The 57671-nt window shown below is 39.0% G+C and carries 60 protein-coding genes and 1 pseudogene (2 of these 61 cut by a window edge); 49 read left to right on the top strand and 12 right to left on the bottom strand.

Annotated features, from left to right (window positions below; genetic code table 11):
• The 3 genes in view from pilM to P4V41_RS02885 are tightly spaced (each overlapping or abutting the next) and all read left to right on the top strand, a layout consistent with a single transcriptional unit that may run on beyond the window.
• On the top strand, positions 1 to 432 hold the final stretch of the coding sequence (pilM, locus tag P4V41_RS02895; protein WP_328083326.1) for a type IV pilus biogenesis protein PilM. It extends 552 nt beyond the left edge of the window; 432 of the gene's 984 nt are visible here — the last part of the coding sequence; its start codon lies beyond the left edge, outside the window; it ends in the stop codon at positions 430 to 432.
• A complete protein-coding gene (locus P4V41_RS02890) occupies positions 426 to 1037 on the top strand; it encodes a hypothetical protein (protein ID WP_328083325.1) in 612 nt (203 codons plus the stop codon). Before pilM ends, P4V41_RS02890 begins: the two co-directional genes overlap by 7 nt.
• Positions 1024 to 1857: a hypothetical protein gene (locus P4V41_RS02885; RefSeq protein ID WP_328083324.1), complete on the top strand. Its 834-nt coding sequence runs from the start codon at positions 1024 to 1026 to the stop codon at positions 1855 to 1857. The genes P4V41_RS02890 and P4V41_RS02885 overlap by 14 nt, the downstream gene beginning before the upstream one ends.
• A gap of 39 nt (positions 1858 to 1896) precedes the next feature.
• Here P4V41_RS02885 and P4V41_RS02880 read toward each other — a convergent pair whose 3' ends face one another.
• On the bottom strand, positions 1897 to 3852 hold the full coding sequence (locus P4V41_RS02880) for an acyltransferase family protein (RefSeq protein WP_328083323.1): 1956 nt from the start codon (positions 3850 to 3852) through the stop codon (positions 1897 to 1899).
• Positions 3853 to 4111: 259 nt separating this feature from the next.
• On the opposite strand from P4V41_RS02880, the gene flaG reads away from it, so the two are divergent.
• From flaG to P4V41_RS02855, 5 genes are read left to right on the top strand one after another with little or no spacing between them, the layout of a single operon-like run.
• Complete coding sequence (gene flaG, locus P4V41_RS02875; protein ID WP_328083322.1) at positions 4112 to 4450, top strand: flagellar protein FlaG; 339 nt, start codon at positions 4112 to 4114, stop codon at positions 4448 to 4450.
• A gap of 21 nt (positions 4451 to 4471) precedes the next feature.
• Positions 4472 to 5989 carry a flagellar hook-associated protein 2 gene (locus P4V41_RS02870; RefSeq protein WP_328083469.1) on the top strand — a complete coding sequence of 506 codons (1518 nt, stop codon included), beginning with the start codon at positions 4472 to 4474 and terminating at the stop codon, positions 5987 to 5989.
• Positions 5990 to 6019: 30 nt separating this feature from the next.
• Positions 6020 to 6421 (top strand): flagellar export chaperone FliS, encoded by a 402-nt coding sequence (fliS, locus tag P4V41_RS02865; RefSeq protein WP_066397945.1) that lies wholly within the window; start codon positions 6020 to 6022, stop codon positions 6419 to 6421.
• A complete protein-coding gene (locus tag P4V41_RS02860; protein WP_191752503.1) occupies positions 6421 to 6771 on the top strand; it encodes a flagellar protein FliT in 351 nt (116 codons plus the stop codon). The genes fliS and P4V41_RS02860 overlap by 1 nt, the downstream gene beginning before the upstream one ends.
• Entirely contained in the window at positions 6755 to 6970 is a 216-nt protein-coding gene (locus tag P4V41_RS02855) for a hypothetical protein (RefSeq protein WP_328083321.1), read from the top strand. The genes P4V41_RS02860 and P4V41_RS02855 overlap by 17 nt, the downstream gene beginning before the upstream one ends.
• A gap of 2 nt (positions 6971 to 6972) precedes the next feature.
• Here P4V41_RS02855 and P4V41_RS02850 read toward each other — a convergent pair whose 3' ends face one another.
• Positions 6973 to 7758, bottom strand: coding sequence for an AAA family ATPase (locus tag P4V41_RS02850; RefSeq protein ID WP_328083320.1), 786 nt, complete (start codon positions 7756 to 7758; stop codon positions 6973 to 6975).
• Between the two features lie 77 nt (positions 7759 to 7835).
• Entirely contained in the window at positions 7836 to 8942 is a 1107-nt protein-coding gene (locus P4V41_RS02845) for a citrate synthase/methylcitrate synthase (protein WP_328083319.1), read from the bottom strand.
• Between the two features lie 113 nt (positions 8943 to 9055).
• Between P4V41_RS02845 and P4V41_RS02840 the strand changes: the two genes are divergently transcribed.
• Entirely contained in the window at positions 9056 to 9934 is an 879-nt protein-coding gene (locus P4V41_RS02840; protein ID WP_328083318.1) for a LysR family transcriptional regulator, read from the top strand.
• A gap of 190 nt (positions 9935 to 10124) precedes the next feature.
• Here the strand turns inward: P4V41_RS02840 and P4V41_RS02835 are convergent, their stop codons facing one another.
• Positions 10125 to 10388 carry a YqhV family protein gene (locus P4V41_RS02835; RefSeq protein ID WP_328083468.1) on the bottom strand — a complete coding sequence of 88 codons (264 nt, stop codon included), beginning with the start codon at positions 10386 to 10388 and terminating at the stop codon, positions 10125 to 10127.
• A gap of 202 nt (positions 10389 to 10590) precedes the next feature.
• Between P4V41_RS02835 and P4V41_RS02830 the strand changes: the two genes are divergently transcribed.
• From P4V41_RS02830 to P4V41_RS02810, 5 genes are all read left to right on the top strand, one after another.
• Positions 10591 to 11790 (top strand): DUF819 domain-containing protein, encoded by a 1200-nt coding sequence (locus tag P4V41_RS02830; protein ID WP_328083317.1) that lies wholly within the window; start codon positions 10591 to 10593, stop codon positions 11788 to 11790.
• Between the two features lie 225 nt (positions 11791 to 12015).
• The gene (locus P4V41_RS02825) at positions 12016 to 12213 is read left to right on the top strand and encodes a cold shock domain-containing protein (RefSeq protein ID WP_130296881.1); all 198 of its coding nucleotides are present in this window, start codon (positions 12016 to 12018) and stop codon (positions 12211 to 12213) included.
• 241 nt (positions 12214 to 12454) lie between these two features.
• Positions 12455 to 12655: a cold shock protein CspC gene (gene cspC, locus P4V41_RS02820; protein ID WP_034314312.1), complete on the top strand. Its 201-nt coding sequence runs from the start codon at positions 12455 to 12457 to the stop codon at positions 12653 to 12655.
• Positions 12656 to 13075: 420 nt separating this feature from the next.
• On the top strand, positions 13076 to 13630 hold the full coding sequence (gene hpf, locus P4V41_RS02815; protein ID WP_144697887.1) for a ribosome hibernation-promoting factor, HPF/YfiA family: 555 nt from the start codon (positions 13076 to 13078) through the stop codon (positions 13628 to 13630).
• A 184-nt stretch (positions 13631 to 13814) separates the two neighbouring features.
• The gene (locus P4V41_RS02810; RefSeq protein WP_328083316.1) at positions 13815 to 14297 is read left to right on the top strand and encodes a DinB family protein; all 483 of its coding nucleotides are present in this window, start codon (positions 13815 to 13817) and stop codon (positions 14295 to 14297) included.
• Positions 14298 to 14317: 20 nt separating this feature from the next.
• Here P4V41_RS02810 and P4V41_RS02805 read toward each other — a convergent pair whose 3' ends face one another.
• Entirely contained in the window at positions 14318 to 16177 is a 1860-nt protein-coding gene (locus tag P4V41_RS02805; protein WP_328083315.1) for a dihydroorotate dehydrogenase, read from the bottom strand.
• Positions 16178 to 16402: 225 nt separating this feature from the next.
• On the opposite strand from P4V41_RS02805, the gene P4V41_RS02800 reads away from it, so the two are divergent.
• Positions 16403 to 18031, top strand: a complete 1629-nt coding sequence (locus P4V41_RS02800) for a long-chain fatty acid--CoA ligase (RefSeq protein WP_328083314.1) — start codon at positions 16403 to 16405, stop codon at positions 18029 to 18031.
• A 376-nt stretch (positions 18032 to 18407) separates the two neighbouring features.
• Here P4V41_RS02800 and P4V41_RS02795 read toward each other — a convergent pair whose 3' ends face one another.
• Positions 18408 to 19034: a hypothetical protein gene (locus tag P4V41_RS02795; RefSeq protein WP_328083313.1), complete on the bottom strand. Its 627-nt coding sequence runs from the start codon at positions 19032 to 19034 to the stop codon at positions 18408 to 18410.
• A 212-nt stretch (positions 19035 to 19246) separates the two neighbouring features.
• On the opposite strand from P4V41_RS02795, the gene secA reads away from it, so the two are divergent.
• Both secA and prfB read left to right on the top strand, forming a co-directional pair.
• Positions 19247 to 21766 (top strand): preprotein translocase subunit SecA, encoded by a 2520-nt coding sequence (gene secA, locus P4V41_RS02790; RefSeq protein ID WP_328083312.1) that lies wholly within the window; start codon positions 19247 to 19249, stop codon positions 21764 to 21766.
• Between the two features lie 132 nt (positions 21767 to 21898).
• A protein-coding gene (prfB, locus tag P4V41_RS02785; protein ID WP_225218695.1) for a peptide chain release factor 2 occupies positions 21899 to 22997 on the top strand; the annotation gives its coding sequence in 2 pieces (ribosomal slippage) (positions 21899 to 21961 and positions 21963 to 22997; 1098 coding nt in all).
• 310 nt (positions 22998 to 23307) lie between these two features.
• Here the strand turns inward: prfB and P4V41_RS02780 are convergent.
• A complete protein-coding gene (locus P4V41_RS02780; RefSeq protein ID WP_328083311.1) occupies positions 23308 to 23460 on the bottom strand; it encodes a hypothetical protein in 153 nt (50 codons plus the stop codon).
• 429 nt (positions 23461 to 23889) lie between these two features.
• Here P4V41_RS02780 and P4V41_RS02775 point away from each other — a divergent pair, with 429 nt between their 5' ends.
• The 3 genes from P4V41_RS02775 to tatC all read left to right on the top strand — a co-directional run bounded on the left by P4V41_RS02775 (position 23890) and on the right by tatC (position 26884).
• Positions 23890 to 25521 (top strand): PhoX family protein, encoded by a 1632-nt coding sequence (locus P4V41_RS02775; protein WP_328083310.1) that lies wholly within the window; start codon positions 23890 to 23892, stop codon positions 25519 to 25521.
• Positions 25522 to 25578: 57 nt separating this feature from the next.
• Complete coding sequence (gene tatA / locus P4V41_RS02770) at positions 25579 to 25764, top strand: twin-arginine translocase TatA/TatE family subunit (protein ID WP_197129014.1); 186 nt, start codon at positions 25579 to 25581, stop codon at positions 25762 to 25764.
• A 355-nt stretch (positions 25765 to 26119) separates the two neighbouring features.
• Complete coding sequence (gene tatC / locus P4V41_RS02765; RefSeq protein WP_328083467.1) at positions 26120 to 26884, top strand: twin-arginine translocase subunit TatC; 765 nt, start codon at positions 26120 to 26122, stop codon at positions 26882 to 26884.
• A 52-nt stretch (positions 26885 to 26936) separates the two neighbouring features.
• Here tatC and P4V41_RS02760 read toward each other — a convergent pair whose 3' ends face one another.
• Positions 26937 to 28181: a helix-turn-helix transcriptional regulator gene (locus P4V41_RS02760; protein WP_328083309.1), complete on the bottom strand. Its 1245-nt coding sequence runs from the start codon at positions 28179 to 28181 to the stop codon at positions 26937 to 26939.
• Between the two features lie 345 nt (positions 28182 to 28526).
• Between P4V41_RS02760 and P4V41_RS02755 the strand changes: the two genes are divergently transcribed.
• Complete coding sequence (locus tag P4V41_RS02755; RefSeq protein ID WP_328083308.1) at positions 28527 to 32594, top strand: S8 family serine peptidase; 4068 nt, start codon at positions 28527 to 28529, stop codon at positions 32592 to 32594.
• Between the two features lie 23 nt (positions 32595 to 32617).
• On the opposite strand, the gene P4V41_RS02750 is transcribed toward P4V41_RS02755, so the two are convergent.
• Positions 32618 to 33619, bottom strand: coding sequence for a nuclease-related domain-containing protein (locus P4V41_RS02750; protein ID WP_328083307.1), 1002 nt, complete (start codon positions 33617 to 33619; stop codon positions 32618 to 32620).
• A gap of 397 nt (positions 33620 to 34016) precedes the next feature.
• Here P4V41_RS02750 and P4V41_RS02745 point away from each other — a divergent pair, with 397 nt between their 5' ends.
• From P4V41_RS02745 to P4V41_RS02610, 28 genes and pseudogenes are all read left to right on the top strand, one after another.
• Positions 34017 to 34877 (top strand): YitT family protein, encoded by an 861-nt coding sequence (locus tag P4V41_RS02745; protein WP_328083466.1) that lies wholly within the window; start codon positions 34017 to 34019, stop codon positions 34875 to 34877.
• 453 nt (positions 34878 to 35330) lie between these two features.
• Positions 35331 to 36017 carry a cell division ATP-binding protein FtsE gene (gene ftsE, locus P4V41_RS02740; protein WP_137791963.1) on the top strand — a complete coding sequence of 229 codons (687 nt, stop codon included), beginning with the start codon at positions 35331 to 35333 and terminating at the stop codon, positions 36015 to 36017.
• Entirely contained in the window at positions 36007 to 36900 is an 894-nt protein-coding gene (ftsX, locus tag P4V41_RS02735; protein WP_137791962.1) for a permease-like cell division protein FtsX, read from the top strand. The genes ftsE and ftsX overlap by 11 nt, the downstream gene beginning before the upstream one ends.
• Before the next feature lie 69 nt (positions 36901 to 36969).
• On the top strand, positions 36970 to 38187 hold the full coding sequence (locus P4V41_RS02730; protein WP_328083306.1) for a murein hydrolase activator EnvC family protein: 1218 nt from the start codon (positions 36970 to 36972) through the stop codon (positions 38185 to 38187).
• A gap of 134 nt (positions 38188 to 38321) precedes the next feature.
• Positions 38322 to 39782 carry a S41 family peptidase gene (locus P4V41_RS02725; protein WP_328083305.1) on the top strand — a complete coding sequence of 487 codons (1461 nt, stop codon included), beginning with the start codon at positions 38322 to 38324 and terminating at the stop codon, positions 39780 to 39782.
• A 373-nt stretch (positions 39783 to 40155) separates the two neighbouring features.
• The gene (locus P4V41_RS02720; RefSeq protein ID WP_328083304.1) at positions 40156 to 40335 is read left to right on the top strand and encodes a hypothetical protein; all 180 of its coding nucleotides are present in this window, start codon (positions 40156 to 40158) and stop codon (positions 40333 to 40335) included.
• Positions 40332 to 41531, top strand: coding sequence for a PDZ domain-containing protein (locus tag P4V41_RS02715; protein WP_328083303.1), 1200 nt, complete (start codon positions 40332 to 40334; stop codon positions 41529 to 41531). The genes P4V41_RS02720 and P4V41_RS02715 overlap by 4 nt, the downstream gene beginning before the upstream one ends.
• A 308-nt stretch (positions 41532 to 41839) precedes the next feature.
• Positions 41840 to 42508 (top strand): DNA alkylation repair protein, encoded by a 669-nt coding sequence (locus P4V41_RS02710; protein ID WP_328083302.1) that lies wholly within the window; start codon positions 41840 to 41842, stop codon positions 42506 to 42508.
• A 586-nt stretch (positions 42509 to 43094) separates the two neighbouring features.
• Entirely contained in the window at positions 43095 to 43517 is a 423-nt protein-coding gene (locus tag P4V41_RS02705; RefSeq protein ID WP_328083301.1) for a DUF1801 domain-containing protein, read from the top strand.
• A gap of 345 nt (positions 43518 to 43862) precedes the next feature.
• Positions 43863 to 44327, top strand: a complete 465-nt coding sequence (locus tag P4V41_RS02700) for an NUDIX hydrolase (protein WP_328083300.1) — start codon at positions 43863 to 43865, stop codon at positions 44325 to 44327.
• A gap of 94 nt (positions 44328 to 44421) precedes the next feature.
• The gene (locus P4V41_RS02695; protein ID WP_328083299.1) at positions 44422 to 44829 is read left to right on the top strand and encodes a hypothetical protein; all 408 of its coding nucleotides are present in this window, start codon (positions 44422 to 44424) and stop codon (positions 44827 to 44829) included.
• Entirely contained in the window at positions 44774 to 45436 is a 663-nt protein-coding gene (locus tag P4V41_RS02690) for a phosphotransferase family protein (protein ID WP_328083298.1), read from the top strand. Before P4V41_RS02695 ends, P4V41_RS02690 begins: the two co-directional genes overlap by 56 nt.
• Before the next feature lie 202 nt (positions 45437 to 45638).
• Entirely contained in the window at positions 45639 to 46445 is an 807-nt protein-coding gene (locus P4V41_RS02685; RefSeq protein WP_328083297.1) for a hypothetical protein, read from the top strand.
• Between the two features lie 303 nt (positions 46446 to 46748).
• Entirely contained in the window at positions 46749 to 47204 is a 456-nt protein-coding gene (locus tag P4V41_RS02680; RefSeq protein ID WP_328083296.1) for an NUDIX hydrolase, read from the top strand.
• Positions 47205 to 47309: 105 nt separating this feature from the next.
• Positions 47310 to 47507, top strand: coding sequence for a hypothetical protein (locus P4V41_RS02675; protein ID WP_328083295.1), 198 nt, complete (start codon positions 47310 to 47312; stop codon positions 47505 to 47507).
• A 174-nt stretch (positions 47508 to 47681) separates the two neighbouring features.
• Positions 47682 to 48017 (top strand): hypothetical protein, encoded by a 336-nt coding sequence (locus tag P4V41_RS02670; RefSeq protein ID WP_328083465.1) that lies wholly within the window; start codon positions 47682 to 47684, stop codon positions 48015 to 48017.
• Between the two features lie 177 nt (positions 48018 to 48194).
• Positions 48195 to 49009: pseudogene (locus P4V41_RS02665) on the top strand (lipid II flippase Amj family protein).
• A 131-nt stretch (positions 49010 to 49140) separates the two neighbouring features.
• A complete protein-coding gene (locus P4V41_RS02660; RefSeq protein ID WP_328083294.1) occupies positions 49141 to 49557 on the top strand; it encodes an NUDIX hydrolase in 417 nt (138 codons plus the stop codon).
• Between the two features lie 277 nt (positions 49558 to 49834).
• Positions 49835 to 50233 carry a hypothetical protein gene (locus P4V41_RS02655; RefSeq protein WP_328083293.1) on the top strand — a complete coding sequence of 133 codons (399 nt, stop codon included), beginning with the start codon at positions 49835 to 49837 and terminating at the stop codon, positions 50231 to 50233.
• Positions 50234 to 50568: 335 nt separating this feature from the next.
• Entirely contained in the window at positions 50569 to 50715 is a 147-nt protein-coding gene (locus tag P4V41_RS02650; RefSeq protein WP_328083292.1) for a hypothetical protein, read from the top strand.
• Between the two features lie 26 nt (positions 50716 to 50741).
• Positions 50742 to 51347, top strand: a complete 606-nt coding sequence (locus P4V41_RS02645; protein WP_328083291.1) for a histidine phosphatase family protein — start codon at positions 50742 to 50744, stop codon at positions 51345 to 51347.
• Positions 51344 to 51847, top strand: coding sequence for an NUDIX domain-containing protein (locus P4V41_RS02640; protein ID WP_328083290.1), 504 nt, complete (start codon positions 51344 to 51346; stop codon positions 51845 to 51847). The genes P4V41_RS02645 and P4V41_RS02640 overlap by 4 nt, the downstream gene beginning before the upstream one ends.
• A gap of 179 nt (positions 51848 to 52026) precedes the next feature.
• The gene (locus tag P4V41_RS02635) at positions 52027 to 52392 is read left to right on the top strand and encodes a DUF2089 domain-containing protein (RefSeq protein WP_328083289.1); all 366 of its coding nucleotides are present in this window, start codon (positions 52027 to 52029) and stop codon (positions 52390 to 52392) included.
• Positions 52393 to 52404: 12 nt separating this feature from the next.
• Complete coding sequence (locus tag P4V41_RS02630; RefSeq protein WP_328083288.1) at positions 52405 to 52806, top strand: SHOCT-like domain-containing protein; 402 nt, start codon at positions 52405 to 52407, stop codon at positions 52804 to 52806.
• 11 nt (positions 52807 to 52817) lie between these two features.
• On the top strand, positions 52818 to 53099 hold the full coding sequence (locus tag P4V41_RS02625; protein ID WP_328083287.1) for a hypothetical protein: 282 nt from the start codon (positions 52818 to 52820) through the stop codon (positions 53097 to 53099).
• A gap of 258 nt (positions 53100 to 53357) precedes the next feature.
• Positions 53358 to 54065 (top strand): DNA alkylation repair protein, encoded by a 708-nt coding sequence (locus P4V41_RS02620; protein WP_328083286.1) that lies wholly within the window; start codon positions 53358 to 53360, stop codon positions 54063 to 54065.
• Between the two features lie 464 nt (positions 54066 to 54529).
• Complete coding sequence (locus P4V41_RS02615; protein WP_328083285.1) at positions 54530 to 54709, top strand: hypothetical protein; 180 nt, start codon at positions 54530 to 54532, stop codon at positions 54707 to 54709.
• A gap of 35 nt (positions 54710 to 54744) precedes the next feature.
• A complete protein-coding gene (locus P4V41_RS02610) occupies positions 54745 to 55074 on the top strand; it encodes an HIT domain-containing protein (RefSeq protein ID WP_328083284.1) in 330 nt (109 codons plus the stop codon).
• A gap of 521 nt (positions 55075 to 55595) precedes the next feature.
• On the opposite strand, the gene P4V41_RS02605 is transcribed toward P4V41_RS02610, so the two are convergent.
• The 3 genes from P4V41_RS02605 to P4V41_RS02595 form a co-directional block, all read right to left on the bottom strand.
• Positions 55596 to 56270 (bottom strand): ABC transporter ATP-binding protein, encoded by a 675-nt coding sequence (locus P4V41_RS02605; protein ID WP_328083283.1) that lies wholly within the window; start codon positions 56268 to 56270, stop codon positions 55596 to 55598.
• A 3-nt stretch (positions 56271 to 56273) separates the two neighbouring features.
• Positions 56274 to 57308, bottom strand: a complete 1035-nt coding sequence (locus P4V41_RS02600; RefSeq protein ID WP_328083282.1) for an ABC transporter permease — start codon at positions 57306 to 57308, stop codon at positions 56274 to 56276.
• A 163-nt stretch (positions 57309 to 57471) separates the two neighbouring features.
• Positions 57472 to 57671: the end of a HAMP domain-containing sensor histidine kinase gene (locus tag P4V41_RS02595; protein WP_328083281.1), read on the bottom strand. Its footprint extends 1180 nt past the window's final position; only the last 200 of its 1380 coding nucleotides appear in the window; its start codon lies beyond the right edge, outside the window; it ends in the stop codon at positions 57472 to 57474.

Raw genomic sequence — 57671 nt, 5'->3', positions numbered from 1 at the left:
GATCATACACTATGTTTGCAGTTTGATATTCCAGCTGTTCAATTAAGCATCTTTCATCATCATAAACCGTATTTCTTTAATCATTTAAAGATGGAAACGGACTATAAATTCTGGAACTTTAAGCACCATACAACAGGTGTGCAACAGATTGAATGGCAAGGCGATTCAGGGTTCATTCATGGATTAATAGAAGACAAGCTTGTAGAGATCGAACGAATTATTAATTATTACAAGTTTACGATTAATCAAGGAAAACAAGGTATTACTAAAGTTGTTGTATCAGGTGAACTGCCTGAGCTTTCGTACATAAAAGAAAGATTGCAATCAAAACTGAACGTACCTGTCTTTTTGCTTGAACAATCCCATCATCAACTTCCACCACAGTTTGATGTGATTTTAGGGCTAGGGTTAAAAGAGGTGCAGCTATGTTAGTCGATATTAACCTTTTACCCGTCAAAGAAAAAAAATCGTTAACCTCTGCAATTTTAATTATCGCTCTAGTAACGATGATGATAGGTTCGTTTACTTGGATTGGTCTTGACTATTATGTAAGCACAAGCACACTTCAAGAGAAGGAAAGCATCCTTCAACAAGAAAAGCTATTGGTTCAAACAGAACAGAAAAAACAAGACCAGCTTAATCTAGTCATTGATTCAGCCCCTTTGGTTGAAAAAATAGAATATATTCGTGGAAAAAAAATCGCTGCCAAAGACCTTCTGAATCACCTAGTTGCCTTACTACCAGAACGTGGTTATTTTATGAAATATGAATACAAAGATAGAACATCTATCGTAATCGAGGCTCAGTTTGACACGCTTGCTGACACGACTCACTATTTGCACGAACTTACGAATTCACCTTTTTTAGCTTCCGCTTCCATTGAGAACATGGAAACTACTAATTTTGAAGAGGTTGAAGAAGGTAAGGATATGACCGCTTTTGAAAACATACTTCCAAGGTACAGGGGACAGTATAAGATCGAATTTCAAAAAGAGAAAATACTAGAATTAAAAGGTGAAGAAAATGGAGAAGAATAAGAAATTACTTACCTATTTAGGATTGAGCTTTTCTTTTCTACTGATTGCTGGTGGTATATATGCCTATTTTGGTTTGTTAAGCCCATTGCATGAACAAATCACAGCCGTTGATTCTGAAATTCAACAACAACAAATTTTTTTGAAAAAAGCACAATCAAACGAAAAACCTATCGCTACGTCAGAAGAAAATACATTTCCTTTACAAGAAGAAGTTCCTGTAAAACCGTTAACCGATCAACTTATGTTGCAATTTGAAAAAGCGGAAGTATTATCGGATAGTTTAATCATGACGATGCAATTTACTGATGGTGAAGCTGCAGAAGATGAGCAAGAAGAGGCTGTAGCTGAAAACGAAGATGAAGTGGCTACAGAAGAAGAACCTGCAGCTGCAAACACGCCGAATGAGGATGCAACAGAAGAAAACACCACAGAAGAAAACATGACGGACGAAGAAAATGAATCAGAACAAGATCCTGCACCTGTTGCTGCTACACCTGAGGTCTTACCTGAAGGAGTAAAAAAGATAACGGCTGAGATGACTGTTGTCTCAAAGGATTATAAAGGATTATTAAAATTTATTAGTACGATCGAAGAATTAAAACGAGTTGTAGTCATTGAAGCCATCACATTTACAGGCATGGATGAACTTGATCTGGCATCTCCGGATGTAGTTCTCAATCAATTTAAATACGAAGTAACCGTATCTGCGTATTACCTGCCTGAACTTACTGAGTTTTTAAAAGATACTCCACAAAAAGAATTCCCAGCTCCAAACGGAAAAGAAGATCCACTTACGGGTGGAGAAGAAAAAGAAGAATAAACAAGAGCCAACTACCATCATGTTTGTTGGCTCTACTTGTTATTTAATGTGTTTGATTAAGAATTCTGCGTATTCTTTCGCACCAGTGAGCGTTAAATGAACACCATCGCTACCAATATACTCTGGGTGTGACTCACTCTTCGTAAACCAATCTACCACTTTAACATTGTCATAATTTGGAGCGACTTTCTTAATCGTCTCATTCACTTCCCGCTGCCAAGGCTTAGGAACACGCGTCGTAATCATATAAATATCTCGATCACCCATTAACTCAATCAAGTTATGCATTCTCTTCTCAGATAGTGGCCCGTTCGCTCCAAGCTCAATGACAACAATCTCACCTAAACTGCCTGAGCTCTTCTTCTGCTGAACAAGATCTTCTGCTTCTCTAAACTGGCGTCCGATCTTCGCATCCACTTTTGCATTCGGGAATACTTCCTCTATGTGAGGTGTCACATCAATCATGACAGAATCTCCAATGACTGAGAGTGAGCGTGTATCTTGAACAGGTTGTTTTTCTTCATCTGTTTCTTCATCGCTAGATGGTGTTTCTTCAGAAGGCTTTTCTTTAGGCTCTTCTGCCGGTTTTTCGTCTTCTTTAGCACCATCAGGCTTCGGTTCTGGTCTTACCGTATTCTCTGGCGGCGGATCTTCATTGCCGACTTTGTTTTGGATTGCAGAGATTACTTTACCTTTACTTAACGCTACTGAAGTTGTCGTGAAGCCGATCGCAGATACGCACATGAAAAGACCCAGAATACAAGCTGTTAACACAAACTTTCCGATAAACGACCGTTCACGCTTCCATTCTCCGCGTTTCACTACTCGACAGAACCTTGATAACGCACCTTTACGAATTGGATTTTCAATGTATTTCCAAGAAAGATTAGCTAGAACTAGGATCAGTACAATCTGAAATGTCGTTCTAAATAAGCTTGGCGCATCCGCTCCCCATTGAGGGCTCGTTAGAACAATAACCGGGAAGTGCCACAGATAGATGCCGTACGAACGAACGCCGACCCAGCGTAATGGTTTGAAGCTCAACCAAGTGTTGAGTTTGCTGGATGGGTGGACCATAACGGCTACTACTAATAGGGCGGCAACGGATATCGCGACCATTCCACCTTGGTAGAGAAAGTCTTGATATTGGTCTGTGCTTCCGAACATATAAAAGATAAAAGCGAGTGCGGATAGTCCGACAAAGTCTAGTTTCCAACGAATCTCAGGTGGTAGTGTGCTAGACAGTTTTCGGCTCGGCCAGATGACTGCAAGACTTGCTCCTAGTAAAAGGGAGAACACCCGCGTGTCTGTTCCATAATAAACACGACTCGGATCTGCGCCTGGTTCGTACAGAAGTGTCATCAGTGCTGCTGAAAGCAGAGCACCTGCTAGCATCATAGAAAAAAGGGATCCTTCACGCACTCTCATTTTTAATAGAACGATAATGACAAGTGGCCATAGGATATAAAATTGTTCTTCCACCGCTAAACTCCAAAAGTGGGTTAGTAGGGAAGGGGGTCCGAAGCTTTCGAAATACGAAAGATCTTGGAATATATACCACCAGTTGCTCACATAAAGAATGGCTGCAACGGTATCTTCTTCAAGTTTTTCAATCATGGATGGCTCGAATAAGGTTACGTATGTGACGACGACGAGAAGCATCGTAAACATGGCTGGCAACAACCTTCGGGCTCGGCGGATCCAGAAGTTTTTAAAGTTAATTGAATTTGTTGTTACATATTCTGAGATTAATAGGTCGGTTATTAGATATCCTGATAAAACAAAAAAGACAGTAACCCCTAGTAGACCGCCTGCCGCCCATTCGAAATTCAGATGATAGGCGATAACTGCAAGTACGGCGATGGCTCTTAGTCCATCGAGTCCGGTTATGTATCTGTTTCTCTGTAGAGGTTGTTCCATGGCTTTCGTTTGCTTAACGTTTAAGTTCGGCTGTTGGCTGCGTTTTCGTTGTTGCTTCGATTGTCGGTGTTTCATTACTGCCAGAATCCTCTCGTTTTCAATTTTTCGTCTTTTTTTGTATGTATTGCTATATGTAAATGCCGCAGACATTATTGGTCATTTTTCTACATTTTTTATGTTCCTAAGCAACTATTTTACAATAAATAATTAGAAGATTGAGTAGTTTCATAGAATTGTAATAAATTTTTTTTCTATGCTTCTTTTTTTACTCGTCCTCAACAATTTTTTGATTAATCCGATATAAATTTTAGAGAAAATAAAAGGGGCGATGAAGGTGGAACTGCAATCAATTAGTTCTCCTGTATTTCAAAAATCTGAGCCTGTGCTTAAAAGCCAAAACCAACCAGAACATACGACTCAAGCAGAAGCTTCAGTACAGAGTAAACCAACGAAAGAATCACTTGAAAAAGTGATTCATGCGATGAATGATATGTTGAAACCAGCACACACTTCTTCAAAATTTGTGCTTCACGAAAAATTGAATGACTATTACGTTCAAGTTGTGGATGAAGTAACACAAGAGGTGCTCAAGGAAATTCCAAACAAAAAGTTCCTTGATATGTATGCGGATATGATTGATTTTATGGGTATTTTTGTAGATAAAAAAATTTAGGGACGGTGATGAACCGTGAGTATGAGAATTGGTGGATTAGCGAGCGGAATGGATATCGATACGATCGTTGGCGATCTAATGAAGGCAGAGCGCATTCCACTCGATAAACTAGCGCAAAAGAAAACAACGCTAGAGTGGCAGCGTGATGATTATCGTTCGATGAATAAGCTACTGACCGATCTCGATCGTTTCGTTTTAGACGGAATCGCCCTTCAAGGGACGTTTAATAAGAAGACCGTAACAAGCACGAATCCAAATGCGGTAACTGCGACTGCAGCGGGAAGTGCTGCTAATATTACGTCTAAGATTAAGGTTACAGATCTAGCATCAGCAAGGACTTGGGTATCTGCTCCGATTTTAGATACTGGCGTTAAGGCCAAAGGTACCGAGCTATTAAAAGATGTTAATGCATCATTTGGAACAACACCCATTGAGCTAAAATTTAAAGTTCAAAAACCAGGAAGCACAACGCTAGAAGCTGAGAAAACAATATCAATCGACCCGACAAAAGATACACTAGAGTCTGTTGCGAAGAAATTTTCAGAAGCAGGGCTTGAAATGTCTTCATTCTATGATGAATCTACTGGGAAATTCGCAATATCAAATAACTTAACAGGTAAAGGTTCGAATCTTTCACTGGAAAGTGCTGATACAGTAACGTTCTTTTCTAATCTTGGTTTTTCAGTTGATGGGAAAAATCTTGGTGCCGCAAACTCTGACAATGGAACAAATGCTATATTTGATCTTAATGGGATTACTGGGATAGAACGCACATCCAACAATTTCACAATCAGCGGAGTTTCCTATTCATTAAAAGCAGAAGGAGAATCCACCATCAGTTCAACTACAGATACTGAAGGTGTAATCACTTCCATTAAAGATTTTGTGAAAAAATACAACGAAACAATTGAAGCGATCAATAAAAAGACTGCTGAAACTAAGTACCGTGATTTTCCGCCTCTAACGGATGCACAGCGCAAAGACTTATCTGAAAAAGAAGCGGAACTGTGGGATGAGAAGGCAAAGAGCGGGATGCTGCGTGGAGATTCTATCCTCTCAAGCGGCTTGAACACGATGCGTTCGGTTTTATATGCTTCCGTTAACACAGGAGACACGAAATATGATCAGCTTTCTGAGATCGGAATTACAACTTCTCGTAACTACCTCGATAAAGGGAAACTAGAGATCGATGACAAGAAACTAAGAGAAGCATTAGCGGCGAATCCCGAAGCTGTGATGAAGATGTTTACTGGTGATAGTACAAATAACGTAGAAGGTATTGCAAAAAAACTGCGTGCCTCGATTGACCAGACTGTCGACAAAATCGAACTAAAAGCAGGGAATGCGCTTCGTACAAATGCTCAGTTTACGCTAGGTAAAGAGTTAACTGATGTAGACAAGCGTATCTCAGCTTTTGAAGATCGTTTGAAGCAAGTGGAAGACCGCTATTGGCGTCAGTTCTCAGCCATGGAGTCAGCGATTCAACGTTCCAACCAACAATCCATGTACTTAATGCAGCAGTTTGGCGGCGGACAGTAATTTTAAACCAAAAAGGAGTGTTACCTTTACATGTCCATACTTAACGCAAACAAGGCGTATCAAAATAACTCAGTCCAAACGGCGTCTCCCGGCGAGTTGACGCTCATGCTCTATAACGGATGTTTAAAGTTTATCGGTCTCGCACGAACGGGAATCGAGCTTAAAAATACAGAACAAAAGAATACAAATCTATTAAAAGCACAAAAAATCATTCAAGAGTTGATGGTCACGCTGAACATGGACCTTGAAGTATCAAAGTCATTGATGACAATGTACGACTACATCAACCGCCGTCTGATTGAAGCAAACATTCAAAATGACGTGAAGATTCTAGATGAAGTGGAAGACTATGTGCTAGATTTCCGCAACACGTGGAAAGAAGTGATTCAGATTAACCGCCGCATGCAGCATGGCGAGACAGGGCGCGTGTAATGCCTGTCGTAAAAATTCTGCTCGAGATCACGAAGAATCTGTATGATCATGTGAGTGCTGGTTTGCCAAAAGAAGAGCGGGAATCGTATATCGAACGTTTAAATGAATTACTCGATCAGCGCCAGGCAACAATCAGCAACTTACCGGGCACGTATTCGGAAGACGAACAGCGGATGGGGCGTTTGATCGTAAAGATGAACGAGACAATTGATCCTCTTTTAACGCGGCAGTTTGAAGAGATTAAGCATAATCTTTCAACGATGAAGAAAAAGAAAGAAAAAAACACCCATTATGCTAATCCATATCAGTCGGTGTCAGTGGATGGGATGTATTTTGATAAAAAGAATTAACGAAGAAGCACTAGCTGTGGCAGCAGCGGAGTGCCTTTTTTATGTGGAACATACTATATCAAGAAAAGTGTTCTGGTTATCAAGAGGTAGAGGTGAGATATCAAGAGAAACAAGAAAGATATCAAGAAAACAAAACAGGATATCAAGCAAAAATGAAAGTTATCAAGAATTCCTTAAGTACTCAGAAGCGGCTACCTAATTTCACAAATGCCTCAAATACCTCTCCGGACTCTCCAAAAAGCTTTTCGTGATCTGCACGTGTTCCAGATCTTCGTAAGGAGTTGGAGCGGGTGGCAGGGAATCGAGACTGATGATTTCTGCACCGGGATAGGCCATTAAGATGGGAGAATGAGTCGCGATAATGAATTGTGCGTTCTGTTGCTCCATCTCTTTTAACATTGATATAAAACTTAACTGTTTCATAGGGGAAAGAGGCACTTCAGGCTCATCGAGAATATATAAGCCGTTCGGGCGAAAGCGTGATTGAAAGAAATCTAGAAAACGTTCTCCGTGTGACCGAAACTCGAGACCATCATTATAAAGTTCTTTAAGTTCAGCCAGCGTTCGATTGTGTGGAAGGGAAGCAAGGCTCTTGGCATAAGCAGACTTGTCTTTGTACTCCACTTCAATGTTTGCTAATTCTTGTAACGCCGTTTCTTTCATTTCTGCCGCACGCCTCACAAAGCTAACAAAGTCTTCTGCGTTTAAAAAGAATCCTTTTTTCGTTTTCACACTCCACGTCAATTTTAACTGTTTGGCTAATTTTTTGATGGCGGCGTTCTCGTTTTCTGAACGATTGATTTGAACAGAACCCGCTTGATCTGCGATTGCCTCGAGCAATGTTGATTTCCCCGTACCATTTTCACCAACTAAGATGGTGACAGGTTTTTGAAAATGAAGAGACTCTAAGGATTGAAGAAGCGGAAGTTGAAAGGGATAACCTTCTTGCTTCTTATCCCTTCTGTACAGAATTGATTTTAAAATCACGAAAAAGCACCTCTTTCTCAAACGGTTCTTACTTTCAATTCTACCATTGAGATTAGAGATGCTTCTATATGGAATGGCTATTCGATACTTGTAACTTTATCGTGAAACTTCCCAGTATACACGGACTGTGGACGGTAAATCGTGTTGTCTTGGGATTGTTCTAAAATGTGAGCGGTCCATCCGACCATCCGGCTTGCTGTAAAAGTAGGTGTGAATAAAGCAGGATCTAGTTCAATCGCCTTCATTATCGCTGCCGCGTAAAATTCAACGTTCGTATACAACGCTCTGCCTGGTTTGTATTCCTCAAGCAACGTTATCGCTGTTGTTTCTACTTCCAGCGCGAGATCTAACCACTCATCTTCACCGACCAACTCTAAAAGTTTTGCTTTTAGTGCAACAGCTCGTGGATCGTGTGTTTTATAGACACGGTGACCGAATCCCATTAACTTCTCACCATTCTCCAACTTCCCTCGTATCACTTGTTTAGCACTTCCAGCATTTCTAATCTCGTCTAGCAAGTCAATGACCGCTGAAGGTGCGCCACCATGAAGAGGTCCTTTCATCGTTCCAATCGCAGATGTTGCGGCTGAAACCATATCCGATTCGGTCGATGCTGTAACCCGAGCTGAAAAAGTGGAGGCGTTCATGCCATGCTCGAGCGTTAAGATCATGTATGTTTCAAGTGCTAGTGTATGGGCTTTGCTCGGTATTTCACCTGTAAGCATATATAGATAGTTTTCGACATGACTTAATTCTTTAGATGGCTCAATAAAATGCTTACCATCCAAAAGACGTGTCCAATAGCAAATGATGGTCGGAACAATACTCGTTAACCGAATGGCTTGTGAAACGGTTGGCTTCCATCTATAACTCGAGACACCTTCAGACGAAATGGCCGTTCGAACTACACTCATCACATCCATGTCTTTAGGGAGGTGGTCTAAGATGTTTTTTAAATGAAGAGGAAGCTCACGATTTCTTATAAGTTCGCTTTTGAGATTTTGTAGTTGTTCATCGTTAGGTAGTTTTCCGAACCAAAGAAGGTGTGCGACTTCTTCAAACGAAAAACGTGAAGTAAGATTACCAATCTCATAACCTCTGTAGATCAGCTTACCTTCTGTACCATCGATGTGGCTGATCGCTGTTTCCGCTGCAACGATTCCTTTAAGTCCTTTTTGCATCATGGTTTTCACTCCTTCCATTATTTAGTATCATTGTATAGAATGAATTTGATTTATGATATTAATTGTTTTTAATTGATTTAATAATAAAATTTAATCAGGAGGGATTATGAGAGATGGAATTCTCTTGGCTACAAACATTTATCACTGCAGCAGAATGCGAAAATTTTAGAAGGACGTCTGAAATCCTTCATGTTTCTCAGCCTTCTGTTTCTGTACATATTAAAATGTTGGAGTCTGAATTAGGAATGTCACTGTTTTTACGTGATGGCAGAAGAGTGAAGCTGACGGCGGAAGGGAGAAGGTACCTGCAGCATGCGAGAAAGCTGATGGAAGTGTATGAAAGTGGACTAGAGGATCTAAACGCGTTTCAACAAGGCTATGACACGAAGCTTTGTATCGGAATCTCACCGCTCATTGCAGATACGATTCTGCCTTCTGTTCTGAAACGATATGTAAAAGCTAATCCCGATGTGGAGATTTCGATAAAAATTATTGATTCAGAAGATATCGAGAGAGCGGTTTTAAACGAGGATGTTGACCTTGGGCTTTCTTGTCTAGGAAGTTCACATGCTGAGATTACGAGTCGGATGCTTTATCAAGACAAGATCGTATTAGTGGCACCGCACGACGGGTTGGATTTTGAAGCAGCGCCACCCCTGGATGAAAAAGAAGTACTGCTCTCTAACTACTTACTGACCCATAATCATCCAGGATATTGGGATGATCTTTGCAGACGTGTGAAATCCCGTTATCCCGGCGTTCGGATGATGAAGGTGTCTCAGATTCACATTACAAAACGCTTTATTGCAGAAGGGTTAGGAATCTCGTTCTTACCGTTATCAACCGTAAGAAGAGAGCTATTAGAAGGACGTTTGCTAGAGGTGGACTGTAATTCAGTGGACATTCCGGATGCTCATACCTATGCGTTAACAAAGTACAATCATGGTAAACAAAAAGAGTTTTTGACATATTTGTCTGGGTATCGGTTTTAGTGTGAAATTTGATTTGAAGTTTACGGTACGTGTTTTTATATCTGTTACAGATTCGCACAATTTATTTATGTTTCCGCACATTTTTCAGTCATTTACACACATAAATCGTTGTAGCCGGCACAAATTTTGTTGATTTACGCACCATTTACTCAATTATGCGCACACATAAAGATTAATTTACAGAATGCAGCTATCTCTTAATCCCATAAACAATACAAACGACGCCTAACATGATCCAGATCAAGCTGGCGAATGACAATTTCGTTGATAAACCATAGATTCCGAGCGTCATCGTCGAGAAAAAGATGATCGGCCCGATTATGGAAAGCAGGGAATTGATGACGAGTGCTCGCTCTACCGTATTAAAGTGCAGCATGAATAGGGCTGCCGTAATCTCAAGGGTACCGGATAAAATACGAATGGCCGCCATAGCTAGTACGACTTTTTCAATCATTTGCAGCAACGTCCATTGCCTCCTTTTAAACAACTGTTTAATGTTCCTACGCTGTATAGTGCATTATATGTGGCCAAGCTCCAATTAGAAGTGTAAAAAAGTTGCTACTATTCCCACTCTTTGCAATTGAAGGACTATACAGGTAATGATGGTTTTTTAGTGTATACTTGTCACTCAAGTTATTTTAAGGGGGAATAGGGATATGTTTGCAACATCAAATGGACCGCTCATTCAGGAACCGATGGCGATTTTTGCTTATCTAGCAGCGCTTGTTGGCTTCGTTTTCATATTGGGTGAATCCAAAAACCACATTCTACGGAAGTTTTTCCACTATGCGCCGCCACTGATCTGGACGTATTTTTTGCCTATGATCTCAACAACTCTTGGCATCATACCTTCAAGTTCTGATTTATACAGTTTTGTTTCCGCTTACATACTGCCGGTTGGATTGCTGTTATTGCTTTTATCTATTAACGTAAAAGCGACACTGAAACTTGGACCGAAAGCAATCCTTATGTTCTTAGCTGGAACGGTAGGGGTAATCGTTGGAGGACCAATTGCGCTCGCAATATTCCAGCCGTACTTGCCAGAGGACGCTTGGACAGGTGTAGCTGCACTAGCGGGTAGCTGGATCGGGGGCTCTGCCAATATGGCAGCGCTCGTTGAAGCAGTGGACACACCAGAACACATTTTGTCACCAATCATCGTAGTCGATACGGTTGTTGGATACAGCTGGATGGGAATCATGATCGCACTTGCGGGTTACCAAGCTCGCTTTGACAAGTGGAATAAAGCCGACAACCGCATCATTGGGGAAGTGAACAAGCAGGTTGGAGAGCTTGAGAAAAAGAATGCTCGTCCGATTGCGATTCCTCAATTGCTTGCCATTCTTGGTCTTGGTTTTGGTCTAGCGTTTGTGGTTGGAAAGTTTGCTGAGAAGCTGCCACAAGGGGATATTCTAAACGCTGCTACTTGGACAATTATGATCATTTCCGCGATTGGAATCGTACTATCCTTTACAAAAGTTCGTGAACTTGAAAATTACGGAGCTAGTAAAGTAGGGTATGCAGGAATCTATCTATTGCTTGCAACTATCGGGGCAAAAGCGAACTTGATCTATGTTGTTGAAGCACCTCAATATATCTTAATGGGAATCGTGTGGCTTTCGATTCATATTCTTTTCTTGTTTGCGGCAGCAAAATTATTACGCTCACCTATGTTCTTTGTGGCGGTTGGTTCACAAGGAAACATTGGTGGTACAAGTTCAGCACCTGTTGTAGCTTCTGTGTTCCAACCAGCGCTTGCGCCAGTTGGCCTGTTAATGGGATTACTCGGTAACATTGTTGGAACGTATGGCGCAATAGTTTGTGCGAAGCTCGCACAGATGGTCTCACAGATGTAAATTTTTTAAGGACCGGTCGATTTGATCGGTTCTTTTTAATAATTAAAATTGTATAATAGGTGTCGATATTGTATTTTTATGCAGATTTAAACGTAGAGATTTTTCGACAAAACTTCTTATTTTTCGCCAATCTTAAGCCTTTGACAACTTTTTTGGGTATATGTCATACTATAAAGTGTATAGAAGATCTATACAAAGATTCGCATGATGAAGGGATTGTGAAACATGTTAGGAAAAGTAAAATGGTTTAACGCAGAAAAAGGTTTTGGATTTATCGAGCGCGAAGACGGAGACGATGTGTTCGTACACTTCTCTGCAATTAACACTGAAGGATTCAAAAGCCTTGATGAAGGTCAGCAAGTCGAGTTTGATATTGTAGATGGAGCTCGTGGGCCTCAAGCGGCTAACGTAACTAAACTATAATTCCAGGCAATATGACCATACTTTTAATCCCGTCTGTTTTAGGCAGGCGGGTTTTTATTTCTAGAAAATATTTCATAATATGAATCATTAGTTTGCAACATAACGCAATCACTGTTATGATGGTGTTAGATTATTTTTGTTCGGTGTAAAAGATTGTATGAGTTTCGACTTTTCTTCTTTAACAATACTTTGGGCAAGAGTAGCAATATATCGTGTGGAAACGCACTAGGAGGCAACAATCATGGAACAAGGTACAGTAAAATGGTTTAACGCAGAAAAAGGTTTCGGATTCATCGAGCGCGAAAACGGAGACGATGTATTCGTACATTTCTCAGCGATCCAATCTGAAGGATTCAAATCTTTAGACGAAGGTCAAAAAGTAACTTTCGAAGTTGAGCAAGGTGCTCGTGGCGCTCAAGCTGCTAACGTTCAAAAAGCATAAGCTTCGTTATACAAAAACAGGTTCTCTTTTGAGCCTGTTTTTTTGTTTTGTCTAAAAAGTTTACATAAAAAAACCCCACTCATCAATCGAGTAGGGTGATGGAACAGGTTTTGTAAAATGTTTTAAGCTTTAAAGGTTAATACCTAGTATACCATAAAGTTTGAAGCTAGCAGAATGTGAGTCAAATATATTTTTGTGTCAGATTGGAATTGGTAAATATAAGAAACAGGGATATTTGTTTCGTGAAAAAAATCTAATAAATTGCTAAATGGACTTTTGCCCGGTCTCATAAGGTTTTTCGCCATTGTAAAGAATTTGTCGATAGTGTAAAAATATTGTCAAAATATTTTAAATGTTACGGAGGAATTCTTTTGGGGTATATCGAAATATATATACATCACCGAAAGGAGGAGTTAAGTTATGCATTTTAACATTCGTGGAGAAAACATCGAGGTGACAGAAGCCATTAGGGCTTACGTTGAGAAAAAGGTGACGAAACTCACAAAGTACTTTAACGAAACTCCGAACTCTGAAGTACACGTCAATTTAAAGGTGTACAACAATGAACAATCCATTGAGGTTACGATACCGATGAAGGGCCTTCTGCTTCGTGCAGAGGAACGTCATTTGGATTTATACGCTGCGATTGATTTGGTGGTAGAAAAATTAGAGCGTCAAATTCGAAAACACAAAACAAAAGTAAACCGTAAATTTAGAAATGCTGAAGGCACAAAGCACATGTTTGCTAACGGTACAGAAGGCGTATCAACGGCACTGTTAGAGGAAGAGGACGATTTCGAGATCGTACGTGAAAAGCGATTCGATCTAAAACCGATGGATACAGAGGAAGCTATTCTCCAAATGGGCTTACTCGGCCATAACTTCTTCGTTTATAACAATGCTGAATCTGGTGAGATGAACGTCGTGTACAGACGTAAAGACGGCAAATATGGCCTAATCGCAGGAACGAACTAACTATATACAAAACTAGACTACACACCCCATGACACTTTTGGGGTGTGTTTTATTTTTGAGATCGTTAAGTTGCCAATATAATTTAAAACTCGCCGATAAAATTGAATTCTTGCCGATATATTCAGAATTTCGCCGATAAAACTGAATTCTTGCCGATAAATTCTAAATGAAGGAGCTACTAACCATGAAAAACGATATTCTTTTAAAACAGCTTGCAGCGATTCGCCACGACACTTTGAGTGCTGTGGAAGGACTGACTGAGGAGGAGGCTGACTTTGTTCCTGAGGGTTTCAACAACAGCATCCGCTGGAACTTGGGGCATATTTTTTTAGATCAATACGATTGGCTGTATCATAAAATCCGTGAAGATAATCCGGCACCAATTCATTATCGGGAGTTATTCGGGTTTGGAACGAAGCCAGAGGATTGGCAGCGGACGCCTCCAACTCTTCAAGAGCTCCGCCACCGGTTGATGGAGCAGGTTCAAGTAATTCAGGAGCAGTTTGGTCATCGACTCGATCAGGAGCTAGATGAACCAACTGAACTAGGGATGAATACTTTTGCAGAAGTGCTGCCACGAACCTTTTATCATGAAGGTCTTCATTTAGGCACGATCCTTGCTATTCGTAAGGCGGTACATCTTCAAAAACAAACACAAGCAAAATGAAAAAAGTGCAGACTCCTCGTCTACACTTTTTCTGCTTTCAATACAGATACAGTTATCGATTGATTCTCACCACTACGATTTAAATATGCGTAAGAGTAAACCAATCCTACTAAATAAAAGAGCAACAATAGGTAAGCGGGTGAAAGGTGAAAATGGTTGTCGTATCCAATCATAAAATGTGTACCAACGCCTGTTAAGAATCCTGGCAAACCGCCAAGCGCCAGTGTCCACCACACCCATTTTGCACCTTCACGATAACCCCACAACGAAATGGTTAACAATAAAAATCCTTCTGAGATTAAAGCACCGCCGAATCCAGCACGATCGTGTGCGATTAACGGAATTAATTTATCGTTAAACGCATTGATTTGTTCAGGTGTTAGCGAGAAGAACATTAAGTCTTCTTTTACAAAAACTCCGTTCATTCCGATGATGGAAATCACGATACCTGCAGAAAGCAAGCACATACCTGATATGACAAATAAGCTCTGCCCTAGCTGACTTCTTTTCCATGATAGCGTGTTATAGAGATTCGACCCTTTTGACCCTGTAGTGAGGTTGCGAGATTTAAAAAGCCCATAAAGAAAAAAGGGAAGAATGATTAAATAATAGACAAAGTGAAGTCTGTCAAAATAGCCGAAACCCACAAAGTAAAAGATGTTTAAGAAACCGAGCGCTGCAGCAATCACATACGCTTTTTTTGCCCAATGTTCACCTTTTCGAATACCGTGATACGAAAGCTGCATGAACATGAAACCTGCCGAGATCATAACACCTGCTAGACATATTCGATCATGAGACATGAAGTGAAAAAGGTGATGACTGAATGTTTGAATCTCTTCTTTTTGTATGCCTAAATATTGCTCATCATAGGGTAAGAGAACTTCGGTCAGCCCGATGATTAGAGCGATGATGCCTGCAATGAAAACACCGAGTCCCATCAGGAAAAAGGATATCCATCCTGTTTGTTCAATTGGTTTAGAGACAGGATTTTCTTCATACAAAATACGTTCGTTGATGCGCTTCGGAAGACCTGGTCCGGAATAAACAAATCCGCTATGCAGTTGTACGAGAGATGCACCTTCCCGAAAAAGTTCCATCGCATCACTTGGTTCATGAACGCCACCAGAAGCAACAATCATTTTGTTGTAAGGCAAGAGCTGTTGAATACTTTCTTTTAGATGATGCATCTCCATCTGTCCAAGTTCGACGTCATCATCACTTTCAATTCCTTCTCGTATGATATAGCCATCTACAGCAATGTCTTCTGTAAAATTCTTCACGTTTTTATGAGTAAGCTCCAATAGAAGAGGTTTAGATGTAAGTTCCTTGATCCGCTCTAAATATGAAATGCCTTCAACATCGATAATAAAGAAAGCAGCATGTTCATCGATTTTTTGCACAAGCTTCTCATAATCCTGGAGTGTTTCTCCCTTAATCATCATCCCAAGAGGTATTGTCGTCCTCATAGACTGAAGCTTTATTAAAGTGGCATCGAGACCTAAATTTTCATGAAGGTGATCATAAACGAGAGTTTCTTTCTCTACATTTCGTATGATCGGTTTATGTGATTTCTGCGGCAGAATGGTAATCGGTCCTACTTCAATGAAACCAAAGCCAAGGTTTGTGAATGCTTTTGTCCCGTTCAGATGAGGATCTAATCTACCACTTATGCCAACAGGTGAGGGAAAGGTGATCTCAATAATCTTCTGCTCTACTTCTTTGCTTGGCTGCATATGACCGAAAAACTGTATGACTTTATCACCAAATGGCAGTTTGGCGAGGGTGTTCATCGTATGTAAAGTTAGGTCACGGCTTGTTTCGGATTTCATGCGAAACAGAAGAGGTTTAAAAAAGGTATGATATGACCAATCAGGCATAAGAAAACACTCCTTTTTATGCCGTTTTTTATAAGTGTAACGCAAAAACTGGATGGAATTTCAAACTTTTTTCAGCTGAAAAATATTTTTCGTGTTTTTCTACGTTTTGTTCCTTTGTAATCTGTTTTAACAGCAGGATTTTGAAGTAGGTAAGGGGAACTAGTCAGTAACATGAAAACGCTTACACTGATGACTATGTTTACTATTTAAGGAGGAGAAGTAGTTATGATGATGAATGTGCCTTTTCGAGTTACAAGTATGCTAGAGCATGCGGAGCGGTATTTTGCTAAAAAGGAAGTAACGAGCCGCACGATGTCCGGAATTAGGAGGTTCAGTTACAGGGAGATTGGTGAGCGAACACGCAGGCTTTCGAGCGCGCTAAAACGACTTGGTGTTCAAAAGGGTGAGCGGGTTGGAACACTTGCATGGAACCACCATCGTCATCTAGAAGCTTATTTCGCCATTCCAGGTGTGGAAGCTGTTCTTCACACGATCAATATCCGACTTTCCCCTCAGCATATTGCATATATTATCAATCACGCCGATGACCAGATTTTATTCGTAGATCAGGACATTCTACCTCTTGTTGAAGCACTTAAAGATCATATTCCTAATGTAAAAGCGTATATTTTGATGACCGATGAAGACGAGCTGCCGCAATCGCCGCTTCAGCCTCTCTATCATTATGAAAAACTACTAGAAACAGGTGACCCAGCTTATGAGTTTCCGCAAAATGTTGATGAAAACGACCCAGTTGGAATGTGCTACACGTCTGCAACAACCGGAAATCCAAAAGGTGTAACGTACACACACCGCTCGACCGTGCTTCACTCAATGTCACTCGGACTTGCTGATGGCGGTTCTGTATCAGAAAGTGATGTTCTTATGCCAGTTGTGCCGATGTTCCACGTAAATGCTTGGGGACTTCCGTATGCGGCAACCTGGTTCGGTTCGAAGCAAGTGATGCCTGGACCGCGATTCACGCCACAGCTTTTAGCGGAACTGATTGAGATGGAAAAAGTAACCTTTGCTGCAGGTGTACCAACGATCTGGATGGGGCTTCTTCAAGAACTCGAACAGAATAGTTATGATACTTCTAGTCTTCGAGCGGTTATTTGCGGAGGATCTGCTGCACCAAAAGGAATGATCAAAACGTTCGAGGAAAAACATAACATTCCGTTTATGCATGCTTATGGTATGACGGAAACGAGTCCACTTGTAATCGCAACGCGACTGAAAACATATCAAGCGGATCTGGACGAAGAAACGAAATTAGATTATAAAGCAAAACAAGGTTATGTCGTGCAGGGTGTTGAAATGAAAGTGATTGGCGCAAACGGGGAAGTGAAGTGGGACGGCAACGAGATGGGCGAGCTGTTGCTTCGATCGAACTGGATCGCGGATGAATATTACAATGATGACCGGACAGAAGGGACGTTCAACGATGGCTGGCTTCATACCGGGGATGTTGTTACAGTAGATGAAGAAGGATTTGTGAAGATCGTTGACCGGACGAAGGACCTGATCAAGAGCGGGGGCGAATGGATCTCGTCAGTAGATTTAGAGAATGCAATTATGGCGTTTCCTGATGTTTTTGAAGCTTCCGTTATCGCGGTGCCTCATCCAGAATGGCAGGAGCGGCCGCTCGCATGTGTTGTGTTGAAGCCTGATGCTAAAGGAAAAGTGCCAAAAGAAGACATTGTGGAATTTTTGCGACCGCAGTTTGCGAAGTGGTGGATTCCAGACGACATTGTGTTCATGGATGAGATCCCAAAAACGTCGGTGGGTAAGTTTTTAAAGCGAACGTTGCGTGATCAGTTGAAAGATCATTATATGACAACTGCGAAATCGTAAAATTTGAGAGACTTACTTGATTTTGTTCAAGTAAGTCTCTTTTTTAATTCTTTTTTACTCTAGAAATTGAGAACGTGGCCAAATGTTGTGTAACAGAAGATGGCTAATACCCCAAAAGTGTGCAGCTTGAATGAACATAAAAAGGTTTTGTGCGCATCAAGAAAACATCGGAAAATATATCCGCAGATAAAGACATTTTATATGAGGTAAAAGGAAATATATCCGTAAAAAAGCAGAATAATTCCGTAGATAAAATAATTTATCCGATTTTCGACAAATAACGTGATTTTTAGATGCAGGTTGCCCGTTCAATACAAGTATCGAACAAAAAAACACCACCCTCAGTCAACCACGAGAACAGTGCCCATTCTATCTATTACTTTACTTCTTTCTCAATCCACTTACCCGTTTTCGTAACATTCCAATAATCGCTAGCTTTGTAGTCGTTTAACGAAATATCGAGATCGTGAAAGATGCGGTGAACGCCTTTTAATGGCTCTACACTCTCAGAACTCATACTTTTCTCAATCTTGCTAAGCGCATTCTCGATGTCTAACTTTAATGGACCCGCAACATATGGCAGGATTTTATTCCGAATATCTATCTCAATTTCTTTTAATGCCGGTGTATGTGTATCTACTGTATAGTTCGACCATTTATCATAGCCGAGCTCTCCGTTCCAAAATTCATGAATCACATTGATTCGTCTTTGGATCTCGGTTTTAGGAACTTCCATGGTCGGCTTAAAAAGCGCGGTGCCGCTTGATTTTTCAGCCTCCGTCAATTCCTCATCAGACGGTGTGTTTACACTCGCTGCAGAATTAGGTCCGAACAGTGAATAATATCCCCATGTGCCAAGGCCACCGATGATGAAGAAGCTGAGAACGAGGGTTATAATGATCGTCTTGCTTTTTTCACTTCGCTGCTTATTTTGCTGCAGCTGCAATCCTTGTGCTTGCCCTTGTCCTGTGTTGTTTGTCCTGTCTAGATCTGTCTTTTCCATGCAGAACCTCCCCCATCCATCTTTATATTATTTTACCAAAATTTAGGTCTGTAGTCTCTATGAAAGTATCAAATTTTTCACATATATAGGAAGTTTATTTAGGATGAATGCTACAATTTTGTTGAAAAGATTTGGGATTTCTTGTGGCTCGTTTCACAAACTGGTAGAATAGAAGTGGTATATAATTTTCGAGAACAGGGAGCGTTATTCGGATGATTAGCATTTTGAAAAAGATTTTTCCAAGTTCCAATGACCGAACGTTGAATAGATACGAGAGAATTGCAGAAAAAGTGGAAACGTTAGCTGAAGAGTTCAAGGCTTTAAATGATGAAGCTTTGGCGAACAAAACGGCTGAGTTCAAGAGCCGTATCGAAAAAGGGGAATCTCTGGATGACCTTCTCCCTGAAGCGTTTGCGACTGTGCGTGAAGCATCAGCTCGTGTATTGAACATGCGTCATTATCCTGTACAGATTATGGGTGCGGTTGCGCTTCATGAAGGTAACATTGCCGAGATGAAAACTGGTGAAGGTAAAACGTTAGTAGCGACAATGCCGGTTTATTTGAACGCACTTGAAGGCAAAGGAACTCATGTTGTTACAGTCAATGAATATTTGGCTCGCCGTGACTCTGAGATCATGGCGCCGCTGTACAATTTCTTAGGTTTAAGTGTTGGATTGAACGTATCTGACCTTTCAAAAGAAGAGAAGCGTGATGCGTACGCAGCAGATATCACGTATGGTACGAACAATGAGTTCGGCTTTGATTACCTGCGTGACAACATGGTGGTTTATAAAGAACAGATGGTACAGCGCCGTAACTATGCGATCGTCGATGAGGTTGACTCGATTTTAATTGACGAAGCGCGTACACCGCTCATCATTTCAGGTTCTGCTCAAAAATCAACGCAGCTTTATCAGATGGCTAACATGTTCGTGCGTCAGCTAAAAAAAGAAACAGATTATACAGTAGATGAAAAGACGAAGAACGTTCAGCTCTCTGAAGATGGTATCAACAGAGCAGAGCAGATGTTCTCGATCGATAACTTATATGATTATCAGCACGTAACACTGAATCACCATATTAACCAAGCGTTAAAAGCAAACATCATCATGCAGCGTGATGTGGATTATGTCGTTCAAGACGGCGAAATCGTTATCGTTGACCCGTTCACAGGACGTCTGATGGCTGGTCGTCGTTATAGCGATGGTCTTCACCAAGCGATCGAAGCGAAGGAAGGTTTGGAGATTCAGCGTGAAAGCATGACACTTGCGACGATCACGTTCCAGAACTACTTCCGTATGTACAATAAGCTTGCTGGTATGACAGGTACAGCGAAAACGGAAGAAGAGGAATTCCGCAACATCTACAACATGGATGTTATCTGTATTCCGACGAACCGTCCAATCGCTCGTGATGACAGATCAGATCTTATTTATAAAACGATGCAAGGGAAGTTCAAGGCGATTGCAGCTGAAATTGAAGAGCGTCATAAAACAGGACAGCCGATCCTTGTTGGTACGGTTGCCGTTGAAACCTCTGAACTACTTTCACAGCTTTTAACGAAGCGTAAGATTAAGCATAACGTGTTAAACGCGAAAAACCACGAGCGTGAAGCAGAGATCATCGAAAATGCAGGTCAGCTTGGCATGGTTACGATCGCAACGAACATGGCTGGTCGTGGTACGGATATCAAGCTTGGTGAAGGAGTTCTTGAAGTTGGCGGATTGCACATCCTTGGTACAGAGCGTCACGAATCACGCCGTATCGATAACCAGTTGCGTGGTCGTGCGGGTCGTCAAGGAGATCCAGGTTCATCTCGCTTCTACATCTCGATGGAAGATGAATTGATGCGTCGATTCGGCTCAGACAATTTGATGACGATGATGGAGCGTCTTGGTATGGATGAAGAGACGCCGATCGAGTCTAAAATGGTTACAAAAGCCGTAGAATCTGCACAAAAACGTGTAGAGGGATCGAACTTTGATGCTCGTAAACAGCTTCTACAATATGACGATGTTATGCGTCAGCAACGTGAAATTATCTATGCACAGCGTCAAGAAGTGCTAGATGCTGAGAACTTAAGTGATATCGTTCTTCGCATGATCGATTCTACACTTGAGCGAATCGTTACGGTTCACACACCAGAAGCGGAAGTTCAAGAAGAGTGGAACACGAAAGAAATCGCAGACTATGTGAATGCTGTCATGTTCACAGAGCCGACGTTTACAGAAAAAGATCTATTCGGTCTAGATCGTGAAGAGATCATCGAGAAGATTTCAGCGAAAGTACACGCAGCGTTTGCTGAAAAAGAAACACAGCTTCCTGCTGAACAGATCGCTGAGTTTGAAAAAGCGGTAATCCTTCGTTCCGTTGATAGCAAATGGATGAATCACATCGACCAGATGGAACAGCTTCGTCAAGGTATCCACCTGCGTGCTTACGGTCAGAACGATCCGTTGCGTGAATACCAGTTTGAAGGCTTCGAGATGTTTGAAGCGATGGTTGCGGCGATTGAAGAGGAAGTTACAACGTATATCTTAAAATCTCAAATCGAGCAAAACATGCAGCGTGAACAAGTGGCTGAAGGTAAAGCCGTTGTTCCGAGCGATAAACAAGATACAGCAAAAAAGAAGAAACCGGTTCGTAAAGCACAAGACATCAAACGTAATGATCCTTGTCCATGCGGAAGCGGAAAGAAATACAAGCAATGTCACGGAGCTGAACAAGAATAGGAAGTTGCGTGAGTGAAGAGAGTCTTTTAATAGGCTCTCTTTGCGCTTGTAATCAGATGTGAAAAAGGATTAACTTTAACAGCGTTCGCATATTTTAAAGATGGAACAACTATAAGATGAGGTGCAAAGACTATGGATTTAGTAGAAGTAAAACAGGAATTAAACGTGATTGAAAAACGTATCAACGACTTTAGGGGGTCTCTTTGACCTCGATACGAAGAAAGCGCGTATCGCAGAACTAGATGAAGAGATGAGTGCGCCTACGTTTTGGGATGATCAGAACGCAGCACAAGTCGTGATTAATGAAGCGAATGGGCTAAAAGAACAAGTGAACGAGTTTGAAGAACTTGCGTCAGCTTATGAAGATTTAGAGATCGCACACGAGCTTGTAAAAGAAGAAGCGGATGAAGATCTTCAGAAAGAACTTGTAAAAGATTTAAAAACCTTAATCACAAAGCTGAATGATTTTGAGCTTCAGCTTTTATTGAACGAACCATATGATAAAAACAACGCGATCTTAGAACTTCATCCAGGTGCGGGTGGTACAGAGTCTCAAGACTGGGCGTCCATGCTGCTTCGTATGTACACGCGTTATGCAGAGCGTCAAGGCTATAAAGTAGAAACGCTTGATTACTTACCAGGTGATGAAGCAGGGGTAAAATCTGTAACGCTGAGCATTAAAGGGCATAACGCGTATGGCTATTTAAAAGCCGAAAAAGGGGTTCACCGCCTTGTTCGTATTTCACCGTTCGACTCATCTGGCCGTCGTCATACGTCTTTCGTTTCGTGTGAAGTAATGCCTGAGATCACAGACGATACAGAGATTGAGATTCGTACGGAGGATCTTAAAATTGATACGTATCGTGCGTCTGGAGCAGGTGGGCAGCACGTTAACACGACTGACTCTGCTGTTCGTATGACACATATTCCTACGAATACGGTAGTTTCGTGTCAAACGGAGCGTTCACAGATCAAGAACCGTGAGCGTGCGATGAAGATGATGATGGCGAAATTGGTGCAGCGTCGTTTGGAAGAGCAGCAGGCTCAGTTGAATGAAATTCGTGGTGAGCAGAAGGAGATCGGCTGGGGGAGTCAGATTCGCTCTTATGTTTTCCATCCGTATAGTCTTGTGAAGGATCACCGGACGAATACTGAGGTTGGTAATGTGCAGTCTGTGATGGATGGTGAGATCACGCCGTTTATTGATTCTTATTTGCGTTCTAAGTTGTAAAAAAACCTTTTGTTAGGTTGGGCTGCGATTGGTGAATGAGGTTGATCTGCGCTCCAGGTGCTTCGCTTTCCGCGGGGCAGGCGGTGAGCCACTTGCCGCTACGCGCCATTAAGTGTCTCACCTGACCGCTTGTCCCGCAGGAGTCTCGCACCTTCCGCTCCAATCAACTTATCGAAGGTGTTAAAAACCAAACCCTTTCTAGTACCTAGCGATTGCAAGTAAGCTTCCATTACAAACCATGAAACACAAACAACAAAAATGAACCGAAACAAAAACAAAACTTCCGGGCTGCTTGCTTCCGGAAGTTTTTTTATCGTATGTGTGTGAGATCTCTCTCTTGTACGAGCTCGATCTTTCTATGTTGTCCGTCTGTTACGATCTCCACGTTTCCATTGTCATAAATCCAAACGACTTGATACTCCTGGCCGTTATAGATGACGAAACTCCCCACTTCTATATGCATCACTTCACTCCTAATAATGCTCTCTAGTTAATTATACCTATCTAAGTTGGATTGTATATTGGGAAAAAACATGGACATTTGTCTTTTTAATTATAAAGGAAATTCCCCTATTTTCCCAACTTATATTTTCTATAGCAGAAATCTTCATCATATAAAAGTTTTGATGAGATAATTATCTTTTTGAAAGTTGTTTATTTCCTCTCCACGATTCTCGCTTCTATCATCGTGTCTAAGATGTAAAAACTAAAGGCTTTTACTTACTTTTGACTCTATCGTTTGCCATGTTCATTTTATGTCGGCAAACATTGTAACTTTATAAAAAACAAAAAATTCTTAAACATTTGTTTAAATCTTCTACATAGTACCTTAATATTTCGCCAGTATTCTTATAGTTGCAACATTAATTATTCGGTCTAGGGGGAAATGGACATGGAAAAGAAGCCATTGGATAGAAGAACCTTTTTAACGTATTTGGGTACGGGGGCAACGGCACTTGCTGCAGCTACGACTGGGTTAGGTGCTTTATCAGAAACTGCTAATGCACAGTCAGATAGCTTGATGCGCATGAAGCCTCGTAAAAAGGGATTTAAGTTTCACCCGATCGCACCAACGGACAAAGATGATCTTGTTCTTCCAAAAGGATATAAATATGAAGTGATTGCCTCTTATGGTGATGTCATTAATAAAAAAGGTGACACGTTTGGATTCAACAATGATTTTACGATGTATTTTCCGATCGACAAATCCAGTGAACATGGTTTGCTATGGGTAAATCATGAGTACACGAATCCATTATATGTAGAAGGCGAAAAAGTAAACGACAAGTACACTGCGGCTCAGATTGAAAAGATGCTCTACAATCAGGGCGGTTCTATTATTGAAGTGAAAGTGAAGAACGGCAAGTGGACAATGGAAAAAAATTCGATCTACGCTCGACGTGTAACAGGACTTACACCGTTCGCGCTAACTGGACCTGCGAAAGGTACGGCAGCTGTAAATGGTGCAACAACGGCACAAGGAACGTTTGCGAACTGTTCTGGTGGACGTACACCATGGAACACGGTTTTATCTTGCGAAGAGAACTATGAAGAAACTTCGAAATCAGCTAATTTGGATCAAACGCATTATGGCTGGGTGATTGAGGTTGATCCTTTTGATCCTAACTTTAAAGTAAGAAAGCACACGGCTCTTGGACTCTTCAACCATGAAAACGCAAGCGTTGGTATCTCTAACGACGGGCGTGTAGTCGTTTATATGGGAGATGACAAGAAAGATGCTTGTGTGTACAAGTTTGTGAGTAAAGGCAAGTATGCTGCAGCTAAAGGGAAAGACAACAGCAAGCTTTTAGAAGAGGGAACGCTATATGCGGCAGATCTTGCAAACGGCAAATGGCTTCCATTAACGATCGAAGCTGTTCGTGAAAAAGCAGCAGGCAAAACTGACCTTTTAGAAATGTTCAAAACACAAGGTGATGTAGTGGTTAACGCACATGATGCTGCCATCCTTCTAGGTGCGACACCAACAGATCGCCCGGAAGACGTGGAGATCTCACCACTGGATGGTACGGTATTCATCGCACACACGAACAACGACAAACACGGCAACATTCATGGTCACATTACACGCTTTTTTGAAAAAGACGAAGATCATGGTGCAGAGAGCTTTGAATTTGAGATCTTTGCAGCTGGAGGACGTCAAAGCGGATTCAGTGCGCCTGACAATCTAACGTTTGATTCAAATGCAAACCTTTGGACTGTGACGGACATTTCATCAAGCAAGCTGAATTCTGGTGCGTGGACAAGCTTTGGTAACAACGGAATGTTCATGATTCCTACGATCGGCCGTGATAAAGGCGAGGCGTTCCAGTTTGCATCTGCTCCAAAAGAAGCCGAGTTAACAGGACCATCTTTTACGCCGAATGAAAAAACATTGTTCTTGAGTGTTCAGCACCCGGGTGAGGAAACAGAAGATAAAGCAAATCCTACAAGTACATGGCCGCAAGTGCGTGGAGGCAACACGCCACGTCCGTCAGTTGTAGCGATTACTGGTTTCAAGTTCTAATTTTTTTGAGAGACAGAAGGTAACAATTGATCACCAAAATTTGAGGAGGCGATCTACATGGGTTTCACAAACATCGGAGTACCAGGATTGATCTTGATCTTAATCATTGCGCTTATCATTTTCGGGCCATCTAAGCTGCCAGAGATCGGACGAGCATTCGGAAGCACGCTTCGCGAGTTTAAGCACTCAGCGAAAGACCTCATGTCTTCTGATGAAAAAGAAGAAAAGCCGCAGTCTAAATAAAGAAAAGTGGAAGATGCGGGCGCGGTTAAGTCCGCATCTTTTTGATTATACCTGTTGCGATTTTAAACTCGTGGATTGGAAGCTGAAACTTGTGGATTGAGGTTCCAAACTCGTGGATTGGAAGCTGGAACTTGTGGATTGAGTGTCCAAACTCGTGGATTGGAAGCTGAAACTTCTGGATTGAAGGTCCAAATTCGTGGATTGGAAGCTAAAATTTGTGGATTGAGTGTCCAAACTCGTGGATTGAAAGTCAAAACTTCTGGATTGAAGATCCATACACATGATTCATAAGGTCTCACGGCACAACTCAACACTAAAATGAACCGCTAATTAAAGAAAGGGAGGCTGTTTTATGATGAAAGCTGAAGAGATGTACTTCGTCGAACACCTTGGTGAGCTTAGAAAACGCATCATTATTACGCTCGCCGTATTCATAACGGTACTTTCTGTTTCATTTTTTTACGTTCAGCCGATTTATGACTGGCTGATTCGTGATCTGGATCAGCAGCTTGCTGTTCTTGGACCAAGCGAGATCCTGTGGGTGTATTTTATGATTTCTGGTGTCATCGCGATTGCATTCACCATCCCGGTTGCGGCGCATCAGACATGGATGTTCATCAAACCGGCACTGAGTAAAAGAGAGCAGAAAGTGACTTTATCCTATATTCCAGCACTGTTTTTCTTATTTGTTCTAGGTTTAGCATTCGGTTATTTTATCGTTTATCCGATGGTTCTAAACTTCCTATTGAGCTTGTCAGAGGGACATTTCCAAACATTCTTCACATCAGAAAAATACTTTAAGTTTATGATGAATCTAACGCTTCCGTTCGGCTTTTTGTTTGAGATTCCGTTAGTGGTCATGTTCTTAACATCGCTCGGCATCTTAAATCCAAACGTGCTTACAAAAGCTAGAAAAGTCTCGTATTTCGGACTTGTGGTCGTTGCTGTTTTGATCACACCGCCAGACTTAGTATCCGATTTCCTAGTCGTCATCCCACTTCTCGTCCTTTATGAGATCAGCATCATGCTGTCACGCGTGGTCTATAAAAAGAAGCTTGCAAAAGAACAACTCGCAATGGAAGAAGAAAATAAGGTCGTGCAGATGAAACGTCCTTCATAAATTTTAAAAGGAAGCCAATTTTTCGGCTTCCTTTCTTTATCTTATAAACAAATTAAACAAACTGATTGGTCCGGCGGTTCTTGTCCGCTATGTATTTTGCATATTCATTTGCCCGTCTAACATCGCCATTACCATTATAAAAATCAAACAGCCTGATCTCATAGTGTTCAGCGGGTAATACATAGCCCAATTTTTTTAAATGTGGATACAATTCTGTTTCAAGATAGTGATAATAAAGATCGTCTTGTTTATTCAATCGATAGATATGCATGTGAAAGAAGTGAACGAATGTCGTGCTGCCGGTTTCTTGTGCAGTTTTCAACCCTTTTTCTGCGAGTTGAAGAATGGTTGTCGCAGGTTCTTTTTCAAGAAGAGTAGCGGCGTTCACATACCCTTCGAGAGATCCTAAGTAGTTTGAAGTGCTAGGATCTTTTAGCTGCATCGATTCTTTGTAGTACCGGCATGCATCTTCAAAATTCCCATGAAGGATAGAATGATAGCCAAAGTTGTGCAGAAGAAGCGCTTTTTGTTTCTCCAAACCGAAGTTCTCACACATTTCGATGAGTTCTTGATACTTTTCGTTTTGAGGTCCGCTTGTTGGTTCTTGTTCAATTTGAATCAGCATCAGCATCTCTGTTTCGATCACCCTTACATAGCAATGGGCTTTTTCAAAATAGCTAAGTGCTTTACTAGCGTAATAATACGAAAGCACACGAGAATTGGTAGAGTGATAAGCGACAGCCATATGATAATAGTATTCTGCATTATTGTAGTATGCGGGATCCACCTGTTTTAAAAGATCGATCGCTTCGTAATAATCATGCTTCATCTGAAGTCCATAGATTCCTTTAATATGCAGAAGCATGCTCTGTTCACGATGTGAGAGTTCTGTCCATTTATCCATCTCTTGAAGTAGGGTTTCTACCTTGGATGGCTGTTCTGTCAGTATGTAATAACGTGTTAACAATAGAGTGTGAGTACGATAAAAATCTGGAATCTGCAATAAAGGGATCTGTTCAAGTTGTTTCTTAATGTTTTCTGTTTTGTTGTCCAGTTTCATAATGATTGCTTCTTCCCATTTTTTTAAAAGAAGTTCCACGCTTCTGTACAATTTCATCTCATTTTGAATATCGATCTGCAATCGATTCGCTAAAAATTGAATCGTTTCATAGGAGACCTCAGTTAATCCCCGTTCGATCTTACTCACATGTGTACCTGAACAAATTCCGTCGCCGAGCTCTTTTTGTGTCATATTTCTAAGCTCGCGGTAGAATTTAATGATTTTTCCTTCTAGCATGAGATGACCCCCTGTCTCTAACAACAATTCTCTAATATTTCTATTCTACTAAAGAAAACCCCAAATCAGTTAGACGATTATTAAGTCTATTTCCCTATTTCTCTCTTCATTTTTGTATAAATCTCTATTATTTTCTGTGTTGATATAGGCAGTGAGTCATGTATGAAACCCCGATAGCGGCAAGGGGTTATTGCTATTACAATTACATTCGAATCTACAAAAAATTCAAAAAAATAGAAAGGAGGATACAACTCTTATTGTTTTGCTAGGAAAATTTTACATCTAAGAGATTCATATATAAATGATGACCAGAAATTCATTAATTACAAAGAAAGCAGGGAAACGATGAAAAAGATATCTTTTATTAAAAAATCTACTGCCCTTACATTAGCTGCAGGATTGCTGCTATCGCCAAGCACAACGATGTTCACACAGCAAACAAGTGCAGCACCTTTTCAAGCCGAGGATATTCTAGCATCTCTTACCGCGAAACAAAGAGAAGCTTTAAAACAGCTCGAACTAACAGATGTTGAAGGTCTTCAAGGCTTTAAGAAAGAAGAACTGCAGAGCGAAAAAGAAATATCAGTAATCGTTCAATTCCAATCAAAGCCTGGACAAGCTGCAGTGTTGGACGCTCAGTTAAAAGGTAAAAAGATCTCGCGCCAACAAGCTGACAGCAAAGTAGATCAAGAGCATGCTCAATTTAAAAAAGATGTTGAGGCGCTCATTCCCTCTATCGCTCCTCTGACAAAAAAATCAACACATAGAATTACATCCACATACAAAACGGTATATAACGGTGTGGCGATGAAACTTCCTGCCAATCAGGTAGAAACACTCCTGCAGTCAGAATCCGTAAAGGCTATTTATAAAGATGTAACGTTTAAAGTGGATCCAATTGCGATGGGAGAAGAAAAAGCCCTGAACAGCAACAGTGCGGGAACTTCAGTGGAAAGCATTCCTTACTTAAAAATCGACCAGCTACATAATGAAGGAATTACAGGTGAAGGTGTTAAAGTGGGGATCTTAGACACAGGGATCGACTACAATCACCCAGACTTAAAAGAAGCGTATAAAGGCGGATATGATTTTGTTGATAACGACAGCGATCCGATGGAAACGACGTATAAAAACTGGCAAGACTCTAAAAAGCCAGAGTTTAACGGCAACGCGTATTACACTTCTCATGGCACGCATGTTGCAGGAACGATCGCTGGTCAAGGCACGAACCCGAATGTATCCGTTCAAGGTGTGGCGCCAGATGCTGATATTTATGCGTATCGTGTGTTAGGTCCATATGGGACTGGCTCTTCTGAAGGCATTATCGCAGGCATCGAGAAAGCGGTTAAAGACGGAATGGACGTAATCAACCTTTCGTTAGGTGCAGGTATCAACGATCCGTATTATCCGACGAGTACAGCGATCAACTATGCGGTTCTTAATGATGTGACTGCTGTTGTTTCTGCTGGAAATTCAGGTCCGAACGCTTACACACTTGGTTCACCTGGTGCTGCTGCATTAGCGCTTACGATTGGAGCGAGTGACGTACCGATGACGGTCGCTTCTTTTAAAGGATCAGTGGGCAGTGAGAGTGGACTTCAACTAACAGGACTCGCACGTCATTATGCTGATCGATTGAACGAACTACAAGGTAAGTCATATGATCTTGTGGATGTGGGGTTAGGTAAGCCGACTGATTACACAGGTAAAGATGTAAAAGGAAAGATCGCCCTCATTGCTCGCGGTGAAACAACATTGAACGAAAAAGTGACACTCGCAAAACAAAACGGTGCGGTTGCGGTTCTTCTATATAACAACGTGGATGGAGTTATTGAAGCAAACCTTGGTGAGTCGACAACATTTATTCCATCATTCTCGTTAACAAAAGTAGCGGGTGAAAAGATTAAAACTCAAATCTCTGCAGGTAAATCGAGTTTTACGTTCGGGAAGCATGCTGAGATTCAAACAGAAGGCGATCGTTTAGCTGCTTTCAGTTCGAGAGGTCCAGCGAGACAGACGTACGATATGAAGCCGGAAGTTACAGCACCTGGAGTTGCCGTTCTTTCTACGGTCCCATCATATATGGTGAACCCAGCGAACCAAGCAAACTATGATTACGCGTACTCTCGATATTCAGGTACATCGATGGCCGCTCCGCATACTGCTGGTATCGCAGCTCTTATGCTTGATGCTAATCCTAACTTAGAGCCTGAGGATGTAAAAACGATTTTAATGAATACAGCTGATCCGTTAAACGGAGATTATTCGGTATTTGAAGTGGGAGCAGGACGTGTAGATCCTTATCAGGCTGTTTACAGTGGGACGAGCTTTCAAGTGAACGATGAAACGTTGATTCCTAGCTCTACAAATCTTGTGAAAATTAAAGAACGTACAGGTGGAATTGCGTATGGAAGTCATTATGCAGGCGAAAAACTTTCATTAAAGAAGTCCATTACAGTTCTAAACAATGAAAAAGTGAAGAAGACGTTCAAAGTGGAAGTAGAAGAAACAAAAGGCTCACCAAGCTTGAAGAAGAACGGAATCGAGATCTCTATTCCAGACGAAATTAAGATTGCAGGTGACGATTTTAAAAAGGTATCAGCAGGAATCAATATTCCTAAGAAAGCAAAAGAGGGAATTTACGAAGGGTACATTACGCTGACGAATCAATCGAAAGCAGCTGAACACTACAGAATTCCGTTCAGTGTTCGCATTACGGAAGAGGGCTACAACAAACTAGAGCTTTCAACGCCAGCAATCGCGCCTAACTATTTGAATACAGCAGGATTTTTCAATTACCGTTCGACTTATACGCCAATGGAATTTAACTTTAAATCTCCGATGGAAAAGATGGAAGTCGTTCTTCAAGACGGAAAATCAGGGAAAGATCTGGGCTTGATCGGTATCATGAACCTTGAAGGTCGTAACGAGAATCAAAGTTATTACGTAATAAACGCATTTAGTGGGATGTACAACAAATTTACAGGTGATAAAACAAATCCAGTTGATTCTGAAGTCTCGTACGCACCAGCCGGTTACTATAAGCTGAAGTTTATTTCAACAACAGCCACTGGTAAACAGCTAACAGATTATAGACATGCGTTCATCGATATTGATGAACCTACGTTTGAAAGCTCACTTGACGGTGATTCTCCGTTCTTAGAATACAAGCCAGGTCAAGAGACGTATCCGTTTGACATCAAAATTAAGGATCCTCTCGTTGATGAGATGAAGAAAGTCGGCTTGAACGTAGATCAATCATCAAACTCAATGATCTATTATTGGAACACACCGTTCCCATCTTCTCCGATCAAGATGGACAATGAAGGTAGATTCGTTGAAGAGATCGCGATGAACGAAAATGTAACGGCACTTAACTTCCGTATGGACGGTTTCGATCTAGCAGGTAATCCGGCTGTACAGAAGAATTACTATTTTGTAAAAGAGGGCACACCTGTTTCGTATACGAAGAGTAAAAAAGTTCCTGTGAAGACAGGGGATGCTGTCAAAGCAACTGTAGTATTGGATAACTTAAATGATTTGACCAAAGCAGAATGGAACTTTAACAATAGTAGCTTTGCCGCGGTTTCTCTTATTGATGCTAAATTAACAGACGCATTTAAAGACAAAGCAACTATTGTGGTGAAAGATGGAATTGTAACAGTTGAGTTTAAAGATGGCAGTGGAACACTAGACCACGCCGAGCTAGTAGAAGTTACGTTAAAAGTAAATGATGATTATTATGCGACACGAGCTGCAGTAGCACCAATTGTAAAAGTAACGGATAACAACGCTAATACATCAACCGTTCTGCAAGCTCAGTTCAGTTGGAAAGTAAAACCGCAGTTCTCTACTGCAAACGGCTATGTAACGCCTGAAGGCTTTGAGAACGAAGCAGGAACAGTTACAGAAAGACGCGATTGGACGAAAGTAGGAGGAACTGTACAGATTATCGATGCAAAAGGTAACGCACATGATCCATCTACACGCATCGCTGATAACGGTCAGTACAAGTACGACAAACTTCCACTTCAAAAAGAAGCATTCACAGTGGAAATGAGAGTGCCAGGTCATTTCCTAACTAAAGAAGAGTTGTATATCGGTTTCGAGCACAAAGGTGAATTATACGCACAAAGCCGCTTTATTACCGCACTAGATGTAAAAGCGGGAGACGTGAACCAAGATAACGTGATCGATATCCATGATGCCATCGAGATTCAAAATGCGTGGGGAACTGGAAAACGTGCCGCGGATATTAACTTTGACGGAAAGGTAGATGCAAAAGATATGAAATTCGTACAGAAAAACTATCTCCTGCAAAACCAACATATTGACGATACACCATCACCAAGAAAGAAATACCAAGGAAAAACACTAGAAACCATCTTAGTCGAACTAGGCATCCAACAATAACGGTGATTACAGCTGAACAACCTTTAAGGAGAAGCACCTTCCTTAGAGGTTGTTTTTTTAACGAGGTCCTCGAGATGGTAGACGCGGGATTTTCGATTGCCGATGAATGGGAGGTTTAAGGTTCGAAGCAGATGGTAGGCTTGGTCATTAGTTAATAGGTTTAAAAACTGTTTGCATGACTTGTTAGAGATTTTATTGGATATTAGGAGAGCATAGTCTACTAATGCTGCCTCATGTGCTTTATTGTAGTAACTTTTACAAGTGAAACAATACCAGGATCTTTTTACTCGTTGTAAAATTTCAGTCTCACAACTCGGACAAAATACGCCTCGTAGTAAGTCATCCTTATTTATTTGAAAAATGTTACATACATTAGGTTCTTCAGGTGTGTGTTGTTTGATTAGATACTTAATTAGTCTCTTCATTTCGTTTGGTTGCAACATTTCCTTTGTGTTCTTATTGCTTAACTCATCAAATTTGGACATGAGACCAGAGCTTCTGATTACTTTTGATCGAGCTTCTTTATAGGTAGGCGAGAATTCTGTAATTGCTTTCGGATTAGTCATAACTACGAGAGATTCAATAGCTAGGTCTGTAATCTTCAGCTTTTGTAAAAGATGCAATAAGTGAAAAGACTGCCTTTTTACTTGTTCCACTGGATTATCGAAAGCTTCTCGCTGATTCTTTAGCGTTCGAATCATCGGATCGTATGAACTCTCAAAATACAAATGTCCAGCAATATTCTTACTCTCAATAATAAGAAGGAAGTTTGGTGTAATAATAAGTGTGTCCATTTGAAAAAAGTAATCTTGATGAGAAATCCTTATTCCGTGAAGCAAATTAAGGTTGTTTTGTGGCAAGTATCGATAAAAATAGTCCATCGATTGTTCACCCCGATAACCTGATTCGTATTTTCTGAGAGCATCTTGAATTTCTTCTTTTTTTGTCTCTGAGATTGGTATTCTCTTCAAAAGTGATTTCAATTTATAAATAATAACCGGCATTGAGCGATGTTTTTTTATCAAATTCAACCACCTCAACTGTTTTTTCTTATTATTGAAGGTGTTTGAGTAGTCATGCAAATACTGAAATAGACAAAATTGTCGCTCGTAAGGAATAATTACGAGGTAATTACAATTAATTCCGAGGTAAATGGAAATATATCCTTAATTAAAAGTAATAATTCGGTACATAAAATTTTTTATCCGATTTTCGACATTTCATGACAATTATTACTCCACCGTGTAAGAATGTGCACTACAGCAAGTTAAACATTTCTCACAGCAATCAAGCGTACTTCACCTCATCACCGCGGCACTAAGGTCTCATTTACAAGGGCATACTGTGATTGGTATACTTTTTCTCGGTTTAAAGAAATTCCTTATGAAAGTTTGAGGGTTAAAGACAGCAATGATGATGGCTATGCGAAAACGACGGGGGATACTTCACCCGACCATTGAACTCATTTTAGAATATGTATATGTTGTGATTGGATCAGGACTGGTGGCACTCGCATTCTCGGTATTCCTGTTACCGAACCAGATCGCCTCTGGCGGCGTGAGCGGGATATCGACGATTCTATACGGACTCTTTCAATGGAAACCTTCCATTGTACAGTGGAGTTTAAACATTCCACTCTTCTTTGCGGGATTATTCTTCCTCGGCCGAAGATTCGGTGCAAAAACGCTTGTTGGAACCGTTGTACTTCCGTTCTTTGTCTTTATTTTTGAAAGCTGGGGAGCGGCGACGGAAGATCCATTGCTTGGCGCGATATTCGGCGGACTCGGAATCGGTGCTGGGCTTGGGATCGTGTTCCGCGGAAAAGCTTCTACGGGTGGCGTTGATCTTCTCGCACAGATCGTCCATAAATATACGGGTGCATCACTCGGATCGATCATCCTACTCATAGACGGAACGATCGTTACGTCGTCTGCACTATTTTTCGGCATTGAACAAGCTCTGTATGCACTTATCGCGATGTTCATTACGGCAAAAACGATCGATGTCGTACAAATCGGGCTTGGAACGACGAAAATGGCGTTGATCATATCAGATAAAGAAGATGAGCTTCGTCAAGGCATACTAACTCACATCTATCGTGGCGTTACGAAGATCAATGCCTTCGGCGGTTATACGCAAGATGAACGGCCGATGTTGATGGTCGTTGTGGCTCAATATGAAGTAACAAAATTGAAACAATACGTGAAAGGTGTCGATCCAGATGCTTTCGTAATCGTTGTGAATGCGAACGAAGTGTTAGGAGAGGGCTTTAAACGAGGATAATCAATCAAGAACGCAGCCAGTTGGGACTCATCTCGACTGGCTTTCTTTTATTCACTAGTACTTTTCACACATATATGCCCATTTTACTAGAATTCACGAACTACTAAATGAAAAACTCTTGGAATACCAGGTCAAAAGACCCGAAAACCCACAACGATGGTCGGTTTTATGGCGCCAGTGTCGAAAAGTCTCCGTGCAGGTTTTTATGATATATGAAGGATTACAGTGAATTGTGTCGTATTTTAAGTACTACGGAATCTAGAAAACATGACCATGGTCCCTTGTTTGAGGGAAGATGAAACACAACTGTAATAAAATTGTCAGTGCAAGATGTTATAATAGTTATTGCGGAAAAAAACTGACATATATCGCGTATTTGTCGAAAGACCTTTATATAGAACTTGTTGATTGATCAGGGAAATATTTTTTGGGGTAGTAAGGAAGTGATTTTGTTTGATAGAAATGGTTGATGTATGGAAAACATACCCGAACGGTGTTATGGCACTTAACGGGATTGACGTCTACATAGAAAAAGGTGAATTTGTTTATGTAGTCGGACCAAGTGGAGCAGGTAAATCCACGTTTATAAAATGTATGTATCGTGAAGAAAAACCGACACAAGGTTCAATCATCATTAATGGAACAAACCTTGCAAAAGTAAAAGAAAGACAGATTCCTAAAGTACGAAGAAAGATCGGGGTTATCTTCCAAGACTTTAAACTGTTGCCGCGTTTAACGGTATACGAAAACGTAGCGTTTGCATTAGAAGTTATTGAAGAATCTCCAAAAGTGATCAGAGAACGTGTTATGGAAGTTCTTGATCTTGTAAAACTAAAAAACAAAGCGCGCATGTTCCCTGACGAGTTATCAGGTGGAGAGCAGCAGCGTGTATCGATCGCACGTTCGATCGTAAACCATCCTCCAGTTGTTATCGCGGATGAGCCGACAGGTAACCTTGATCCAGAAACAGCGTGGGAGATCATGGAGATCTTTAAAGAGATCAACGCTCGTGGAACAACAGTTGTTATGGCGACTCACAATAAAGAAATTGTAAATACGATCACAAAGCGCGTAATTGCCATCGAAGGCGGCCGAATTGTACGTGATGAGGCGAAGGGGGATTACGGCTATGAAGATTAGAACATTAAAACGTCATTTCGTAGAAGCATTCAAGAGCATGGGAAGAAACGGCTGGATGTCCTTTGCTTCCATCTCTGCAGTAACGGTAACATTGCTATTAGTAAGTGTGTTCTTGGCAATCCTCTTGAACATTAACTATATTGCAAGTCAGATCGAAGACGATGTACAGATCAGAGCTTACATCGAGCGAACGGAAAAGCCTGAAAGATATGATGCTTACAAACAAGAGCTAGAAAAGCTTGGTAAGGTAAAAACGGTAGAGTATCAATCTAAAGAAGAAGGTCTTGATGAACTGATTGAAAGTCTAGGAGATGAAGGGGAAGCCTTCTCATCACTTAAGAACGAAAATCCGTTGCGAGATGCGTTCATCATCTACACAGAAAAGCCGCAAGATACGGCTGCTGTAGCAAAAGAAGTTGAGAAATTTAAATTTGTAAACAAGGTTGAGTACGGACAAGGGACCGTCGAGAAACTCTTTAAAGTAACTGATGTTGCCCGTAACGTTGGAATCGTCCTCGTATTAGGACTTGTATTCACAGCGATGTTCCTTATCTCAAATACTATAAAATTAACGATCGTAACACGAAGACGCGAGATTGAAATTATGAAACTCGTGGGTGCGACAAATGGATTTATCCGCTGGCCGTTCTTCATTGAAGGATTTGCGCTAGGTGTTGCTGGGGCTATTCTTCCGATCGTTGTTATCACGGTAGGCTATCAAGCGATTTTCGATATCGTTAATCAAAAATTAGGAACAGTATTCATTGAGCTGTTGCCAGTAACACCACTTATCCCGCAGCTAGCGCTGTTGATGATTCTGATCGGTGGAGTGATCGGCGTTTGGGGAAGCTTAACGTCTGTTCGTAAGTTCTTGAAGATTTAAGTAAAGATAGCAGAAATAAAGAGATCCAAGAAAAACGAAACAATTAATAGGGGTTAGGGAGGAAAACGAATGAAAAGGAAAGTGGTTGGTACAGTGCTTTCACTAAGTTTAGCACTGGGCGCCTTTACTATGTATCACTCTGAATCCGTCGTTCACGCGGAATCTTTATCAAGCATCAAGAAAAAACAACAAGAAAATGCAAAGAAAGCGAAAGATTCGCAAGCTAAGCTGGACAAGAACAAAAGCAGCCAGGAAGCGATTGAAGCGGAAGTAGCAAGAATTGATAAGCTTTCGTCTGAAACAGATTTAAAAGTACAAGCAAAACAAACAGATATTAAAGAAACAAAAGAAGAGATCGACGTGTTAAAAGGCGAGATCGCTGTTGTTCAAAAGCGTATCGATAAGCGCGATGCTCTATTAAAAGAACGTGTTAACTCTATGTATGAATCTGGCGGAGCTGTTTCTTACCTAGAAGTTGTTCTTGGTTCAAAAGATTTTGGTGATTTTCTTGACCGCGTTCTAGCATTGAACATGATTGCAGAGCAAGATCGTCAGCTTTTAGAAGAACAAAAGAAAGATAAAGAGCTTCTAGAGAAAAAGATGGCAGCTGTTGAGAAAAAACTAGTTAACCTACAAAACGCAATGAAAGAATTACAAGTATTGCAAAAGCAATTAAAAGCTCAAATGGATGAGAAAACTCGTCTGATGGCTTCTCTTAAAAAAGAAGAAGACTCATTGCATGCTGAAGCACATAAGATTGAAAACGAAGGCGCACTTCTAAAATCTCAAGAAGAAGCGTTCCGTGCTGAACAAGCTCGTGCAGCTGCACGTGAAAAAGCAGCTCGTGAATCTTCATCATCAGGTGGTTCAGCTCCTTCAATGGGACCTGTATCAGGTAATGGCATGATCGTTAAACCTGCTGCTGGAAGAATTTCATCTGGTTTTGGTAACAGAAGCAGCGGTATGCATGAAGGAATCGACATCGCTCAAGGTGGAACCGTTCCGATCTATGCAGCTGCAGATGGAACAGTTATTAAATCAGAGTACTCATCTTCATACGGAAACGTTGTATACATTTCTCACTCGATCGGTGGGCAGCAATGGACAACGGTTTACGCTCACATGAGCAGCCGCGCTGTATCAGGCGGATCTGTTTCAAAAGGGCAGTTCCTAGGCAACATGGGGAACACTGGACATTCATTTGGTCAGCATTTACACTTTGAACTTCACAAAGGACCTTGGAATGCAGGAAAAACAAATGCTGTAAATCCTGCGGCTTACTGGTAAAATAAACACATAAAGTAAACAAGCTATTCATATAGTGAAGTAGGAGACAGGCTGTTGCCTAAAGACTCTTACAATGGAAGGCATCGCACTTTGCAGGGTGTGATGCCTTTTCCTGCAAAAACGAGGTGAGCAGAATGAACGTAAATAAAAAAATGTTGGCCCTGCTGATTGTTCTTTCCTTGCTTGTTGGTGCCGGTGGCATGTATGGTTCGATGGCACTGTTTGGAAACGATTCAAAGTATGTTCAGAACGGTGAAGTAAACGATCTACCGAAGACCGCAACAAAAGTCAATAACGACGAAGAGTTTGCAAAGCTTCAGAAAACGTACGAGATCATCTCTTCTCGTTATGTAGAAGATGTTGATCGTGACAAACTCCTTGAAGGTGCCATTCAAGGAATGGTCAAAACGTTAAAAGATCCATATTCGGTTTATATGGATGAAGAAACAGCAAGTCAGTTCTCACAATCACTCGATTCTTCTTTTGAAGGAATCGGTGCAGAAGTAAGCATGGTAGACGGTAAAGTAACAATCGTCGCCCCGTTCAAAGATTCACCTGCCGAAAAAGCAGGGCTAAAGCCAAACGATCAGATTATTACGATCGACGGTAAAAGTGTTGAAGGACTCGATCTGTATAAAGCCGTTTTAAAAATTCGTGGTGAAAAAGGATCTGTCGTAACTCTTGGTGTAAAACGTACAGGCGTAAATGATGTAATGCCGGTAAAAGTAACACGTGATGAAATTCCGATTGAGACCGTATATTCTGATATTGAAGAAGTAAAAGGTAAAAAGATTGGTGTACTTGAGATCACCTCTTTCTCAGAAAAAACGGGTTCAGACTTTAAGAAGCATTTGACTGAGCTAGAAAAAGAAAAGATTGATGGTCTTGTTATTGACGTTCGTGGAAATCCAGGAGGCTATCTAGAAGCGGTTGACAGCATTCTTCGTCAGATCATTCCTGAGAAAAAGCCATTCGTTCAGATTGAAGACCGTAAAGGCAACAAAGAGCGATATGTATCTACGCTAAAAGAAAAGAAAGACTATCCGATCATCGGTTTGATCGACAAAGGTAGTGCGTCAGCGTCTGAAATTTTAGCTGCTGCCTTAAAAGAAGCAGGAAACTATGATCTTGTTGGTGAGAAGTCATTCGGTAAAGGTACCGTTCAGCAGTCGATCGACCTTGGTGACGGATCGAACATCAAGCTGACACTGTTTAAGTGGCTAACACCTGATGGAAACTGGATTCACAAAAAAGGGGTAAAGCCTACTTTTGAAGTGAAGCAGCCAGATTACTTCTACACAAACCCGATCACGGTTGATAAAAAAGCGTTAGAGTTCGATATGAACAACGAGCAAGTGAAGAACGCTCAAGTGATGTTGAATGGTTTAGGGTTCCAGACGGGTAGAGAAGATGGCTATTTTGATGAAAAGACGCAAGCTGCGGTTACTGCATTCCAGCGTGCCAACAACTTGCCAGCTACAGGGAAAGTCGATACGAAGACAGCTGGTAAGATGGAGTCAAAAGTGATCGATTCCATTCGTAATGATAAGAACGATGTTCAACGTAAAACAGCGATTGAATTGCTTGCAAAATAAGGGATTATGGCAGGAAAAAACAACTGAAACACGAATACTATCCGTAGAGGAAATTATTCTCTACGGTTTTTTTTTGGTGGAGCTTCGATGTCTAAAGAGCCTCTTGTGAGTGGTTGATTTGCGCTCCAGGTTGCTCGCTTTCCGCGGGGCAGGCGGTGAGCCACATTCGTACGTTTCACGTATAAGTGTCTCACCTGCCGGCCTGTCCCGCAGGAGTCTCGCACCTTGCGCTCCAATCAACTATTCAAAGAAGGTAACAAACCAAAAGAACCCATAATTATTTTACTGATATTACAACTGGGTAAAATGAATTAAGTAAAAGAGAATGATTGAAGAGATAAAATCCTTTGTCATATTTAAAGGGGTAGACAAAATGCAGTCATTGAATGTTGGAGATATTATGTTTCAGCTGTTTTCGTTTCTTGTGCTAATTGCCATCATTGTTGGAGCGGGGTTATTAGTAAAGCGAGCTGTGAGAACGGATAGAAGGTTGAAACGGATTGAAGAAAAAGTGGATGAATTGAAAGATGAGAAAGGAAGAGACCGCACATGACAGACACCTTTGTGAAAGAATTACTTCAGGGCATGCTGCTGCTTTTTCTACACCCGCTGTTTTACGGTTTTATTCTAGTTGCATTTTTAATTGGATTAAAACGTGTGAAAAGAGAGAGAAAAGAATTTAAAGTGCGCGTGCATCCCGTCATTGATAATTTAATCTTTTCATTGCTGCCGGGCATTCTGATTGGACTCATCGGTTCTGTAATCTTTGTGGCAGCTGGTATCACGTTGCCGCTTGGGATGATTGCTCTGATTGGGGTCGTTTATCTTGCTTTAGGCTTAACGTTTAAGACAAGGTTTATGAATCCTGCTTACGCTGTAAGTTTAGCAGCAGTCATTGGTCTGTTGCTTCCTAAATTCCAATTAGGGATCTCTTTCTTAGATCGATGGATCGTAGATGTTCAAAAAACACCGCTTGATTCATTAGCAGTTATTATTGGTGTTCTTTTGATTCAAGAAGGAATTTTGGTCATCTGGAAGGGTGCAGATCGCACGTCACCTCGACTGTTCAAAGGAAAACGAGGACATTATATCGGAGCACATGAAGCTACGAGGTTTTGGATTGTTCCTCAGTTCTTAGTATTACCAGTAGGTTCAATTCCTGTACTAGACTGGTGGCCGTTGTTTCCGATGGGCGCGGTAGGATTTTCATTCTTCCTCGTTCCGTTTGCCATTGGTTATCGCCAGCTTGTTACACACACTTTGCCAGAAGAAGCAATTAAACACCTCGGCAGACAAGTCTTGCTCTTAGGATCTATCGTAACGGGCATTGCAGCAGTCGGGCATTTTTATAATCTACCGCTATTAATTGCGATAGCGATCGCAGCTGGTCTTGCCGGACGCGAGCTTATTACACTCGTGACGAGCCAACGTGATGATACAAGACCATCCCACTTTGTGCCAAGAGATCAGGGAGTTATGATCCTTTCAGTCGTACCAGGGACACCTGCTGCAAAGATGGGATTAAAGATTGGGGAAATTATCGTAAAAGTTAACGGGGTAACACTTTCGCACGAATCAAGTTTGTACCAGGCACTTCAAATCAACGCTGCATACTGCAAACTTGAAGTTCTTAACCTGAATGGTGAGATTCGATTCGTTCAAGGGTCACTTTATCAAAACGAACACCACCAACTAGGTGTACTCCTTGTCCATGATGTGGTGGATCGGAATGTTGCTGTAGGGGATTGATGTAATTTTTCATAATTAAAATTTGCCGGAATGATTATTCATAATTTATCGGAACCGTATAATTTTTATTTAAATGGCTCATTTAACGTGAGTCTTTTTTTGTTATTCAACAATCGGGCCTTGATTGCTGAAGATGTAGTTTAGCACTAGTAGTGGGGAACCGTAACATAAGTAACGGCGATATGAATCACTCCTTTTACATTGTTATGGTAAAATTGTATGTAATAAGACTTATAACGAAATTTAGTTATTGATATATCCCGCCAATAAAATAAATGAAACAATGCTTTAAAAAGGAGTTGTGTCAATTGAATAAAAATAAAAGCACAGAAATAAAACGCTCTTCGAAAGCAGAAAACATTCTATCTCAGCTCAATACTAAAACGAAGCTAGGCGACTTACGAAAAATCGCGAAGGACATAAAAAAAGATCACGAACTAGCTATGGAACTTTGGTCAACTGGGGAGTTTTTGCCCAGACTCTTGGCAATCTTAATTATGGACAAAAAACTTCTTTCACAAGATGTACTAAATAAGCTTGATACGGATATGCAGATTCACACATTTGATGAGCAAAATAACCTAATGGATTGGTTATTGGCTAATCAGCTCACCAAAGACAAGAAAAACATTGCAATGATGGAGTTATGGGAAAATAGTTCTTCTGCTCTTCAAAGGAGAGCTTTCTGGTATTTTCAAGCGCGATTGAGATGGACTGGACAAACACCGCCAGATAACACCGCAGACTTACTATCTGCAATTGAAGCTAATATTACGAAGGAAGAACCGGAAGTTCAATGGGCTATGAATTTCACCGCAGGCTGGATAGGCGTTTATGATGAAAAGTATCGAGGACGTTGTATTAAGATTGGGGAGAAAGCGGGTCTTTACAAGGATGAAATGGTATCAAAAGGATGTACTCCTAATTATTTGCCGGAGTTCATTACGATTGAAGTTAATAAACGAATTAATAATTAGTTACCACTGAACCCAATTCATCATCAGCACTTTTTCTCTATTTCACCCTAGTAAGAAATATAAGAGGGGATAGGCAAAAGAAATTAGCTGGATTGTACTTACTTAATCCATTAAAATTATATGAAATAATGAGTTCATATCATCTAAAATTATATCTTCCGTTATCGGGTGCGTTAGTCCAAGAAGGATTAACGCCTTTTTCATGGAATTTATTGAAAAAACGTGCGGGATTGTCGGTTAAGCACAAGTGGATAAAGGTAAGAAAATGCATATGGAGTAGGAGAAAGAATGAAAATGATCAAAAGCAGATACAGAAGATCTATTAGAGGTATATTCAGAGAAATTAGAAGTGAATTATTATTTGAATTGCTGTGGAACATCTTAACTTTTATTCCAAGTATGATGTTCCGCTTAATAAAAAGCTTTTTAACCACTATTAAACAATCAGGTGCATTTATTTAAGAAGGAGAAGGAAAAATGAATATAGTTCAAATACTTATAGCAGCAGCGAACTTGTATTCTAAAGTGTAATATTGATGACAATGATGTAAACAAGTATTTACTCAAAGAATAGGAGAGTGCATATATGTATGAACCGAAGATGAAAGAAACCGACAATAGTGTAATTGAATTTATTGAAAATGTGGAAAATGAGAAGAAGAAGGCAGATGCCTATCAGTTATTAAAAATTTTTGAAGAGGTAACTGGGTACGACGCAAAAATGTGGGGTCCTAGTATTATAGGCTTTGGAAGCTATCACTATAAGTATGCATCAGGACATGAAGGGGATGCACCTTTAGTGGGTTTCTCACCAAGAAAGGCGAAAATTAGTCTTTATTTGGCCTATGAAAGTGAGGAAAGAGAAAAATTATTAGAAAGCTTTGGTAAGCACACGAAGAGTAAGGCTTGTATTTATGTAAATAAATTAGCTGATATCGATATCAATGTTTTAAAAGATTTAATTAAACATACAGTAGAAACATATCAGAATCTTTATCCGAACGAATAAAGTTATTGCCTGTCCTTCAGGGTATTGCGCGATAAAAGGAGCGTTTAGTTAAATGAAGGAGTATTCGATCGTGATCTTAGGGAGTTGGACTAATTTTATGTTGATTCCCAAATGCTTTAAGGTTGTACGATAACTTTTTAAGGTTATGACTTTATTGATTTAACAGGTGCATTTCATTAATAAGAAATGTACCCTTTTTTATGAAACGGGCCAGATTGTGGAATAGCACTTATATGTTTAATTGGACAAATATGGTATTTTGTAAATAGGATAGATTAATTTTCATTAACGATTTGTATATTAAAGCTACTTTTTATTGGAGTTTAAAGAAGGAGAATTAATATTGTGGCAAAAACGTCTGGATGTTTTACAATCGTTATCAATAAAGAAAATCATATATTGTTAGCCAAGAGAAAAGATTATCCAATCTGGGATTTAACTGGAGGGGTATTAGAAAAGGAAGAAGCATTAGAAAATTGCGCTATAAGAGAAACGGAAGAGGAAACAGGTTATATTATTTCAATTAAACGAAAAATAGGAGAATATTATCAACCTCAATATGATGACATGCAGCATCTATTCCTTGGGGAAATAATAGGAGGCTCACCGATCAAGGATGGTCCTGAAACAGAAAAGGTGGATTGGTTTAGACCAAATAAATTACCTTTGCTTATGATTCCGAATAGAAGAAAACAAATTAAAAATTACTTGAAACAAAAAGATATAATTGTTAAAGATTCATTCACAGTCTCACATTTAAGAATCTTTTTATATAAAGCGTTTTTAAAAGGAATTAGTAAAATGCTATAAAGTTTTATGTGGTGATTTCAGTTAAAATTACTCAATAAAAGAGCAGGATTATTCAATAATAACATTCTGTAAATGTATAAAAGGCAGGTAAAATATGAGTGAGACACAATATAAGTTAAATTTTAAGGATTTGTGTCAGACGTCTCAAATTGGTAAGTTAGTAAATATTCCTGAACCTATTTCAGGTGGGCTATTACATAGAATGTATTACATTGAAACCAATCAAGGGAAGTATGCAATTAAACTATTAAATCCTCAAATAATGCTTAGACCAAAGGCATTGCAAAACTATATTAATTCAGAAAGAATAGCTAATTTTGTATCAAATAAGCTTCCAGCCCTTACATCTGAAAAAATTAATGGTCGCTTTATTCAGCAAGTAGATAGTCAATTTTATATTGTTTTTAAATGGATAGAGGGTAAAAGTCTGAAACAAGATGAAATTGATGAAAAGTCATTGCGAAAAAATAGGGGGAATACTTGCAGATATACACAGAACTGATTTTTCTGAGTTAGCTATACCCAATGAGAAACCTGATATTGAAGAACCAACTGTTTGGAATTACTATTTGCAAAAGGGAAAAGAAAATCGATTGGAATGGGTTGAGATACTCCTTGAAAATCTCGATAGTCTATATGATTGGAATTCATCTGCAATAGAAGCATCGGAATCACTTTCATCAAACATAATAATTAGCCACAGAGACTTAGATTCTAAGAACGTTATGTGGCAACTTCATAATCCAGTCCTTATCGATTGGGAATCAGCTGGTTTTATAAATCCGATGCAAGACTTAATTGAAACGGCAATCTACTGGTCTAAAAATGAAAAAGGAGAAATAAATAAACAAAAATTTTTTTCATTTATTAGTGGATATAAAAAGAGATCTGGTGAACTACATTCCGACTGGAAAATGGTCTTAGAAAATGGATACTTAGGCAAATTAGGATGGCTTGAGTACAGTTTAAAACGGTCTTTGTGGATTGAATGTACAGATAAAGAAGAACAGCAGTTGGGAATTACCCAAGTAACAGAAACAATATATGAGATAAGGAACTATGCAAAACAAATCCCTAAATTATTGGATTGGTTGAATAATGAGTTATAAAACCAAATTTCTTCAACTATCAGGTGCTTTTCAGTAATAGGTCAATGTCTTTTTATTGGAATAAATACATAGAGTTAATCATCTGATTTTGAATCAATTGGTATTATGCAATCGAACAGGATTGTGGAGTAAGGATTGAAATACTTAGAGAATTTGAAGTTAATTTTAAATAATTATTAGCAAGTAAAATAAAGGAGGAAAAATGCTTTCCATTAACACTTTACCTAAACATATAAAAACCTCATTAGATAAATTTAATACTAAGAATGAAAAACCAGATGTATTTCCTTCTATCTTCTATATTAGGGGGAACAAATATTATTATTTTACTTTTGCCCCATCCGAAGATGAATTAATTATGTTAGATGATGGGACGATACCTTCTCTTAAAGAGATAAACTATGTGGCTTTATTAGCAAACAGTTACAATAGTGCAGTTAATAGCATTGCTTTTATAGGATATAAATGGGTTAAATCTAAAACTAAAAGAAATTATTTGAAATTATATAGGCTGTTGCAAGAAGTAAAAGATGAGTTTTGTAAAATTAACACTTCAGCAGAAATAAATCAATCTCTTATTAAATTCATTGAAACAACAGAATCAATTGTTAAAGATCAAGATAACATTGAAAATGCAGTTGAAGCTGGAACAAGAAAAGTACAAGAAACAAGTAAAGCTGTAAAAGTTACTGAATTTGATTATATAGAGTTACGTAATATAAATCTTCAAATGGTCAGAGCAGCCCATCAACAAAATACTATACAGTTAGAATCTGAGCAGGATAGAAATAAGGTATTTAATTATCTAGATAATCAGTCTCTTTTCTCTAATTTAAAGTTGAGTTATTTAAAAATGAAATTACAACCATATAGGAAACTAATGCTAAGTAGTGAATCGGAACAAGCTAAAGAAGTCCGTGAAATGCATTATGTAATGGAGGATGATGTTCCATTCGAAGAAAACCCTCTTGCACCTGAAGCTTTAGCACGATTTAAAAATCCAAGATAGTTGATAATTGATCTATATTTCCGCTGTTGTTTTAGATATGTTAAGGATAACAATTACAAAAATAGTCTTGATTATGAAAAATTTTTAATCTGCATCATTGTTTTTAGTATGTATTTTATCTTATGTTTTCCAAAAATAAGATTAGGCATCTTCAACTATCGGGTGCATTTCTTCAAGGAGAAATGCATTTTTTTATTGAACTTATTGAACAAAAGTAACAGGTTAGTTGTAGAAGGAAAAGGGTTATTTGAAAGCGAAAAGGTAGTTTGGAAATAAACACTACATATATGTGGAGTGAAAAAAATGACAGTAAAACCGATTGTTTTAGTTGTTAGTGTTTCAATAATTAAAGATGAAGACGTTTTAATGATTAAAGAAAACAAATCGAATGTAATAAATAAATGGAATTTTCCAAGTGGACACATTGAAATTGGAGAAGACATTCCTTATGCAGCTATTAGGGAAGTGAAAGAAGAGACGGGACTAGATGTAGAACTTACATATACAACGGGTGTTTATAACTTCATAAGTAGTTATCAAGACCAAGTTATTATGTTTCATTTTGTAGGGCGGGTTATTGGGGGTTCAATCTACCTTGAAGAAGATGATATTATAGACAGTGCTTGGGTGAAGGTAAGTGAATTAGAAAAGGCTAATGATGATAAATTTCGCGATCCGAGTGCTATTAAACAAATAGCAAATTGTCTTGTTAATAAAAATTACCACCCCATTAGTGTATTCCATAAACAAATTGAGTGAGGATCCTTGTTCAACTATCGGGTGCCTCTTTGGAACTTATTTAATAAACAGAACCGAGGAAGTATTTGGGGAAGCAATCTAGTAATTGAAGAGGAGATTTTCATAATGGCATGGTATTTTACATGGTCTGAATTAATATTAGGGTTACTTTTATACATTGTTTTACCTATTATAGTTTTTGTGATATTAATAATATTTATAAAAAAAGCAGAAAAATGGCTGAAGGAACAAAAACAAATCCAGGAACAAAGGTATGAGTATTATGAAGAGGTATCTAGAAAGGAAAAAATAGTTAAAAAATAAAGAATGCCTATATAACTAACAAAAAATTTGCCGAAACCTTTGATATTCCATTAAACGGTGCGTTAATTCAAGAAGGATTAACGCACTTTTTAATGAACTTATTAAACAAACGTGCAGGATTATGGAGTAACTTAATTAACTAATTGATTAAAAAGGAGTAGTAGTTATTTGAAGGTGAAAACTAAAGTTTTTATAGTTATATGTCTTGCTTTTCTTATTACGGGGTGTAATTTATTTAAAAATGATAAGTTGCCGATAGAAATGATTGCCTTTAATTACTTAACAAATGAAGAGCAAAAGAAAATTCCAGTATCTCCTAAGGACTCCGTAGTCAAAGAAATAACTGTTAGTGAAGAATTAGGTCAAAAATTAGACAAAAAATTAATCGGTAAAACGATTTATACAGTAACCTTTAATCATACCGAAGACGATTCTTCAGGAAAACTTGTTGTATATATTGCTAAAGATAAAAAGACAGTAATAGGAAAAGGGTATGAGAGGAAAAAGTAAAATAGATATTCAAGAATTGGGTGCAAGAGCTGAAGATCAATAAGTTGGTTCTTCAGCTTTCTTTTACTCAAGAATCGTGGCAGGATTGTTCAATAAGTGTTAGCCGGTTATAATGCATGTGTAAAATGGTTTATTTTGAAATAATTGTTATTATTCTTAGTGAAGGAAGATTACAAAATGGACCTTATTACTGGCAAAGTAATTATCATATCTATTTTTTTATTAACAATAACAGTTATTGAAACATTAGCTTATTCAACACGAATTTCTGGAGCTAGAGTAAAGCTCATAGCTACTGCTTTATCATTGTTTAGTACAATGGTTATTGTATGAAGATTTTCTACGATGATTCAGCAACCTTTAACTGCAAAGCTTATTGCGGAGGCACCTGATTCAAATAAATTATCTTTTATCGAAAGTCAATACCGTGTACTTATTGGGTGACATCTTTAGGTGTTATCATTGGAATAATGCTATTTCCAACCTTTATCACCATTTTCTCAAGAGCAATTATACAGCTTTCGAATGAAAGAGGGTCAATAATCAAACTGCTAGTAAAGCATTTTAATTTATCAGGGTTTAAAAAATTTATAAAGTGTATTCGAATCCCGAAGATTTCCTATCTAGACGGAATTACTTTCAGCACTATACCAAAACGATTATTTATCATAAATGTAGTAATCTCTGCGGTTTTTACAATAGGCGTCCTTTCATCTATTTATGCTTCAATGTTGGTACCAAAAGATTATGCACAAGCAGCGTTGATGTCATCGGGCATTATAAATGGCATTGCAACCATCCTTTTGACATTGTTCATTGATCCAAAGGCATCAGTTCTAGCCGACAGAGTGGTTAAGAAAGAAAGTAAGTATATTTTTCTAAAAAGTTACTCGTTAACGATGATATGCTCTAAATTTATAGGTACATTAGTAGCACAACTTATCTTTATACCTGCTGCATATTATGTTGCTTGGTTTGCTAAATGGATATAAAAAGTTTATTCAACAATAGGGTGCATTTCTTCAAGAAGGAGAAATGGCCATTTTTAATGAACAAAAAAACATTTTTAGCAGTACAGCTAAATGTTAATATGTATTTAGAATAAATGAAGAGGTGTTACCTAGTGAAGAGAGTAGATGTAGTATATGCCTTTATTTATGACGAGAAAACAGAAAAAGTATTAATGGTTAATAATCGTCATTCAAATTGGTCACTACCAGGTGGGGCAGCTGAAAAAGGAGAAACCTTAGAACAAGCAGTTATCCGTGAAACAAATGAAGAAACTGGTTTAATTATTGAAGTAGAGAAGGTTATTGCGGTAAATGAAGCTTTTTTTACAAAACATGAACATCATGGTCTAATGATTACTTTTTCCACAAAAATAATTAGTGGAGAAATAACAATAAAAGATAAGAATGAGATTGCTGAAACAAAATGGATGGACATAAAAACAGCAAATAACTTAATGCCTTACCATCCAGGAGGAATAGAAAGCTTATTAAAATCCTCAACACCATATATTTTTCAAGGGAATTGTTAATATATTTAACTCCGCAATCGGGTGCATTTCATCAAGAAGGATAACTACTCTCTTTTATTGAATTTAGCACCAGGGTTTCCAAAAAGAGACCAGGACATAAACCCCGTCATGAATTGTGGGTACCAATTTTTCCTAAATAAATTTGGCATCTTCAACTATCGGGTGCTATAATCTAAGATTGGCTGCCAAAATGGGTGGCTTTTTATTTTGAATAAGTACATACAAAAACAGGTAATAAACGCTAAAATAGGAATAGAACAATTTAAGGAGATTTAAAATGAAGAATGTACCTGGAGGAAAAAAGATAGTGGCAACATTTTGTGCCACTCTATTTGTCAGTATCATTTTATTGATAGTTATTTTTTTCGAAGGGGAGACACTAGGTCCAGAAATTATAGGTTCTTTTGTTATATTTTTCTTATATGCCGGTTTTATTATCTTGGTCTTTGGCTGTTATGTATCCTATTGTTTAGAGTTTTTGTTGAAAAAGTGGGGGGATTACACGAATCTCAGTTTATTGATGTATATACTACTCCATGGTTTATTTGGTTCTTTAATAGGGATAATTTTTAAAGCTGTTGATCTTGCCATCATAGGATTCTTCGCTGCTATTGTTTATGGAATTGTGGATGTTAGAATCGGCTTTAAGTATATTAAAGAACAAAAAGTTCACTGACTTATAATTGTTTTTCTTCAACAATCGGGTGCGATTGCCAAATAACAATAATCCATTTTTCTAAGTAATTATGAAATAACGAACAAAATTTTCACCTTACCACTCTGTATTCAAATGAATTTAGAAATATTATATGCTTATATTCCATCTATAAAAGCGTTTAATTAGAAATTATGAAAAAAAAAATCACAATTGATGATTGGGAATAAGAATGAAGGAGCTTGCCTTATAGGTAAGTTCCTTTTTTTCGATAATCAGCTTGCTTACAGAATTAATAATTGCTATAAACTTACTAATTTGAAATAATTGGTATTATTATAAGGGGAGTAAAAATAGTGAAATTAATTTTATTTATATTTATTGGAATGCTTTTTACCTATACGTTTATTTTATTAGCTGGCAATTTTGGATTGATGCTGGTAGGTGGAGCTACTTTTGGAGTGTTACTCTATATTGCTACTGAGGTCAGAAAGCGAGATTAATAGTAAGCCAACAAAGGAGGATTCCCATGAGCACAATCGTATATATGGTAAGGCATGGTGACTCACCAAAAGAGGGCAATGAACGGACGAGAGGATTAACGGAAAAAGGTAATGAAGACGCTCGTCGTGTGACTGAACTTTTAAGAGATAAGAAGATTGATGTTGTTGCCTCAAGCCCTTACCTCCGTTCTATTTTAACGGTAGAAAAGATGGCTTTACAAATAGGGAAAGAAGTTGAGGTTATTGAAGATCTAAGGGAGAGAGTATTTTCTTGTAGTGATAATAGATTAGAAGATAAAGAACTCGGTCCTCTATTGGAAAAATCTTTTGTAGACTTTAATTTCTCTCTTGAGGGTGGCGAATCACATGCAGCTTGTCAAAAGAGGGCAGTACAGATTTTAAAGGAACTCTTACATACGTATAAAGATAAAAAAATAGTGATTGGAACTCACGGTGCTGTTATGACCTTGATGATGAATTATTTCGATCCTTCATATGGTCTAGAGTTTCTATACAGCACAACAAAACCTGACATTTATAGACTGGAATTTAATGACGAGGAACTAGTAAGTGTTGAAAGAGTATGGGACCAAGGACGAATTTTACTTGATAGCGGGGGATTAATGATATGACCTTTCATATAAGAGTAAGAGTTGGCGCACTTATTATTGAAAATGATGAAATATTATTAACAGAGTTTGATGATCCTTATCGAGGGATCTTTTATGATTTTCCAGCTGGTGGAGCTGAACCTCATGAATCTTTGATTGAAGCTGTAAAAAGGGAAGCAAGGGAAGAAGCTAATATTGATGTGATGGTAGGTCCGTTAGCATTTGTCTATGAGTATGCTCCTCATTTAAACGAAAATAAGTATGGCCAAACACACACGCTAGTTATGCTGTTTGATTGTACTATAAAAAGTGGGTCCATACCTAAATTGCCTGAGAAGCCTGATCCAAATCAAACGGCTGTTAAATGGGTTCCGCTGTCAGAGCTAAAAAATCTAGAGCTTTACGCGAACATTGGAAAGCAAATTTTAGATTATACGAGCAAGAAGCGAAACATTGATTTACTACAAGAACACAAACTTCTGGATCAGACATTAACACGTAATCTCACGGAGACTTTCTAATAAGGGAAGTCTTTTTTTGTATGAGTTTTAATAATATTAAGTCACGAACCCAATAATATAAAACGTTAATCAATAAAATTAATTTATTTAATAAAAAACATTAATATTTCAATTTATTCTATTCACATATTTAATCCGAAGGTATATAATCTAATTAATTGATGAGAAAGGAGAATGAGATGGCTCACCCATTACTTACAAATTGTCCGGTTTGTTCACAAACGTTAAAGATTACTAAACTTCATTGTTCACATTGTCACACGACAATTGAGAACGAATTCGAACTATCTAAATTTGCTTCACTAACGAAAGAGCAGCTTCACTTTGTGGAAGTCTTTCTTGTATGCAGAGGCAATATTAAAGAGGTTGAAAAAGAGCTAGGGATTTCGTATCCAACGGTTCGAGGCAAGTTGAACGACATTGCATCTTCATTAGGTTATGAATCGAAAAAGAAGAATGAGATCGATGAGAAAAAGATTGTTTCCATGCTTGAACGTGGCGAGATTACGCCAGATGAAGCCATTAAAATGCTAAAAGATGAATAGGAGGATATGAAAATGAAAAGTGAGATCGAGAAAGTTTTAACGATGGTTCAAGAAGGTAAAATCGATACGGATAAAGGTTCAGAATTAATTCAAGTCTTACAAGAAAAAGAACAGGGTCCAACGATTAAATCATCAAGCCACACGTCTCACGCATCTTCTAACTACAGCGACAAAACCTTAAAAATCTGTGTGGTATCTGAGAGTGACAACGTGAATGTGAACCTTCCAATCAAGTTAGTAAAGGTTGTACTAGCAGCAGGTCACAACATTGCTCTAAAGATTCCTCAATCTGAACAATATGTAAAAGATATAGATATAAATCTGATCTTAGAAGCTATTGAAAATGAACTGGATGGACAGATTGTTGATGTGAAATCAGCAAACGGGGATACCGTTTCAATAACAATTGAGTAGAGGATACAAACATGTTACATGTAAAAGTAAAAACAAAAGAGGCAAAGTTCTCAATCCCTGTCCCTTATGTCCTATTAAATATCGGGATATCTATTATTACTTCTAAAGTGTTAATTCGGCATGCTAACAAATGGTCGAAACCTCATCTAGATAAGAAAAACATAGCCTTCACCATTCCTTCCATAGATAAATCAGAACTGAAACAAATTATTAAAGAGTTAAAAAAGCACAAAGGATTAGAGCTGGTTAATGTGAAAGCACAAGATGGAACTGAAGTGATTGTGAGATTATAAAAATTAATGATTCCCACTGAAGATTTCTGGTTCCATAAAGCATTCATAACAATAATGATATAGTTGAGCAGTAAAACCAATGGGTGCATTTCTGTCATGGAAAGAGCACTCTTTTTTTGGCATATCTAGATTGTCAATGAAAGAGGAATATAATTAAGCAATCGCGAAGAAGAGATGGTATATACTTTTAGCCCAATAAAAATTAGCATAGCCCTTTTTCTTACATAATACGTAAATTCTATGAAGGAAGTGTAATAGATGAATGCTGAAGATGTGATGCAGGAACTTGAAGCTCTTGGCAAGGAACGGACGAAGAAAATCTATATCTCAAATGGCGCAAAAGAACCGGTGTTTGGCGTAGCTACTGGAGCTATGAAGCCGATGGCTAAAAAAATTAAAAAAAATCAGCCATTAGCTGAGAAGCTTTACGCGACAGAAAATTACGATGCGATGTACTTTGCAGGAATTATAGCAGATCCCACGATCATGACTAAAAATGATTTTGAGCGTTGGATAGACGGAGCTTATTTTTATATGTTATCCGATTTTGTGGTAGCGGTCACTCTAGCTGAAACTGATGTTGCACAAGAGGTGGCAGACAAGTGGATTGCAAGCGGTGAAGAGCTCAGAATGTCAGCGGGTTGGAGCTGTTATTGCTGGCTATTAGGTAATCGACCAGACAGCGAATTTTCCAAAACGAAGTTAGAAAAAATGCTTGAGGTTGTAAAAAATACTATTCATGAAGCTCCCGAACGAACAAAATCCTCAATGAATAATTTTGTATATACAGTGGGGATATCCTACGTGCCATTACATGAAAAAGCGATTGATACAGCTGATGCTATAGGACCAGTTGAAATGAATCAGGACAAGAAAAAAACGAAGTATCTACTTGCTTCTGAAAATATTCAAAAGGCAATAGATCGAGGACAGGTTGGATTTAAGCGGAAATATGTGAGATGCTAAATTTTTTTATATGACCATATAGAAGGAGGATAACGATGAACGATGAACCGTGACAGAATCATTATCGTACTAAGCATATTAATTATTGCTTTCCTTCTTTATTGGAGTAGATTTCAACAGGGAAGAACATACACTGAAATCATTATTGTGTATACACCAGCAATTGTAATTCCTTTGATTTTTTATCTCATAAAAAAAAATTAGAAAGAAGTAATAGGTAATACGAACATAAATCACAATGAATTTTACGGTGCGAAGTTGGGGAGTGTGCTGTTGTCAAATTTAGTTGGCAGTATATTTTTATTTTGTCGCTATTGTTCTTTACTGGTTTAGGGATGTATAAATTTTTATATGACCCATTTCCCGCTTAGCATGTAAATCAAGTCCAAGTATTGAAGAAGGTGGAGCAAGGGGATGGGAATATAATAAGAATTCCTACTCAATATCAAGGGTTTGAATGGTATATGTCTAAGAATAAAAGCGCTGATGAAAATATCAAACGACTTATGAAAGAAAAAGGTTGGACACTAACGAAAAAGGAAGATCATCTTTACTTTTTTGAAGGTGTGCAAGGAAATATTATCGTTAAGAGTGATATTTGGAAAAAGAATTATACGATCTTTCGTTTTCCGGATGGAATCTAGAAAGAAACCCTGAAAAAGAGGGAGAGTTTAAATAAATGACACAGGACTTTTATTGTGATGAAGTATTGAGTGGCAAAACTCAAGTGGAAAAAGTAGAAGAGACAAAGAATGTCCTAGCTTACTACCATACAAGACCTTTTTATCCCATTCACATTGTGGCGATACCTAAAAAACATATCTCGTCATTGATTACATTAGATGAGCGTGATAACGAGTTATTGCTAGAACTAATGAGTGTCGTAAAAGAAGTAGCGAGAAAGGTTACAGATGAGCATGGAGCTTGCCAAGTAATTACGAATGTAGGTGACTACCAAGACTCCAAACATTTGCATTGGCACATTGTTTCAGGGAAGCCAAAAGGTTAGGGAGTTGATTAGAAAGTAAGATATGAATGTATGATAGCAATATTTTTTAATGAAAAAAATAAATCTAAAATAAACATGATCATAAACAACACATAGAACAAGCTAAGATAGATTAAGTTCTTGTTGAAGCCTTTATTTAATACAATCATCATAAGGTAAAAGAAAATAGATAATAATAAGGGATTTTTCCAATATCCAGCACCTGATGCGTATTTATAAAGAAAGTATAGTACTGTTAGGAGCCACAGAGTAAGTGTAATAAAATATGCATACTTTTTTGTATTCACCGATTAATTCCTCTCTAATAAAAGAATCTACATATGGCTAAGAATCTCTAGACATATCTTATAACATGTTCCATTTGTGTGCGAGAGATATTTCTCTCCTTCTGAACAATCCCCTTAAAATCATCGTTCATTAGTTATTAAATTCTCCGCTACAAATGACAGTGTTCACTAATAAAAAATATCCTCTAAACGTGTAAAAGAGCTATGAACAAATCCATAGCTCTCCACTAATATTTAAACAACCCGACCATCGCTCATTTTAACAACATGATCAACATACGAAAGCATTTCTTCGTCATGAGTGACCATAAGAGTCGTGATGTTTAACGTTTTCGTTAGATATCGGATGAGTGACATAATTTCTTTTGATTTCTTTGAATCTAGACTTGCTGTTGGTTCATCCGCAAAGAGTATTTGGGGATTATGAATAATTGCACGTGCGATAGCGACGCGTTGTTTCTCTCCGCCAGATAATGAAGAGGGATACGCCTGTTTTCGATGGGATAATCCAACACGGTCTAGTATATAATCAATTTCTTGTTCCCGTTTTTCCTTTTTCATGTTCGCTTCCGATACGTCTAGCATGAGGTCCAATTGCTCTTGAACGGTTAAAAAAGGAACAAGATGTGCAAATTGAAAAACAAAACCGAATTTCTTAGCTCTTATTCTGCGCATTTGCTCAGCTGTCATAGAAGTTAAGTTGTGCCCGTTGAACGATATATTCCCGTCTGATGCAGGCTGCAGCCCTGCAGCTATGGTTAGCAGGGTACTCTTACCAGAACCTGATGGACCGACTAACGCTGTAATTTCACCTTCTTTAAGTGTTAGGTTTATCCCTTTTAATATTTCTTCTTTCATGTCACCATTCGTAAACGTTTTTCGTAATTCATCAATCGTAAAGATATCCATTTATTAAACCTCTCCTTGTTGTATGGCTTGTAAAGGTTCAACTTTTTTAATTTGCATACCAGATAGTGTAGCTCCAATAAATCCAATCACCAAGAAGACAATTGATAATTGCAGGGTGGTTTCATTCGTTAAATGATAAGGCATACCTTCAGGTGCTACTTTGTTGAATAGTTGGCTAAAACCAACAGAAAGAGTAAGAGATAGGATTGTGATAAACAACATCTGTGTCCACATCATCTTAAACAGATTACTCGTCTTTACACCGATTGCTTTTAATATGCCATAGAGCCCAATTTTTTGAACGTTCATCATATAGAAAAAGATGCCGAACAGCATACCGCTAATCACGATCAGAAACCACACGATCATATTTAAAGACATTTGTTCTGCACTGTAGCTTGGAATGGTGTTAAGAAAATCTTTATTTGAAAAAGATTGTAGACCTTTAAAATTTTGAGTTGAATTTTCACCTGGTATGAAAAGTAGTTGCATTTCTTCAGCACGATACATCTGCTTATAATCTTCCATATTGAGATAAGCAACAGGAGCATGACTGAACTTTTTTTGGTCAACAAAACGCTTAACTACAAGCGGTTCATTGAATGGTTTAAGTGTTAAGGTGTCGCCAACTTTTACGCCTTCTTTTTTTAATGAACGGTCTAGAATGATTTCTCCGGGAGCTACTGATTCGAATAATCTTGAATCCGTAGAAGCAACAAAAGCAACACTTCGTTGTTTGTCACTCTCATCGTTTAAAAAGCCCATCTCTATAGAGAATGCAACAGCGTCTTTGTGTTTACTTACCATTTGTTCTTGAACGCTATGATCAATCCTAGAGAGGTTGTAATTTTCTTCAGCATCACTATTCATGTAAAAATACCCACTTGGCAAATCTTTGATCAAGCTAGCATTATCTTGTGATAACCCATTGGCCAAACCTGAAATAATAAACGTTAACAAACTAACGAGAAAGATGATGGATCCTAATATGAAAAACCTCATTTTATTTTTCTTGATTTCTTTCCATGCGATGCTCATAACATCTCTCCTCCAATCTTTTTACATCCTTAGTCTAGAATTCATTTATGAACGGAGAATGAATAACACGTTACAAATCGCGAGGAAGAAGATAAGAGGTGCATAAAAAACAGGCACCACCAATGAATTTTTCATTAAGAGTGCCTGATTATTTTAAATGAAATTAATTTATAGGAAGTTCAACGGCAACCGTAGTTCCTTCATTCTCCTTGCTGGCTACAACCGTTACCCCATCATGAAGTTTCACGATTGTAGCAACGATGGAAAGCCCGAGTCCTGTCCCGTCAACGGTTCGCGATCTGGCAACATCAGCTCGGTAAAAGCGATCAAAAATTCTTTCTACTTCATTCTCACTCATACCGA

The sequence above is a fragment of the Fictibacillus nanhaiensis genome (assembly GCF_036213205.1).
GTDB lineage: Bacteria > Bacillota > Bacilli > Bacillales > Fictibacillaceae > Fictibacillus > Fictibacillus nanhaiensis_E.
This window is presented reverse-complemented; position numbering and strand designations above follow the sequence as displayed.

Excerpts from the sequence above, each read along its gene's own strand:
- P4V41_RS02890 (WP_328083325.1), top strand. The coding sequence starts at position 426 with ATGTTAGTCGATATTAACCTTTTACCCGTCAAAGAAAAAAAATCGTTA.
- P4V41_RS02885 (WP_328083324.1), top strand. The coding sequence starts at position 1,024 with ATGGAGAAGAATAAGAAATTACTTACCTATTTAGGATTGAGCTTTTCT.
- P4V41_RS02880 (WP_328083323.1), bottom strand. The coding sequence starts at position 3,852 with ATGAAACACCGACAATCGAAGCAACAACGAAAACGCAGCCAACAGCCG.
- P4V41_RS02870 (WP_328083469.1), top strand. The coding sequence starts at position 4,472 with ATGAGAATTGGTGGATTAGCGAGCGGAATGGATATCGATACGATCGTT.
- fliS (WP_066397945.1), top strand. The coding sequence starts at position 6,020 with ATGTCCATACTTAACGCAAACAAGGCGTATCAAAATAACTCAGTCCAA.
- P4V41_RS02860 (WP_191752503.1), top strand. The coding sequence starts at position 6,421 with ATGCCTGTCGTAAAAATTCTGCTCGAGATCACGAAGAATCTGTATGAT.
- P4V41_RS02845 (WP_328083319.1), bottom strand. The coding sequence starts at position 8,942 with ATGATGCAAAAAGGACTTAAAGGAATCGTTGCAGCGGAAACAGCGATC.
- P4V41_RS02840 (WP_328083318.1), top strand. The coding sequence starts at position 9,056 with ATGGAATTCTCTTGGCTACAAACATTTATCACTGCAGCAGAATGCGAA.
- P4V41_RS02835 (WP_328083468.1), bottom strand. The coding sequence starts at position 10,388 with ATGATTGAAAAAGTCGTACTAGCTATGGCGGCCATTCGTATTTTATCC.
- P4V41_RS02830 (WP_328083317.1), top strand. The coding sequence starts at position 10,591 with ATGTTTGCAACATCAAATGGACCGCTCATTCAGGAACCGATGGCGATT.
- P4V41_RS02825 (WP_130296881.1), top strand. The coding sequence starts at position 12,016 with ATGTTAGGAAAAGTAAAATGGTTTAACGCAGAAAAAGGTTTTGGATTT.
- cspC (WP_034314312.1), top strand. The coding sequence starts at position 12,455 with ATGGAACAAGGTACAGTAAAATGGTTTAACGCAGAAAAAGGTTTCGGA.
- hpf (WP_144697887.1), top strand. The coding sequence starts at position 13,076 with ATGCATTTTAACATTCGTGGAGAAAACATCGAGGTGACAGAAGCCATT.
- P4V41_RS02810 (WP_328083316.1), top strand. The coding sequence starts at position 13,815 with ATGAAAAACGATATTCTTTTAAAACAGCTTGCAGCGATTCGCCACGAC.
- P4V41_RS02805 (WP_328083315.1), bottom strand. The coding sequence starts at position 16,177 with ATGCCTGATTGGTCATATCATACCTTTTTTAAACCTCTTCTGTTTCGC.
- P4V41_RS02800 (WP_328083314.1), top strand. The coding sequence starts at position 16,403 with ATGATGATGAATGTGCCTTTTCGAGTTACAAGTATGCTAGAGCATGCG.
- P4V41_RS02795 (WP_328083313.1), bottom strand. The coding sequence starts at position 19,034 with ATGGAAAAGACAGATCTAGACAGGACAAACAACACAGGACAAGGGCAA.
- secA (WP_328083312.1), top strand. The coding sequence starts at position 19,247 with ATGATTAGCATTTTGAAAAAGATTTTTCCAAGTTCCAATGACCGAACG.
- P4V41_RS02780 (WP_328083311.1), bottom strand. The coding sequence starts at position 23,460 with ATGCATATAGAAGTGGGGAGTTTCGTCATCTATAACGGCCAGGAGTAT.
- P4V41_RS02775 (WP_328083310.1), top strand. The coding sequence starts at position 23,890 with ATGGAAAAGAAGCCATTGGATAGAAGAACCTTTTTAACGTATTTGGGT.
- tatA (WP_197129014.1), top strand. The coding sequence starts at position 25,579 with ATGGGTTTCACAAACATCGGAGTACCAGGATTGATCTTGATCTTAATC.
- tatC (WP_328083467.1), top strand. The coding sequence starts at position 26,120 with ATGAAAGCTGAAGAGATGTACTTCGTCGAACACCTTGGTGAGCTTAGA.
- P4V41_RS02760 (WP_328083309.1), bottom strand. The coding sequence starts at position 28,181 with ATGCTAGAAGGAAAAATCATTAAATTCTACCGCGAGCTTAGAAATATG.
- P4V41_RS02755 (WP_328083308.1), top strand. The coding sequence starts at position 28,527 with ATGAAAAAGATATCTTTTATTAAAAAATCTACTGCCCTTACATTAGCT.
- P4V41_RS02745 (WP_328083466.1), top strand. The coding sequence starts at position 34,017 with ATGCGAAAACGACGGGGGATACTTCACCCGACCATTGAACTCATTTTA.
- ftsX (WP_137791962.1), top strand. The coding sequence starts at position 36,007 with ATGAAGATTAGAACATTAAAACGTCATTTCGTAGAAGCATTCAAGAGC.
- P4V41_RS02730 (WP_328083306.1), top strand. The coding sequence starts at position 36,970 with ATGAAAAGGAAAGTGGTTGGTACAGTGCTTTCACTAAGTTTAGCACTG.
- P4V41_RS02725 (WP_328083305.1), top strand. The coding sequence starts at position 38,322 with ATGAACGTAAATAAAAAAATGTTGGCCCTGCTGATTGTTCTTTCCTTG.
- P4V41_RS02720 (WP_328083304.1), top strand. The coding sequence starts at position 40,156 with ATGCAGTCATTGAATGTTGGAGATATTATGTTTCAGCTGTTTTCGTTT.
- P4V41_RS02715 (WP_328083303.1), top strand. The coding sequence starts at position 40,332 with ATGACAGACACCTTTGTGAAAGAATTACTTCAGGGCATGCTGCTGCTT.
- P4V41_RS02705 (WP_328083301.1), top strand. The coding sequence starts at position 43,095 with ATGTATGAACCGAAGATGAAAGAAACCGACAATAGTGTAATTGAATTT.
- P4V41_RS02695 (WP_328083299.1), top strand. The coding sequence starts at position 44,422 with ATGAGTGAGACACAATATAAGTTAAATTTTAAGGATTTGTGTCAGACG.
- P4V41_RS02690 (WP_328083298.1), top strand. The coding sequence starts at position 44,774 with ATGAAAAGTCATTGCGAAAAAATAGGGGGAATACTTGCAGATATACAC.
- P4V41_RS02685 (WP_328083297.1), top strand. The coding sequence starts at position 45,639 with ATGCTTTCCATTAACACTTTACCTAAACATATAAAAACCTCATTAGAT.
- P4V41_RS02680 (WP_328083296.1), top strand. The coding sequence starts at position 46,749 with ATGACAGTAAAACCGATTGTTTTAGTTGTTAGTGTTTCAATAATTAAA.
- P4V41_RS02675 (WP_328083295.1), top strand. The coding sequence starts at position 47,310 with ATGGCATGGTATTTTACATGGTCTGAATTAATATTAGGGTTACTTTTA.
- P4V41_RS02655 (WP_328083293.1), top strand. The coding sequence starts at position 49,835 with ATGAAGAATGTACCTGGAGGAAAAAAGATAGTGGCAACATTTTGTGCC.
- P4V41_RS02645 (WP_328083291.1), top strand. The coding sequence starts at position 50,742 with ATGAGCACAATCGTATATATGGTAAGGCATGGTGACTCACCAAAAGAG.
- P4V41_RS02640 (WP_328083290.1), top strand. The coding sequence starts at position 51,344 with ATGACCTTTCATATAAGAGTAAGAGTTGGCGCACTTATTATTGAAAAT.
- P4V41_RS02635 (WP_328083289.1), top strand. The coding sequence starts at position 52,027 with ATGGCTCACCCATTACTTACAAATTGTCCGGTTTGTTCACAAACGTTA.
- P4V41_RS02630 (WP_328083288.1), top strand. The coding sequence starts at position 52,405 with ATGAAAAGTGAGATCGAGAAAGTTTTAACGATGGTTCAAGAAGGTAAA.
- P4V41_RS02625 (WP_328083287.1), top strand. The coding sequence starts at position 52,818 with ATGTTACATGTAAAAGTAAAAACAAAAGAGGCAAAGTTCTCAATCCCT.
- P4V41_RS02620 (WP_328083286.1), top strand. The coding sequence starts at position 53,358 with ATGAATGCTGAAGATGTGATGCAGGAACTTGAAGCTCTTGGCAAGGAA.
- P4V41_RS02615 (WP_328083285.1), top strand. The coding sequence starts at position 54,530 with ATGTCTAAGAATAAAAGCGCTGATGAAAATATCAAACGACTTATGAAA.
- P4V41_RS02610 (WP_328083284.1), top strand. The coding sequence starts at position 54,745 with ATGACACAGGACTTTTATTGTGATGAAGTATTGAGTGGCAAAACTCAA.
- P4V41_RS02605 (WP_328083283.1), bottom strand. The coding sequence starts at position 56,270 with ATGGATATCTTTACGATTGATGAATTACGAAAAACGTTTACGAATGGT.
- P4V41_RS02600 (WP_328083282.1), bottom strand. The coding sequence starts at position 57,308 with ATGAGCATCGCATGGAAAGAAATCAAGAAAAATAAAATGAGGTTTTTC.